Origin of the sequence: Halomonas sp. G11 (genome assembly GCF_001663515.1) — a bacterium.
Taxonomy (GTDB): domain Bacteria; phylum Pseudomonadota; class Gammaproteobacteria; order Pseudomonadales; family Halomonadaceae; genus Vreelandella.
Genome location: NZ_LYXG01000011.1, coordinates 1 through 57,671 on the forward strand (window position 1 = coordinate 1; position 57,671 = coordinate 57,671).

Genomic DNA, 57,671 nt, shown 5'->3' on the forward strand with positions numbered 1-57,671 from the left:
GTTGGCCATGATGGCCTGAGGTCTACTTTTGAACCCCGTTAAAAATGGGGGGATTACCGATAGAACTTACGCTACACCCTAGTGCTACTGAAAATGGGGTGACGTCGGTTGATAATGAGTGATCTTGGAGAAATTACAGGAGAATATTTGACATAGGAGCGTCAATGCGCCGATGGAGAGACTGCTCCAGAGCCTGAAATCTGAGTGGGTACCAGCCTTCAGATACAGAAGTCTGCCTGAGGACCAAAAAGATGTTGGTGGCTATCTGATGGACTGCTACAACCGGAAACGACCTTATGCATTCAACGACGGCATTTCGCCCGTTACCGCTTAGGAAAACCTTAAATTACTGTCCGGGTTTAGTTGACCACTACATTCCTTTCTATGACCTAGTCAGCGGATGCTCTCTTTTCGGCACGTTGAACAGTGCTGATACCACAACCGATAATGTCCGCTGTTTTCCGAACGCTGAAGCCTTGGCCTCTGAGTTCGATGATTCGCCTATGTTTATCGCTGTCTACTGGGCGACCCTTATAGCGTCCGTGTTCCTTCGCCTTGATGATGCCTTCAGCTTGCCGCCTTCTCCTGTCCTCATAGTCTTTCCGAGCGACAGCCGCGAGCATATCTAGCAGCATGGCGTTTACAGCATCAATCATCCGTCCAGTGAAGTCGTCGTTGGCATCGACGGTCAGCGCTGTGTGGCTGGTAGGAAGGTCCAGTGAGACGACGCGAAGACCGGCGCTCTGTATGGCTCCCTTGAGTCTGTCCCAATCGCCTTTGGTCAGTCGGGTTAGTCGGTCAACTTGCTCAACTAGCAGAATGTCCCCAGGCTGTGAGTCATCGATAAGTCGCGCGAGTTCTGTCCGATCCGCTTTGGTCCCGCTGGCGTTCTCAACATACCAAGATGCAACCGTAGCGCCTTTATCGTTAACGAAATCATTAAGCGCCTGACGTGCGCGGCTGGCATTCTGATCGTCTGTTGATGCCCGAAGGTAAGCACGAATGAAAGCCATTGCTGTCGCTCCCTATTTAGCCCTTGTGTTCATTTGGGTGTGTTCACAATAGGCGTACTCATTAGGGTTGTCAAACAGTATATATGAACACAAACACATGGGCGCTCAGACCGTACTCGCTGAGGTGTACCCAAATGAAACCAAGAAATGGCCGCTGAATGCGACGAAATAGGGAGGTTATTTATATTGGCGGTGTGTTTGCGGTGGGATGATTTTTTATCGCCTTCGCTCTTAACAGAAACCCGTCCGTCAGCTCTCTTTACCACCAGTACATAGAGACATGATAATGCTTTTATACTTACCAATGATTTCTGCGTACTCAGCTCCTTGGCGAATAAGGCTATCTAATCGCGCACCTATGGTCGCTGAGTTGGGATGGGAGGCCTCTAATTCGTCGATTTGGCGCTCAAAATCATCCAAGCGTTGGGGGTCTTCTACACGGTCTTGTAGCTCTGAACGTAGCGCCTCAAGTTGCTTAGATACAGCAGCATCATTGATTGTGTTTTGCGAATAGTCGGTTGATTGACTATAGACCCGCGCGTGATCACCTTGGACGTTTACAGTGATATTCGACGCAGAGCTATTTTCTGATGATGAAGCAGTGCGTCCACTGTCCCGTCCAACCTTGGACACTTCAACAAAGTACTTGGCTGGAAAATCTAGCCCCGAATCGGGACGGTATCCTGGATCATCTACTATGTACCGTTCATCTGCGCTTTGATCCATCACCCGAACCAAGACATCCCCTAGCTCGATAGGGTGCGTAGCGGGCGCGATGATTTTCCCTTTTTGAACAGCCGCTTCTAGTGGGCCTAGTCGCTGACCATCAGCTTTCTCGATGTATACGGTTTCGCGGTAGAAGTTGTGCATTGGTGTTTCCTTGCTTATTGGGTGCCTAACCAAAGTAGCACGTGGAACAATAGGAGCCTATGCTCAGCCAACCGTGGGGGATGTGGTAAACACATGTGGTAAATAAGAAAAAAGGCATGTCTTCTAAGCCATTGATAAGCCTCGAAAACATGCCCTTTAAGATGAGGTGGCGGAGGGACAGGGATTCGAACCCTGGAAAGGCTATTAACCTTTGCCGGTTTTCAAGACCGGTGCATTCAACCGCTCTGCCATCCCTCCGGCTTACGGCTGCATATACTACCAGCTTTTCCTTGGAAGTCAACGTCTTTAGTACAACCTTAGCCCGACACGAGTAATTTTTCCGCCTTGCATATCGCTGACTACCCAATGAATGCCATGCCAATCCACATCGTCACCCACCACGGGGTGACCGCCTACGCGGAGCGATACAAACTCGGCCAGGGTCATGTCTTTCTCACCCGGGCTCAGTGTCAGACCGTAAGCCTGGGCAATGTCCTGCATTTGGGCGCTGCCATCCAGCGTAAAGGTACCGAAGAAGGCACGCTCCCGCTTGAGCTTTGAATCACCGTTGAACAGTCGATTGAGCGCGTTCAGGTCTTCCGAACGGCCGATCACGCAAATGACATCGCCCAGCTTGAGCCGGGTGCTGCCTTTCGGGTGCAGCATGGCGTGTTCGCGGAATAGCGCCGAGATCAGCGCGCCGGAGGGGAAACGCAGTAACCGGATGGGAACGTCTTCGAGGTCTTTGTTTTCAACCGAGTAGACAAACATCTCGTAGTCGTTTTCCGGCAATATACCCAGCGGACCCCGTCGGTCTGGCGTAGTCCCTATGGGCACCTCCACTTTGAGCCAGCGAGCCATAACGGTCAGCGAGCCGCCCTGGATCAAAAGCGACATAAGCACCACCGCAAAGGCCACATTGAAGTAGAGCGAGGCGTTCTCCACGCCGTCGATCAAGGGGAAAATGGCCAGCACGATCGGCACCGCGCCGCGCAGGCCTACCCAGGCGATAAACCAGGTTTCCCGCCAGCGAAACTTGAAAAACGGCTTGATGGTAATCAACACGGCCAGCGGGCGGGCAATGAAAATCAGAGCCAGTGCCACCAGGGCGGCGGGAAGCGCGACATCCCAGAGCTCGCTGGGCGTTACCAGAAGCCCCAGCACCAGGAACAGACCGATTTGGCTCAGCCATGCCAGACCATCGTGAACGGGCAGGATAAAGTTGAGGTGACGGCCCGGCTGGTTGCCAATCATCAGGCCCGCCAGGTAGATCGCCAAAAAGCCACTGCCGCCCAGTACGCTGGTAAGGCCAAAGACACTGAAGCCCAGGGCAAGAGCTAGCATGGCGTAGAGTCCCGGTGCCAGATCCAGCCAGCGCAACAGCTTGGCACTCAGCCAGCCGCCGCCAAGCCCCACCACCAGGCCGATACCGAATTGGGTAATGAAAAACAGCAGCGTCTCGACGGGGCCGCCGATGTCACCCACCAGCAGCTCGACCAACATCAAGGTCAGGAAAATCGCCATCGGGTCGTTGGTGCCCGATTCGATTTCAAGCGTGGCCCCTACCCGCTCATTAAGGTTGACGCCTCGCCCGCTTAGCATTGAAAACACCGCGGCGGCGTCGGTGGAGCCGACAATGGCCCCCACCAGCAAACCCTCAGCGAGCGATAGATCGAACACCAGCATGGCGATGCCACCGACAATGGCGCTGGTGATAAAGACCCCGAAGGTGGCAAGTGAAAGCGCCGGTTTGAAGCCGACGCGGAAGGTTTTAAGGCGGGTTCGCAGGCCACCATCCAGCAGAATCATCGCCAGGGCTAGATGGCCGATGGTAAAAGCCATGTAGTAGTCATCGAACTGGAGCCCTAAGAGTCCTTCTTCACCGGCGATCATCCCCAGCGCAAGAAAGATCAGGAGCAGCGGAACCCCCATCATCGAAGAAAGACGGCTCGCCAGAATGCTGAGCGCCATCAAGGAACCGCCGACCAGGAAAAACGTGTAGATTGCGTCCATGACTCTCCGTCTCTGCTCAAGGCTCACTGATTATCGCATGCCAGCGTTGAATTTACTGCGCCTCATGGGCTGACAAGGCGTAATTGAAGGCTGGTCAGATGATTAGCGTGCCAGATACACTTTGCTTTCTGTTACTGGGAGTGATTGATGATGCTGACCCGTTTGTGTCGCACTTGGTATGTTTTGCTATCTATAAAAGTCGTTTTATTATTCGTAAGTTCAATGACATACGCAAATGAGTCGGATGCTCAAAACCCGACCAGTGACAACCAGCTCGAACTCAACAGCAGCGTTGAGGTGCCGCCCACCTGGTGGACGCCCAATGCCGAATCAGATGAGCCACAACAGGAGGCGCCGACGAAAGCCGTCACCCCAGCGCCTCCCCTTGAGCCGCCTCCCCTTGAACAGGTCAGCATCATGCTGGACTGGTTTTTGAGTCCCAAGCACGCAGGGTTGATTGTGGCTCAGCAACGCGGGTTGTTTACCGCCCAGGGAATGGAGGTTGAGCTTCAAACACCGGCAGACCCGAGCATTGGACTGAAACTATTAGCCGCCGATGAGATCGACTTTGCCCTGAGCCGCCAGCCTTCGCTGCACCTCTATGTGCACGACGGCGCCCCCATCGTGCGCATTGCCACGCTGATCGAGACACCGCTAACGGCGGTGGTCGTGGCAGGTGAGCTTGAGGATCCCATCAAGGATAAGCTTGCGAGAATGCGCTATGGCTATACCAGTCGCGAAGGTCTTGATCTGTTCATCCCTTACTTGATCCCCAAGGCACTCACCCAGGCAGGCAATGTCGCGCCCCCGGTTAATCTGCATTTTGACGTTCGGCGGGCTTTCGCCGAGGAACAGGTCGATGCCATCGTCGATGCACCCTTTCATTCATTGCCTGAACAACTGGCGAATGAAGGTATCGACACGCAAGTCATACGCCACAGTGACCTGGATATCCCCCGCTACGACGGCTTGGTGCTGTTGGCCAACCGAGACGGGGCCACTCGCCGTGCCAAGACCTGGTCCCACATTGTGAAGGCCATAGAAGACGCGCATTACTGGATATTGGAGAACCCGGATGCCGCCTGGGAATTACTGATCAGTGCCGAACCGGTGCTTGATAACCCCATCAATACGGCAAACTGGCAAGACCTGCTCAGGCGGATCGCATTGTCGCCTGGCGCGGTGGACAATCGCCGCTATCAGGCATTTGAACAATTTCTTGTACAGCAAGGCCTAAGCGAGGACCCCTTGCCAGTGTCGCGCCTCGCCATCGACCCTCATGCCCTCTAGTCAGGGGCGTCAATCACCGATAAAAACGGCAAACGCAATTGGATGACACCCAGCGTCGTCAACGACCGACAATGATTGATCCGGACATGCTCAGCCAGCTACCGCCTGGGCCTGGGGTGTACCTTTTCTATGGCCATAACCGGCTACCGCTTTACGTCGGTAAGAGTATCCGGCTGCGCGACCGCGTGCGGGATCATTTTCGGCGGGCCCGCCACGACCATAAAGCAATGAGGATGGTCGAGCAGATACAGCATATAGAGTGGGAAGAGACAGCCGGGGACCTTGGTGCCCAGCTACGTGAAGCCCAATTGGTCAAGTCGCTGTTACCGATCATGAACCGTCAATTACGTAAACAGCGTGACCTGACCACCTGGCATTGGCCCGCGGGGGCAACACGACCACAGCTGCTCAGCGGAGCGGCGCTTAATCAACCGACAGAGGGAGGATTCTTCGGCCTTTACCGTAATGCTTCCAGTGCCAAGGAGGCCTTGCGTGAGCTTGCCGAGGCGCATCAGCTTTGCCCCCAGGTACTGGGCCTGGAAGCGGGTAAAGGCCGTTGTTTTGGCAGCCAGATAGGTAAGTGCCGTGGCGCCTGTTGCGGAAGCGAAACGATCAGCAATCACACACAGCGCGCGCAGACAGCGTTGCAGCCACTGCAGGTCAACACCTGGCCGTGGCCGGGGCGTATTGCCATCAAGGAATCAACCCCGGAGCACGATGCAGCGGCCTGGCACGTGATAAATCAGTGGTGCTACCTGGGAAGTGCCGCCACCTTAGCCGCCGCCAAGAAGCTGGATGCCGCGTCGGCCAGCTTCGATATCGACAGCTATCGCATCCTGCAGCGATTCTTGCGTCAACCTGATGAGCATGGCCTATCCATCAAACCTCTATGAACTGGCTTAGGAAGTTTGCGCTGTCAAGAATGCGTCAACCGATTGCTGGAAGGCCTCGGGCTGGTCGGCATGCAACCAGTGCCCGGCTTGTTTTAGCGTCACGACCCGCGAAGTAGGGAGCACCTCCCGCAGCGCGGGCAACATGGCGTCGCTCACGTAGGGGGACTCATCGCCGCGAAGCACCAGCGTCGGACCGTTGTAAGATGTCTCTCCCGACGGCAAGCCGATGATCGCCTCGTAATCCTGGCGAATGTAATCCAGCCCAACGCGCAGTTTGAGGCCGCCCTGCTCGCTCCGCACCAGGTTAGTGGCAAGAAACAGCCGCGTCGGCCGGGAGTCAACGTGTTCTGCCAGCAGTTCATCCGCTTCGCGGCGATTGGCGGGCTGGCCTTCCCTCACCCGTTCCAGCGCGGCAAAGACATCATCATGGCCGTGTTGGTAGGCTACTGGTGCAATGTCCGCCACCACCAGCGAGGCAACGCGATCAGGGTGTTGGCGCGCCAGGCTGATTGCCACCTTGCCGCCCATGGAATGCCCGACCAGGTGAACCTTCGATAACTCAAGCTTATCGAGCAAAGCGACGACATCGGCGCTCATTTGGGCGTAGCTCATTCCCTCGGCATGGGGGGAACGGCCGTGGTTGCGTAAATCAACCGCAATCACCCGCCGCGAGGCCTGCCATACCTTGAGATGTGAACGCCAGTTATCGGCACTGCCGAGAAGTCCGTGAATGACGACCATGGGGGTCGCATCAGCGTGCGCTTCCGAGGGCTGGTCCAGGTAGTGCAAATCTATTGGCAAGGCGTCACTCATCGGAGCTCCTCGTTACTTAATGGGGAATTGGGCAGTGCGCGGCGCAACGTCGGGCTGATCGGTCCAGACCACCAGCCGACGCGTCAACCAGGACAACAACAGGCCATACAGGGGCAGGAAAAACAGCAGACTGATGGCGAGTTTGATGGCGTAATCAACGGCGGCAATTTCCACCCAGTGGGTGGCCATAAAGGGATCCGGGCTCTGGTAAAAAGCGACCGAGAAAAACGCAAAGGTATCGGCCAGGTTGCCCAGCACGGTAGAAAACACCGGCGCGACCCACCATACCCACTGACGCAAACGGTCAAACACCTGCACGTCCAGTAGCTGACCAATAACGTAGGCCAAAAAGCTTGCCAGCGCGATACGCGCGACAAACAGATTGCCTTCACTCAATGCCCCCAGGCCTGCGAAATTCCCCTGCGGAAACACCACGGAGACTACATACGAGACGACCAGAGCAGGCAGCATGACGCGCAAAACAATGGCACGGGCGGGTCCCTTGCCAAACAGCCTGACGGTCAAGTCAGTGGCCAGAAAGATAAACGGAAAGCTGAAGGCACCCCAGGTGGTATGGAAGCCAAACAAAGTGAACGGAAGCTGAACCAGGTAGTTACTGGCGGCGATGATACCAATGTGAAATGCCACCATGACGGCGAGGCAACGGCGGTGCTGAGCGTCGTTTAATATAAACATGCGGCTGGCCTTTTTGTGATAACGAGGGGTTAGGGAACCCTCAATGCATTGCGCACCCAGTGCGGCGAGAGGCGCATTATACGCCTTCTCGACCGCAATAAAAGTGGGCGGCGGTCAGCAAAGGCTAGGCGTGAGGTGGCGTTTCGTTCGCACGACCGATCCGGTGATCGCACATGGCGCGATGCACATCATCGACGCTGGTGGGGTCATCGATAGTGGAAGGGATGCCCACCTCCTGGCCATCGGCCAGGTTGCGCAACAACTTCCGCAAGATTTTACCCGAGCGTGTCTTGGGCAGCCGGTCGACGACGATGACTTGCTTGAAGCAGGCCACCGGGCCAATTTGCTCGCGTACACACGCAATCAACGCTGCTTCGAGTGCTTCTTCACCTTCAGTGTAACCATCCTTGGGAATCACCAGGCCAACAGGCAACTGCCCTTTAAGATCATCATGGACACCAATGACGGCGCATTCGGCGACCGACGGATGTCCACCCACCACTTCTTCCATTTCACCGGTAGAAAGCCGGTGGCCTGCCACATTAATCACATCGTCGGTGCGGCCCATGATGAACAGATAGCCCTGCTCATCAAAAAAGCCGCCGTCTCCGGTCAGGTAGTAGCCTGGGAAAGCTGCCATGTAGGCAGAGTGGAAACGCTTAGGGTCTCCCCAAACCCCGGTTAAACAACCTGGGGGCATCGGCTGCTTGATAACCACACTGCCCTGTTCCATGGGGGCGGCTTGCTCGCCATCGCGGTTCAGCACCTGCACATTAAAACCCGGTACCGGCACGGTCGCCGACCCGGCTTTGGTGGGCATGGGTTCGATACCCGGCAGGTTGGCCGCAATGGGCCAGCCGGTTTCGGTTTGCCACCAGTGGTCGATAACCGGCACGTCAAGCAGGTCGTCCAACCAATGATAGGTGGGCGGATCAAGCCTTTCGCCCGCCACATAAAGGTGCTTCAGACTGCTGATGTCGTACTTTGCAAGCCACTGGGCATCCGGATCTTCCTTTTTGATCGCGCGAAAGGCCGTGGGCGCACTGAAGAAACTGGTAACGTTATATTTCTCGATGAGGCGCCAAAAACTCCCCGCATCGGGCGTTTTGACCGGTTTGCCTTCGTAAAGAACCGTGCTGCAACCGTGTAATAATGGGCCATAAACAATATAAGAATGGCCGACGACCCAGCCAACGTCTGACGCGGTAAAGAACACGTCCCCCGGCGCCAGGGCATAAATCGCCTCCATCGAGTAGGCAAGGGCCACCGCATAACCAGCGGTGTCGCGCACAATGCCTTTGGGCTTCCCCGTTGTGCCTGACGTATAGAGCACATAAAGCGGATCGGTACCCTTTACCGGCACACACTCGGCCGGGGTCGCCTGGCTGACAAGGGTTTCCCAGTCGTATTCCCGTTCGTTGAACGCGACGTCACACTCCGCGCGGACTTTGATAATGCAGGCATCAGGCCGATGCGGGCTTAAAGCCAGGGCCTCATCGATGATCGGCTTGTAGGCCACGACCTTGCCTCCCTCGATACCGCAAGAGGCCGCGACGACGACTTTCGGCGCGGCGTCTTCGATACGTGCGGCCAGTTCATGGGGAGCGAAGCCGCCAAATACGACCGAATGAATCGCCCCTAGCCGGGCGCAGGCGTACATGGCCACCACCGCTTCCGGAATCATCGGCATGTAGATGACCACCCGGTCGCCTTTTTCAACACCTAGCTGCTGGAGTCCACCGGCAAACGCCGCCACCCGCTCCAGTAACTGACGATAGGTAATGGTTTGCTGGCTTTGCGTCACCGGCGAGTCCCAGAAAATAGCGGCCTGCTCTCCTCGCCCCTGATCCACATGGTAGTCCAGGGCCGCGTGGCAAAGGTTCATCTCACCGTCGGCAAACCACCGCGCATGCTGCTGATCATCGTAGGTCAGTATCGTCTTGGGCGGCATCATCCAGGGAATCCGCTTGGCCTGTTCGGCCCAAAACTGTTCTGGCTGCTCAATGGATTGCTGGTAAATCTGCGGGTAGCGGCGCATGAAAACACCTTTCATTCTTGTGATTGGAAAATGCTTTGAGGATTGTTGACACTGTATGCACTAAGTCAACGCTTTGCTGTAAGACCATGGGCTACCCGCCGACAGGCAGTTCTCGGCCTGGTTTTATTGTCGACAGTGTGTGTTTATTACCATTGATAAACCGTTAAACAGCAACTTGGACAAACCTCACTAAATTACTGATCATTAAATAATTAGTCCCTACAACGCGGCGATGCCTTCAACAACCTATAACAACGCTACCTTCCAGAGGTAGACCAGGAGATACCCATGTCGGCTTCCAAGAGTGCTGCGCGCTTGCTTAATCATAACGGCCACGCCATCGAAGCGGGAACCAACCTGTTGAAAGCATTGGCCAATGAAAAACGGCTGCAGATTCTGTGTCTGCTCGCGGGTAAGGAACTCTCGGTAACGCAGATCAACCAGCAACTGGCACTTAGCCAGTCTGCACTTTCACAACACTTGGCGATTTTGCGTCGCGACCAGTTGGTGAATACTCGGCGGGAATCACAAACGATTTATTATTCGCTCAGCAGTGATAGCGCCAAGGCCATTATCACGACCCTGGCAGATCATTTTGCTGCTTGAAATGCAGCAACGAGGCGAGCTTAGCGACGGTGCCAGCCAGTGGCTTCCAGCATGCTTAGCCCTTTAAGTACGGCGTTTTCCACACCGCTGGCAATCGCCAGGCCAAACTTGCGGCCAACTGTCTTGGGGGGCTCCAGCTTCACCCGATAAACGCGGGTTTTTGAGATACGTTCCATCAGATATGCTTCACTGGTGCCGACACTATCGACCAGTTTCAGACCCAAAGCTTCGCTGCCATACCAGATCTCACCTGTCGCCAACGCATCGATATCCATGTCGGGGCGGCGCTCGCCGACATATTGCTTGAACAGTCGATGCGTGTTCTCAAGGTCTTCGAGAAATTTTTCACGCCCTTCATCGGTATTCTCTCCCAGCATGGTCAGCGTGCGTTTGTATTTACCCGCCGTCAGCATTTCAACATCGACATCGTGGCGCTTTAGCAAGCGGTGTATATTTGGAATCTGGGCGACCACACCAATGGAACCCAGCACGGCAAAAGGTGCCGCTTTGATGTGATGGGCGGTACATGCCATCAGGTAGCCGCCACTCGCCGCCACCTTGTCCACGCATACAGTGGTCGTAAGCCCTGCTTCTCTCAGGCGATCGAGTTGGGCAGCGGCCAGGCCGTAGGCGTGAACCAGCCCGCCGGGTGACTCAAGGCAAATCACCACTTCATCGTCAGGCTTGGCGACCTCGATAAGCGCGGAGATTTCCTGGGCAAAGTGCTCGGTGGCCGACGCTTTCATATCGCCTTTGAACGTCAATACCCACACATTGGGTGTTTCAGTTTCACCCTTTTCGTTGCGCCGATGCTTGTCCTCACGGCGGAAGGTCTTGAGTAGTTTTTTACGGATGCCGGCAGGCGTTGCGGCAAGGCGCAGGCGGCGCGCCCGGCTACGGCGCTGTTCGTGCAAAGGCTCTACGTGCAGTGTCAAATCGCGCTCGCCCCCCGACTTGGCTCGCGCGACAAGCAAAACGCCAATGCCGATGACAGCAACGACAATGCAGGCTTGTACGATAAACGTACCTATCTCTACGACCCATTCGTTCACGTGCATCTCCTTGATTGATGTGCATCAAGCAGCCATCGTTGACCGCTGTATCAAAAACGGCGCTTGATATGAAACATATGTTTGAAATACTCTTTCGCCCCAAGGCGGCTAATTGTACGATGACGCTACAGGTTGCACGCTACTCCATTCCATCTCGTTTTTAACGGAACGCCATTATGTCAACCAACACCCTCGAAAAGTTGCAAGCCCGATTTGACCCGCAGGCCGCTCAGGGGATGCATGAGATTTTCCAGTTTCATTTTTCGGACGCGGGCAGTCACTACCTGGATATCCAGAATGGCAAGCTCGATGTACAAGAGGGCGAGCATGACGACCCGTCGGTTAGCCTGAGCATGAGCACGGATACGCTTAAAGGCATCATGAATGGTGATATCAATGGGATGTCGGCGTTCATGACCGGCAAACTCAAAGCGACGGGTAACGTGATGCTGGCCACCAAGTTGACAAGCCTCTTTCCCGGCGAATAAAGCGACAGCTCCCTGCCCGTTTTACCGCCAGCGTTTCAAATGGGTTTCAATCAGTTCGCGCGAGATCGAATAGGTCGGCGGTAATGTCGGCAGTTGACGGGGCGAGAACCACGCTGCATCACTGATTTCCACCCCGTCAATGCGAATCCGTCGCGTGGTCGCTTCGGCAAAAAAGCCCAGCATGAGTGAATGCGGAAATGGCCACGCCTGACTCTGGTAATAGCGTAGCTGGCTGACGTGGACACCTACCTCTTCAAAAATTTCTCGATGTACGGCCTCTTCAGCGGATTCCCCCGGCTCTATGAAACCCGCCAGGGTTGAGTAGCGGCCAGGCGGAAAACGCGGACTGCGGGCCAGCAGCATCGCCTCGCCACTGGTCACCAGAGTAATAATGCAGGGCGAAATGCGCGGGTAGTTACGGTGGCCGCAGGCGTGGCAATGCATTGCAAATTCAGTGGTGAGCTTCGTGGCTTCTGCGCCACAGCGACCGCAAAAGCGGTGATTTTCCAGCCATGCCCCCACTTGCAGGGCGGTGGATAGCAGCGAATACCAGTGTGTCGGCAACTCCCCCATCCATTGCCGCCCGTCTATCCATCCCTCGCCTGGCGATGAGGCTAATTGCAGCGCAACAGGTTCCTCATCCCAGTAGCAAAGCGGCTGCATATCCTGAGTCCACGGCTGCCAGGGATGGAGCGGGGTCAATGCCTCGTCATCTGACGCTGACGCAGCGGGCGCAAGACGACTGCGAGAAAGGCAAAGAACACGCCCTTCCCGGGCTTCATGGGGTATTTCTCGTCTAAGCATTGCCCGGCGTATCCTCGAACCAGCGTAGCTGATGCGTTTCACATTTAGCCAAATGCGCTTGCCGTTCATCCTGGCTGGGCGCAATGACCCGAAGCTGCCCGGGCGATAACGACATGCGCTGCACCGACAGTCCTGTCTCGGACGGCGTGTCGTTACGCTGTTCTTGATTGACCTCGGCATCCAGCGTGAGCGCCGTCTGCCCGCCGGTCATGGCCAGATAAACGTCAGCCAGTATCTCGGCGTCCAGCAGAGCGCCGTGCAGTACGCGATGACCGTTATCGATATCATACCGTTTGCATAGTGCATCAAGACTGTTGCGCTGGCCCGGGTGCATCTTTCGGGCCATCACCAGGGTGTCGAGAATGCGGCAATGATCACCGACAGGGCCCAACGGTTGATCACGGTTCTTCAGCATTTTCAATTCGTGATCAATGAACCCCACATCGAAGGGCGCGTTATGAATGACCAGCTCGGCCCCTTCGATAAAAGCCCAGAACTCGTCGGCAACCTGGGCAAACACGGGTTCGTTGGCGACTTTGGCATCATCAATCCCGTGAACCGCGACTACCTCAGCGTCGATGTGACGCTCTGGATTGATATATTGGTGGTAAGTACGGCCGGTAAAACGCCGGTTGATCATTTCCACGGCACCGATTTCCACCAATCGGTGCCCTTCTCTGGGATCAATACCTGTGGTTTCCGTATCCAGGATGACTTGGCGCATCATGGCCTCCTATGCGTTTTGTACTGCTTCATCAATTGCCTGGTTGGCAAGGGCATCGGCTCGTTCGTTACCGGGATGGCCGCTATGCCCTTTTATCCAATGCCACTCAATTTGATGACGCTGGGCTTCGGCATCAAGCTGCTTCCACAGCTCGGCATTTTTGACAGGCTGTTTAGCGGCGGTTTTCCACTGGCGTTTACGCCAGTTATGAATCCACTGCGTGATACCCTGACGAACATATTGGGAATCCGTCCAGATGGCCACCTGACAAGGGGTATTCAATGTACGCAGCGCCATGATGGCCGCCATTAATTCCATTCGGTTATTGGTCGTTTGTGCTTCATACCCGTACAGGGTTTTCTCATGCTGGCCGCTTGAGAGCACAACGCCCCATCCGCCGGGACCGGGATTCCCGCGGCAGGCGCCATCGGTATATACGGTTACCTGGGGTAACCGGCCAGTGTCAGTCACGTTATCTGCGTCCTTGAATCAATAATGGTTGCGCTTGGGGTCTGTAGACTGGATGACAGCGGTTAGCGGCTATTGGTACGCGTCGCCCCCAGGGAACTCGCGGCAACCGGCGCCTTCAGACCGAATTTAATGCGTTGCTTGGGTGCATGGCGTTGGCGGCGCTTGGCCAGCACCATGTAGCTTTCCCCCAGAGGACAATTATAACGCCGACCCAGTGACTCCCAGTGCTCGACACAGCGCCCTCCCGGCCAGCTTCTAAAGCAGCAGTAGTCTACTCGTTCCACCTCAAAGTCGACAAATGCCAGCCAGTCACCCATCCGGCTGGCCGTTCGCCATTGCCCGTTCCAGGGGTATTGCCCATGGCGTTTGCGCCACTGCTTGACCACACCGCTCACCCCCAGAGGATTAAACCCGAACAGCACCAGCAGACCACTGTCCGAGGTAACGCGTGCGGCTTCTTGCAGCGCATGATGGGCATCCTGCAGATGCTCAAGCCAATGGTGGAGCACGACGACATCCAGACAGCTGTCCGGCAATGCCAGCCTGTCGGGTGGGCAAACTAACGTCTGGTCGCTGGGGGCGCTGGCGCGGGTGGGTGCCCACTGCAGACGATGGGCAATGCCGGACATCGACATCATTGCTGGCCCCATTCCCATTTCAAGGCTATGACCACCGCAACGGGAATCAACAAGAGGGCCAAGGCAGGCGCGCTGGGAGTCCCACAATGATTTGCCTGCCTCTGTTTCCCAGTAGGCGCGGCTGGTCAATAGTGTGTGGGCGAGTGTCTCTGCCGCCGTTGAATTTGACATGTACCGCTCAACCCTCCACAGTAACTGCTTTTTGACGTCTTGCATCATAAAAAGCGCTGTTAATCATTAGCGCTAATCCATCTTTAAAGGATCTCGCCTATGCTGAGCGTGACACCGATTCCCGCCTTAAGCGACAACTATATTTGGCTGCTCCGACAGGACACCAGTCAAGAGGTATGCGTGGTGGATCCTGGTGAAGCGTTGCCGGTTATCGAGTTTCTTGAACGCGAGTCGCTGTCACTGGGTACTATTCTGATCACTCATCATCACCCTGACCATACCGATGGGCTTGGGGAGTTGATCAGACGCTACGCTCCCCGGGTCATAGGACCGGTCAACCCCTCCATCGAAGGGATCGACGAGCGCGTCAGTGATGGCGATGAAATTCGCGTCATGGGCCGTCTGTTCGAGGTCATCGAGACGCCTGGGCATACGTTAGACCATATCAGTTATTTTACACCAGGGATTCCCCCATTACTGTTTTGCGGCGATACCCTGTTTTGCGCCGGTTGCGGTCGTCTTTTCGAAGGGACCCCTGAGCAGATGCACAAGGCATTAAAACGCTTTGCTGCCCTGCCGGAAGAAACCTTTGTGTTTGCTGCTCACGAATACACGCTGGCCAACCTCCGTTTTGCCAGCGAAGCAGACCCGGAAAATGAAGACGTCAAACACGCCTTAACGGAGTGTGAAAAAGCACGGGCACTAGACCGCCCTACCTTACCCAGCACGATAGGACGCGAGCTGAAAATCAACCCCTACTTGCGTGTCGATACGGAAAGTGTTCGTAACGCCGCAAGCAAGCAGGGCGCAATTGATAATGATCTCGCAACGTTCGCCACTCTGCGTGAGTGGAAGAATCGTTTCTAAACGCTATCGCAACGACGTAAACCACTATGACCTATCGCACGATTCGCCAACGTCTTTTGCTGGGCGCCGGCAGTACCGTGATCATGAGCCTGCTGCTGGCGGCTGCCGCCAACTCTCAGGCCTCAGCCAGCCAATACGGCCCTTCTCCACAGTCGGCCTCGAACACGCATGATGCCTCTGCGCCCGCTCATCCCGGGGGTACCCATGTACATTTCTGGGAAGAACTGATGCTGGAGCCGCAGGATGCCTGGAGCAAACTGCGCGAGAGCTTCCAGTGGCGCGAGCAGTCACTGTCAGCCGAGGCACAGGCACGTGTCGATGAGTGGATAGATCACTACCGTTCAAGCCCTGAAAATATTGCTGAAATTACCGAACGCGCCAGTCCTTGGCTTGCCTGGATCACTCAGCAGATAAGCGAGCGCAACCTGCCGGGAGAACTGGCCCTGATTCCGTTCGTGGAAAGCTCTTTTGACCCGAGTGCGCGAAGTCATCGGGGAGCAGCCGGTCTGTGGCAATTCATGCCTGGCACCGGTGACGCTCTAGGGCTTGTACGCAACGGACATTACGACGGCAGGCTCGACGTTGTCACCTCGACCAACGCCGCGCTGGACTACCTCGAAATGCAGGCCGACCAGTGGTACGAGGGAGATCTGCAGCTTTCGCTTGCCGCCTACAATGCGGGCGCCGGGACCGTCAACAAAGCCAAACAACGCGCCGAAAACCAAGGCTTGCAAGGCAGCTATTGGGATCTGAACCTGCCCCAGGAAACCATGCAATACCTGCCGAAGTTGCTTGCTATCGCGACGATTATCGATACCCCGGAACGCTACAATGTCAGCTTGCCGGACATTCATACAGAGCCGGCTTTCGCCAAGGTGAAGCTTGAGCATTCGGTTACCCTGTCTGAAGCGTCAGCGTTGCTTCAGGTAGACAAATCGGCGTTGACTGAGCTCAACCCCGGTCTCCTTAATGGTGCGCTCAACCCGTCAAGTGCTCAAACGCTACTGGTACCCGAAGACGTCGATCATGACGTTCTCGCAGAGCTATCAAACGGTACAGATGAACGCCAGAGCGTAGCCAGCGCCAATACACCCGATACTTACCGCGTTGAAAGTGGCGATAGCCTGTCTGTGATCGCGAGTCGCTATAATCTGAGCGCTCAAGAGCTGATGCGGTTAAATGAGATTGAACGCCCAGAAGCTTTACAAGCAGGTCAACTCCTGACACTTTCAGGACGTTGAGACTCATCGCCTTGTTGATAGGGAAATTGCCCCATGCGCTGTGGCGTTATTCTGCGTCCTGTTTTATGCCTTGCCCGTAACGCGCTGCTTGCGGCATCACTCCTGGCCAGCACTCATGCCAGCAGTGATGCCCGCGTGACAGAGTCCACCGCCACGGATGGCTCGGCACCTGTCGAAACCCAGCATGCGATGTCGCTGTATGACTCGCCTGCCCTCCCTGAGGATTTTCCGCACTTTTCCCACGTGAATCCCGACGCGCCCAAAGGCGGAAGTATCAAGCATACGGCCGTGGGTAGCAGCTTTGACTCGACCAACCCTTTCATTATTCGAGGCACGCCAGCAGCGGGACTACTCCAGATCTACGATACCTTGATGGCAAGCAATCCTAACGAGCCTTTCAGTCTTTATGGCTTGCTGGCAGAGGGTGTGCGTCTCGACCCCGATCGCGAATGGATCGAATTCGACCTCCGTCCTGAAGCTCGCTTCCAGGACGGTGAGCCGGTCACGGCCGACGATGTCGTCTTTTCGCTGAACCTGCTGCGTGACGAAGGCAACCCTTTCTATAGCAGCTACTATGCAGGGGTTGAGCAAGCCGTTGCCCTGGATGACCACCTGGTTCGTTTCACGCTTAGCGACAGCGAGTCGCGAGAGTTACCGCTTATCGTCGCCCAATTCCCGGTGCTGCCGAAGCATTACTGGGAACAGCATGATTTCACCGCACCGACATTGGCGGCGCATCCCGGGTCTGGCCCGTATAAAATTGGCGAAGTGGATCCTGGCCGACGAATCGTCTATCAGCGCGACGACACGTATTGGGCAAAGGACCTGCCGGTCAACGTGGGCCGATACAACATTGACCGGGTGATCTATGATTATTACCGGGATCGGGATATTGCCTGGGAAGCCTTCAAGGCCGGATTGACGGACTTTCGCACGGACGCACGCGCCGCCACCTGGGCGATTGGCTACGACTTTCCCGCTTATGAGGAAGGGCTTGTCAAGCGCATCACGGTACCTGACGTAAACCCCTCCATGATGCAGGCGTTCGTCTTCAACCTGCGCAAGGAAAAGTTCCAGGATCCGCGCGTGCGTGAAGCGCTGAGCCTGACCTTTGATTTTCCCTGGCTGAACACCAATATTTTTTACGATACCTACCAGCGGACGAGAAGCTTCTTTGAAAACTCCGAAATGGAAGCCCAGGGCCTGCCAAGCGATGAAGAGCTTGCATTACTCGAACCCCATCGCGAGGCGTTGATGCAGTCCCACCAGTCAGAGCGGCTGTTCACGGAGCCACTGCCTATCGACCATCCTCTCGACCTCCGCGAACGGCTGCGCCTGGCGCTGAACCTGCTCCGCGAGGCGGGTTATCGCGTGGAAGACGGCGTCCTGATCCATCAGGATACCCAGCAACCGCTGAGACTTGAAGTATTGCTGTACGATTCAGGGCTGGAGCGCGTGGTACAGCCAATGTTGCGCAACATGGCCCGCCTGGGTGTACAAACCTCGATGCGTATCGTGGATATCAATCAGTACCTCAATCGCCAGCGCAATTTTGATTTTGATATGGTAATCAGCCATTTTCCGCAGTCGAACAACCCTGGCAATGAACAGCGAGACTTCTGGACCAGCCAAGCAGCTGATTCACCCCAGAGTCGCAATCGCATGGGCCTCGCGCATCCGGCGATAGATGATCTGGTGGAAAAGCTGATCAGAGCAGAAGACCGGGAGGAGCTCAACACCATTACCCGGGCACTGGATCGTGTCCTGCGTTGGGGGTTTTATGTCATTCCCCACTACCATTCAGGTGAGACGCGGATCGCCATATGGGATAAATTCGGGTATCCCGACCCCTTCCCCGAATACGCCATGGATTTAGACGCCTGGTGGGTGGTCCCCGAACGTGAAGCCGCTTTACAGCGCCGGTCACGACGCTGACCTCGGCTTATTCTTGATGAACCATGGAGAGTTCTGTGGCACGTTACACCCTACGCCGACTGTTGCTGATGATTCCGACGCTTTTCGGGATCATGCTGCTCAATTTCATTATCGTGCAGGCCGCGCCTGGTGGCCCGATCGATCAAATGCTGGCACGCTTTGAAGGCGCCGATGCAATGGCCAGTACGCGCCTGGATATGGGCGGCGCTGATGTTCAGGTCAACGACGAGTCCCGCGGTGCCAGGGGCATCGACCCCCGCTTTATAGAGCAACTGGAACAGCAGTTTGGCTTTGATAAACCGGCCCATGAACGTTTCATCGGCATGATGGCGGATTATCTCACCTTCGATTTCGGCACCAGCTTTTTTCGCGACCGGCCGGTAATCGATCTGATGATAGAGCGCTTGCCGGTATCCATCTCCTTGGGACTTTGGACGACCTTGCTGGTCTACCTCATCTCGATTCCGCTGGGTATACGCAAGGCCCTGCGCCATGGCTCACGCTTTGACGTCTGGACATCCGGGCTGGTCATCGTCGGCTACGCCATCCCGGGGTTTTTATTCGCCATCTTGTTGATTGTGCTGTTTGCCGGTGGTACCTACCTGGACTGGTTTCCCCTCAGGGGGCTCACTTCCCCTTACTTCGACCAGCTTTCCACCTGGGGTAAGGTCAAGGATTATTTCTGGCATATCACACTTCCCGTAATAGCCGCGGCGATTGGCAGTTTTGCCACGCTCACCATGCTGACCAAGAACAGCTTTCTGGATGAGATCCACAAGCAATATGTGCTGACAGCGCGCGCCAAGGGTGCCGATGAACAGCGCATCCTCTATGGCCACGTGTTTCGTAATGCCATGCTGATCATTATTGCCGGTCTGCCCTCAGCCCTGATTGGTATCTTCTTTACCGGCTCGTTACTGATCGAGGTGATCTTCTCCCTTGATGGGCTGGGCCTGCTGGGGTTTGAAGCGGTCATGCAGCGCGACTATCCGGTCATTTTCGGCACGCTGTTTCTCTACACGGTCATCGGGTTACTGCTCAAACTGGTGTCGGATCTCACCTATGTGTGGGTTGACCCGCGCATCGACTTTGCCACCCGGGAGTCGTGATCATGACTGCTTCGACGTTTCGATTTTCGCCCATTACCCGGCGCCGCTTTGCCGCTTTCAGGTCGAATCGCCGCGCCTGGGTGTCGCTATGGGTGTTTGGTGTCGTGTTTGTGCTGAGCCTGTTTGCCGAACTGATCGCGAATGATAAACCGATCATCATGCAATACGACGGTCAGTGGTATGTGCCACTGCTGGTCGACTACCCCGAAACGGAATTTGACGGCTTCTTGCCCACAAGAACCGATTACCTGGACCCCTTTGTTCAGGAGCAGATCGAGAACAACGGCTGGGCGTTATGGCCCCTGATTCCGTTTTCTTACCAGACCCTGGATATGCAGATGACCCGCCCGTCCCCGGCCCCGCCCGATGGGCGCCACTGGTTGGGCACTGATGACCAGGGGCGGGATGTGCTAGCGCGGGTGATATACGGTTTTCGTCTTTCGGTGGCATTTGCCCTGGTCTTAACGGCAGGGTCGCTGGTGCTAGGCGTACTCGCAGGAGGTATTCAGGGCTATTTTGGCGGCAAGACGGACCTTGTGGGTCAGCGCATTACCGAAATATGGTCAGGACTCCCCGTGCTGTTTCTGTTGATCATTCTCGCCAGTTTCGTGCAACCCGGCTTCTGGTGGCTGCTGGGTATCATGCTGCTGTTTTCCTGGCTTGGACTGGTGGACATTGTGCGCGCCGAATTCCTGCGCGCACGCAACCTGGAGTACGTTCGCGCGGCCAAGGCCATGGGGCTGCCGTCGCGGTTGATCATGTGGCGCCACGTGCTTCCCAATGCCATGGTGGCCACCCTGACCTTCATCCCTTTCCTTTTCACCGGGGCCATTGGCACCTTGACCGCGTTGGATTTTCTGGGGTTTGGACTGCCACCGGGCGCACCTTCACTGGGCGAGCTTGCAGCCCAGGGCAAAAACAACCTGCACGCGCCCTGGCTGGGCATCACCGCCTTCATGACCCTGGCCATTATGCTTTCGCTGCTGGTGTTTATCGGCGAAGGCCTGCGTGACGCCTTTGACCCCCGCCATGTTCAGCAGCCCCCAACGCCCGCTAAGGAAACGCCCCATGCCTGAGCCGCTACTTTGCGTCGACAACCTGACCATCGCCTTTGATGGCAGTAACGTCGTCGAGTCACTGAGTCTGGAGCTACACGCAGGCGAGACGCTGGTCATTGTCGGCGAATCCGGTTCGGGTAAATCGGTATCGGCCCTGGGGTTGATGAACCTGTTGCCAGGCAATGCCAAGGTAAGTGGCGAACGGCGACTTAACGGTACGCGGCTCAACACACTTGGCAACGCCGAGTGGAACGGGCTGCGCGGCAATACGGTGGGCGTTGTCTTCCAGGAGCCCATGACATCACTCAACCCGCTACACCGGGTCGGCAAGCAGATTGGCGAATCCCTGCGCCTGCATCAGGGGCTGCGTGGCAAAGCCGCCCGAGCAAGGGCCAAAAATCTGCTCGAACAAGTGAAGCTGCCGCGCGCCGAGGAACTGCTCGATGCATGGCCCCACCAGCTATCCGGGGGGCAGCGTCAACGGGTAATGATCGCCATGGCCATTGCCAATAACCCATCGCTGTTGATCGCCGACGAGCCCACCACCGCGCTGGATGTCACCGTTCAACAGGAAATCCTGGCGCTGCTGAAAGAACTGCGCGACCAGCACGGCATGGGACTGCTGTTGATCAGCCACGACCTTAACCTGGTACGCCGTCATGCGGACCGTGTGTGCGTCATGTTCCAGGGTAAAATCCAGGAGTCTGGCCCCGTCGAGCAGGTGTTCGAGCAACCGCAAAGTGATTATACCCAGCGTCTGCTGGCCGCCGAGCCGGAAGGCCGACCATCGCCTGTTGCCGAACGTCCACCGTTACTGACCGTCAGACAGTTGAGCGTCAGTTTCAAACGCCCCAAACCTGGATTATTCAAGCGTCAGCCGCCTGCCTTTGAAGCGGTCAAGGCCACCGACCTGACCGTCGCGCCGGGTGAAACCCTGGGTATTGTGGGTGAGTCAGGTTCGGGCAAAACCACCCTCGCCTCGGCCATCATGCGGATGGTGACCAGCCAAGGCGATATCACCCTGGGTGATGCCCCCTTGAGCAAGCTGACGGGTAACGACTTGCGCCGTCAGCGGCACCGGTTACAGATGGTATTTCAGGATCCCTATGGGGCCTTATCGCCGCGTATGCCGGTATTCGATATCGTCAGTGAAGGGTTGCGCTTTCACTACCCTCACCTGTCTGCCACGGAAGTCACTGAGCGCGTCCATCAAACGTTGAGAGAAGTCGGCCTGCCGGAAAGCTGTGCGGCGCGCTATCCGCATGAATTTTCCGGCGGTCAGCGCCAGCGGATCGCCGTCGCCCGGGCCATTATCCTGGAGCCTGAGCTGCTGGTGTTGGACGAGCCGACGTCAGCACTGGATCGCACCGTTCAAAAGCAGCTGGTGACACTGCTACGGGACCTTCAGGCACGGCGCCAGCTAAGCTACCTGTTTATCAGCCATGATCTAGCCGTGGTACGCGCCATGGCCCACCGTATTATGGTCCTGAAAGATGGTGAGGTCGTCGAGCAAGGCCCCTGCCTGGACGTACTCGCCTCTCCTCAGCATTCTTATACGCAGTCGCTTATAGCGGCGGCTTATCTAAAAGATTTCGCGGGTTGACCTCCCTGCTTGCTTAATACTTCTCCCAAGCCTAAGCCAGAATTTGGCTATAAAAATAAGATAACGGTATAAACTCACTATTAATCTAAGACACGCCTGAGCCCAACTGTTGTCGGCAAGCTCAGGGCGTCATGGGCGATTAAAAGCTGGCGATTTCTTCCGGGGTCAGCTCACGCCATTCGCCAGGGGCCAGAGCATCCGTCAGCTCAATATCGCCAATTGAACGTCGATGCAGCGCTTCAACGTGATTGCCTAACGCTACAAACATGCGCTTGACCTGATGATAACGCCCTTCCGTAATGGTCAGCTCCGCTTGATGCGGCGCTAAAAACCGCAGCGTGGCTGGCTGAGTCGGCGTTTCTTCGCCGTCGAGCATAATGCCCTCCGCCACCTGGTTGATGGCCCACTCGGCCACATCGCCTTCCATGGGTTCGGCAAGCTCGGCGACATACACCTTGGCGCAGCGATGGCGCGGTGACGTCACACGGTGCGACCATTGGCCATCGTCGGTAAGCAGCAATAGGCCCGTGGTATCAACATCAAGACGCCCGACCGGTTGTAAACGCTCTGCCTTGGGGAGGTCAATCAGGTCGATAACCCTCGGGTAAAGCCCTCGCCTGGCGGTACACTCCACGTCGACAGGCTTGTTCAGCATGATATAGCGCAGTCCGACCAGCGCCAGTCGCGTGCCGTTAAGCACCACCACGTCTTCTTGCGTATCGATGTGCGTTGCTGCCTGCTTGATCGGCTCGCCGTTCAAGGTCACCTCACCGTTTTTTAGCGCGCGCTTTGCCAGGCTACGCGTTAACGGGGTCGTTTCACTTAAAAAGCGATCAAGACGCATTATTGGCCGACTCCTGGGAGCAATGAAAAGCGATCGGCATCTTGCCAGGCAGGAAATTTTTCTCGAAAAGCATCTAGATCCGTTTTATTGAGGCATCCCGTTTCCACAAACGGCGTATGCGCTGAATGGTCGATAAGTGGCTCGCCTTTGAAATCCACCAGCATTGAATCGCCACTGTACGCCAGGCCTTTGGCGTCTTCGCCCACGCGATTGACGCCAATCACATAGGTCAGGTTTTCAATCGCCCGGGCCTGAAGCAAGGTGCGCCAGGGTTGACGGCGAGGTGCGGGCCAGTTGGCGACGCACAGCAGCGCATCATACTCGAAATGTTCGTCTTGTGTCGGCTGCTGGCGAAGCCAAACCGGAAATCTCAAGTCGTAGCAGACCGTCAGCAGTAGTTTGAAGCCTTTCAGTTCGACGATTACACGCCGCTCTCCCATGCCGTAACGCTCATGTTCACCGGCCATGCGGAACAGGTGTCGCTTGTCGTAATAGGTCAGTTGACCATCCGGCATGGCCCAGATTAGCCGGTTGTAGTACTCGCCCTCATGCTGGATAGCCACACTGCCGGTCATGACGCACTGGCGTGACCGTGCCTGATCCTTCATCCAGGCAACGCTCTGGCTTTCATCCATGGGTTGAGCCATCTCACGGGAGTTCATCGTAAACCCGGTGGCAAACATTTCGGGCAATACGATCAGATCCGTTTCCCGGTGATCAAGGTCACCTAACAGTTGCTCAAGGTGGGCATGGTTGGCTTCCGGGTTTTCCCAGCGCAGATCGCACTGCACCAGGCTGGTTCTGAGTTGGCTCATCGAATCACTCCTTTACGCCGCTCACGTTGTCGCGTTTGTGTTAGATTAGCATTTTTAAATAATGAGGCTGCTATGCTTCCCACTCCACCACGCGATCCCGAAGCCGTCAAAGGGGTCACCTTTGGCTTGACGGCCTATACCATGTGGGGATGCTTCCCGCTTTTTTTTGCGCTGTTTGATGGCGTTCCGGCCATCGAAATACTGGTTCATCGCATCCTGTGGTCGTGCCTCTTCCTGGTGGGCCTTATTACCCTGCTGCGTCGCTGGCCGCCCGTCGTTGCCGCCCTGGTGGAGCCCAGGCGCCTCGGCCGCGTTCTCGCCTGCGCCCTGCTGATTGGGTTTAATTGGGGAATGTATATTTATGCGGTGGAAACCCACCAGGTGTTACAAGCCAGTTTAGGTTATTTTTTAACGCCTCTCGTCAATGTAGCGCTGGGTATGCTGGTACTGCGGGAAGTGATGGCGCGGTTGCAACTGGTGGCGCTGGGCTTGGCCAGCCTGGCGATCGCCATTCAGTTTTTCATGCTGGGGGAGTTGCCGTGGATCAGTCTACTGCTGGCACTGAGCTTTGGAAGTTATGGCCTGTTTCGCAAACAGGTCCCACTCGATGGCCTTTCGGGGCTTTTTGTCGAGACGCTGTTGCTGTTCCCCATTGCGCTGATCGCATTGACGGCCTTTAGCTGGCAAGGAACATCGCACTTTTTAGGCGACACCCAGACAACGGCCCTGTTGATCGCCAGCGGCGTCATCACAGCCCTCCCGCTCATGGCCTTTGCCGGCGCTGCGAGGCGTTTGCGCCTCGCGACACTGGGGTTTCTGATGTACATCAACCCCAGTATCCAGTTTTTAATCGCCCTGGCAGTTTTTGAAGAACCCCTCAGCTCAATCCAGTTGGTAACCTTCATCATGATCTGGACAGGGCTGGCCCTTTACTCCTGGTCTGCCTGGCAATCACGTCCCGGCCAGCTGTCGGCCAGGTAGCGCGGGCACATCGTCGTGATTGTCCAGAGCCTGAGAAGCAGGTTCGCGCTCTGGCTGATAGCCGATACGGAAGCCGCCCCAGTGTCGTCCATTGATATAGATGGGTACTGACAGATCATGCATGATCTCGCCCGTATCGCGCTTATAGGTTTGCAGTAGCAGTGGCTTTTCGTGTGCACCGCACCGGCGTCCGGTGGGGTCGTCGAAAATACGCTTGCTGCGACAGAATTTTAAGTCGTGATCATAGTCGCCAGTGGGCGCGCGGCTCACCGCCTGATTGTGGGTGGGCACATAGCCTTTCTTATCGCAGGTGATCGCGTAGCTCAGGTCAAGCTGGGTCAACAGCGGCTCCTGGATATCGGGCAGATATTTATCGGTAAAATCATCGAACGACGTACGATACAGCGGTGGCCGAGTATCGGGGATCTGCTGATAGCTGGGCTGGAACAGCGCCGCCTCGCTTAATTCGCCGCGTTTGAGAGCGTTCTCAAACAGTTTACCCAGCCGGTCGGCAGCTTGCCGCGCCGCGTGGAAAACCTGCTGATGACGGCCGTTGAGCCGCTGTTGCGCCAGCTCGCCATCGACACCTTCTGCCGCTTCCATCAAGGCACGGGCCTGATTCGCCAGGTCGTGCATATCGCGGTTGCCTTCATCGACGTCTGCTTCCAGCTCATGCAATGTGTCGGCCACGGTCTGGCTATGTTGACGGGTATTATCGATGGCTTGTGCGACGCTGCTGATCTCGCTTTGCACCTGGTCAAATTCATGGGTAATGGTGCCCAGACTGCTGCCGACGTGCTGCATGTCAGCCGAGCGGTGGCTGATTCGGCTCATCAGACTGCCCATTGATGACACCACGTTTTGCCCGCTTTGATGCATATCCTTGACGAGTTCATCCACGCTTTGGGTGGCCGTCGAGGTCTTGTGCGCCAGGTTGCGAACCTCGCCGGCCACGACAGCAAACCCCCGGCCGTGCTCGCCTGCCCGGGCAGCCTCAATGGAGGCATTGAGGGATAGCAGATGCGTTTGTTCGGCAATGTCTTCAATCATTGACGTGACGTTGCGCACACGCTCGATCTTGTCATTAAGCGAGGTCAGCATCTCCAGCGCCTGCTGGGACTGTTCGGACACATCGCTCATTTCCTGGATGATGTCGGTCAGTGCTGCCTGATTGTGATGACTGGCTTCGCGGGCGCTTTCAGCAAGCGTGGCTACCTGGGCAGCACTGGTACTGACCTGCATGATAGCCGTGTTGATCGCGCCCATGCTGGCTGACGACTCACGCGCCATTCTCTCCTGTTTACTGAGACGCTGATCCATCAAATCTGCGTAGTGTGAAACTTCTGCCGAGGCGATGGCCGTGCTGCTGGCGCGCTTCATCAAGCGAAACGCCATGGCGCGTAGCGACGCATAATCGGCCATTAACCGATTGACAGGTCGCCTGCCCTCCAACGACTGCTGATCCGCCTGGTATAGCGAACCCAAGGCCATCAAAACACTCAGCGCCCCCGCGATGGCCGCCATCCCCACCGCTACATATCCCCCCAGTGTGCTGAAAGACACCAGCCACACCGCCAGTGCCAACAGCACCATGGGAACCGCCCATCGAATGATACGCATAGTCAGTTCTCTTGTTATTAATGTGGTTATGAGGCCCCAAGTCCTTCATTAGGGTTATTGTAAGCTTACTAATTAACGAGGATTAAATAAGTAACACTTTGGGGGCAGGACTCAACGCCGGGAGTGAAATTACCGCAGGGTGCCGTAATTTGACTTATAACTTGTTAATATAATGACCTACATTCGCGTTAAGCTGTGATGCAGCTTATCCATCGATGATTTGAGGCGGATCGCCCCGGGAGCCCATGCTAAAGCGCTACTTGCCCATTCTGTCCTGGCTGCCTTACTACCATAAGCGGTTACTGGGAGCGGATTTACTGGCCGGCGTGATTGTCACCGTCATGGTCATACCGCAGTCGCTTGCCTATGCCCTGCTGGCAGGGCTGCCGGCCGTGGTTGGCCTGTACGCCAGTATTTTACCGCAGTTGGTATATACCCTGTTTGGCACCAGCCGTACCCTGGCCGTGGGGCCTGTGGCGATTATTGCGCTGATGACCGGGGCTGCCCTTTCGTCGGTTGCCACCCCCGGCTCTGATGCCTACCTGGAAGCCGCCTTGGTGCTGTCGATGCTCTCAGGGGTCATGCTGGTCGCCATGGGGCTGCTGAAAATGGGCTTTTTCAGCAATTTCTTGAGCCACCCGGTCATTTCAGGGTTTTTAACGGCCTCGGGGATTCTGATTGCGGTCAGCCAGCTTGGCAGCCTGCTGGGGATCGAAAGCAGCGGGTTTACCCTGGTGGAGCGTTTGATGACCCTCATCCCCAACCTGGATGCCCTCAACCTGCCCACCTGCCTTTTGGGCATAGGCACGCTGGTGTTTTTGGTCTGGCTTCGCCGACATGGGAAATCGACACTCAAGCACCTGGGGCTGCCCAATAGCGTCGCCGACCTGGTCGCCAAGGCGGGGCCGGTTATCGCCGTGGTTGCCACCACGCTTGCCACCTGGTACTGGGGGCTTGCTGATCAGGGCGTCAATGTCGTCGGCGACGTACCGGGTGGGCTTCCCGCTTTCAGCCTGCCGTGGGCTGATGCCTCGTTATGGAAAGCCCTATTCATCCCGGCCTTGCTCATCAGCCTGGTCGGCTTTGTCGAGTCGGTGTCGATGGGGCAGATGCTGGCGGCCAAACGGCGCCAGCGCATTTCCCCCAATCAGGAATTGATTGGCCTGGGCGCAACCAACCTGGCCGCGGCCGTCACCCATGGCATGCCGGTGACAGGCGGTCTGTCGCGTACGGTGATTAATTTTGACGCGGGCGCTCAGACGCCCGCTGCCGGGGCTTTTGCCGCGCTGGGTATTGCCCTGGTGACGATGGCGTTTACGGGCTGGCTTTACCACCTGCCGATCGCCACCCTGGCAGCAACGATTACCGTGTCTATCCTGACCCTGGTGGATATCCCCATGCTGCGCCAGACGTGGCGCTATTCGCGCAGTGATTTCTCGGCCATGGCGCTTACCATCCTCCTGACGCTTGTCGAGGGAATCGAGGCAGGTATTCTGGGGGGCGTGACCCTGTCCATTGCGCTTTATCTATACCGCACCAGTCGCCCGCACAGCGCGCTTGTCGGGCGCGTTCCCGGTACCGAACACTTCCGCAACATTAGCCGTCACGATGTCGAAACCGTCAGCCGTGTGGCGCTACTGCGTATTGATGAAAGCCTGTACTTCGCCAATGCGCGCTATCTGGAAGATACGCTGTATAACCTGGTGGCCAGCCGCCCCGAACTGGAACACGTGGTACTGATCTGCTCAGCCGTTAACCTGATTGATGCCTCGGCACTGGAAAGCCTCGACGCCATCAATGCCCGCCTAAAAGATTCAAGCGTCAAGCTGCACCTTGCGGAGGTAAAAGGCCCCGTGATGGATCAGCTCAAGAAAAGTGACTTTCTTGAGGCTCTCACCGGTCGCGTCTTTCTCAGTACTTACGCTGCATGGCGGGAGTTCTCCCGGTAACACCTGCAAAAATGGTCTGCCTTTATTGGCAATGTTTCCTGATATATTCCCGCGGGTCACGCGGGTAGTATCGTTCGGGCTGGCTTTCAAGGTGCGTGAAGTAGCGGGTATCTTTGTAGGGCATCTTCATGAACCCAGAGACTCCCAGGCCTTCAATTTCGCTGACTGATGCGAGCATTTCCACCAGCAACGCGCGAAATTCGTCTTCCCTGGAAGGATCAAGAAGGCGATAGTAGCTATGAATCTTGAGGTGCCTGGGCAGCGCCTCAAAAATGATCATGCCGGTGTGATGAATCTCGTTAAGCTGTTTGAGTACCTGCATGATCGACGCTGGCAATGCTAATAGCTCTTCGGGATCGGGACCATCCTCGAAGTAACTATGCTGACGCGTGCGGTCTTCAAGCTCCGGGACGGCGCTCATTTCATAGCTGATCGCCATGCCGGGTTCGCAATTAAAAGGCTCCGATGCTGAACCACGCTCCAGGTGCAATGTTTGGCGGGCGTTAAACAGACAGCTCTTGAACACCCCTTGGCGATGGATCGCCCGCGCCAGGTGCACCATGTTATTGACCGCTTCGATAAACGCAGGCTTCAATGCCGGGTCGTGCAGGTTCAACGACGAATCGATATACACACCGTCGCGCTCCCAGCGCACCGCCAGGCCGCCTACAACCGGGTACTTGCCCAGGCGGCTCACCGAGGCCAGAAAGGCTTTTTCGGTTTCCCCCATCCCCTGCATGAACTGTTTGTAATAGCGGTCCAGCTGTACATCGTTAACGTCGTTGAGGGTTTCAGGGGCATTGGCTTCACGCAGAAATGCCTTGCGAGAACTGTACACCACGGTGTCAATTTCCTGTTCAGCCGGACGCCCCCATACCGGTACCAGCGGTGATTGAACGCTGCCCGGCAGGTCGAGCATCACCACGCGGGCCATCCGCGGCATGGCGCGCAGGAAATAGTCGCCCGCCTTGCGACGCAGGTGAGGATCGGGGTCGAGCATAGCGTCCAGCGTTCGGGCAAACTCCATGGGAAGCCCCAGCGAACTGGCAGGAATCGCCCGATGACCAAAGCGGCACGACTGCGCAGATGCCAGGGCATACAAAGTGCCCGCCACGCCCTGCTCGTCAAAGCGTGGCGACGAAAGGCCCCCGTTCAACTGTTCCTCGCCAATGAAGTAGACATCGCCCAGTCGGGCATTGGTCTGTTGCAGGTTATCCGACATCAACTCCATTACATTGTTGCCGACGAATTGCAGTTGGGCATCGAGTTGGGCAAAGACGGATGAGCCCCAGTCGATCAGCGCGATGGACTCGTCAGTCGAATCAAAGACCAGATTGGAAGGCTTGATATCTCCGTGGACGACAGGCCGCGCCTTGGGGCCGGCCTCTCTGCGCAACGCCATCAGAATATCGGCTAACTGTGCGGCGATGCGTATGATAAGGCGGGGCGACAGTCGGCCTTCCCTGAGCGATACCTGCTCGAGATTCAAGCCGGGCGCGCGCTCCATGACCAGAATCGATTGCCCCCGCGCGCGCTGGTAGGTAATCAACCTGGGAATGAGCGGGTGCGACACCTGCTCCAGCATGAACGCCTCTTCTTCAAGGCGTTCCTGGAGGTGAATGGGCAGGGTAATGCGTGAGAACTTGAAAACGTAGTGCGCCGTCGCTCCCTGGATCGGCGCACTACCGGCAAAAACGAAACCGTAGGCACCCTTACCGATCAGTTCGATGTCCCGGTAGCCCAGCTGGGAGAGCTGCTCCTGGCACAGCGCCACCCAGTCCTTGAGCTTGCGGGCATCGTGGTGACTCAGCAGGTATACCGACTGCTCCTCGGGTATATAAAACTGCTGAAGGGGTGCCTGAGCCATGGTCGCCTGCGTTATCCCAGATGCAACAACATGCTATCCGGGGCTTCCAGAAAGCCCTTCCAGGTATTACAGAAGCGCGCGATCGTCCCCCCGTCAATAAAGCGGTGATCCCCCGCCCAGGTAACCGTCATGATCGCACGCCGCTGGACCTCGCCGTGGTCATCAAAACGTGGCAGCCACTGGGTTTTACCAATCGCCACGATGGCGGCTTCCGGGGCATTAATGATCGGCGCCGCGTAGGTACCGCCCAGCGCCCCTATGTTGGAAATGCTGATGGTCCCCCCTTTGAGATCCGCCTGATCAACCCGCCCTTCTCTGGCCGCATGGGTTAAACGCCCGACTTCTCTGGCAATCTCCAGCAGCGTCAAGCGCTCGACACCTTTGACATTGGGCACCAGCAACCCGGCCTTGCTGTCCACGGCCATGCCGATATTGCACTGGGCGTAGTAGTGCAGCTCGTCGCCTGCTTTATTGAGCTGGGCATTGATAATCGGCGATTCGGCAATCGCCAATGCCATCGCTTTCATGAAGAACGGCATCAGCGTCAAGCGCTCGCCCTGAGCTTCTGCCAGCGGTTTCAAGCGTTCCCGCATGGCGAGAAGCTGCGTCACGTCGATTTCCTCACCGTAATGAAAATGCGGAATCGTGCTGGCCGATTCCACCATGCGCTTGGCCATCATCGCCCGCATGCCACGCAGTGGCTCGACCCGGCTCACGTCACCACTCCCCCGTGATGACGTCTCCCGGGATGACATCGAAGCGGCCTCGCCAGATTGGTCAAGATGCGCCAGGACGTCTTCCTTGAGGACGCGACCGTCTTTGCCGGTTCCCGCGATATCTGTGAGCTGCAACTGATGCTCTCTGACCAGCCGCCTGACGGCGGGGCTGGCAGGCACTTTCCCCTGGGTAACAGCCGCTGGTGTTGGGGGTGACGGCTGAGTCTCCGCCCGCTTTTCAGCAGCCGCGGGCTGACTGGACGACGACGCTTCTGAGCTATCATTCGATGCCTTTGCCTCATCGGCGTCTTCACCGTCAGCCCGGTAGGCATAAAGGGGGGCATGAACCTTGGCAATTTGCCCCTGATCGACATACAGCTTAGTGACAACGCCTGCTTCATGGGCGGTGATTTCCACCAGCGCCTTGTCGGTCATGACCTCGACAACCGGCTGATCTTCTTCAATCCGGTCGCCTTCCGCGACACGCCATTCGACCACTTCACACTCGACGATACCCTCGCCGATGTCCGGCAGCATAAAATCGCTCATTGTTGTTCTCCTCTGGCGTCAAAAATTAACGCTTTCACGAATCGCTTCAAAGATTTTCAGGTGGTCGGGTAGATACTCTTTTTCCAGCACCAGCGGGAAAGGCGTATCCAGCCCGGTCACCCGTGCAATGGGCGATTCCAGGTAGAGAAAACAACGCGCCTGAATCGTCGCGGCAATTTCACCGGCGAAACCGCCGGTCAACGGCGCTTCATGGCTGACCACCAACCGACCGGTCTTGAGAACAGACTCGGCGACCGTATCTGCATCCCAGGGCAACAGCGAGCGCAGGTCGATGACTTCGCAGTTGATACCCTGCTCCTCTGCCAACTCCACGGCCTTGCCAATCACTTCCATCTGCGCGCCCCAGCCGACCAGGGTAATATCGCTGCCCTCCTTGGTGATCTCGGCTTCGCCAATGGGTAGCTGGTAATCGTCTTCCGGCACCTCTCCCACTGACGCGCGGTAAAGCCGCTTGGGTTCGAGAAACAGCACCGGGTCCGGGTCACGAATGGACGCCAGTAATAGCCCTTTGGCCTGATAGGGGTTGCGGGGTACCACGACCTTTAACCCAGGGGTATGGGTGAAGTAAGCCTCGGGCGATTGTGAGTGGTAAAGCCCGCCGGAAATCCCACCACCATAGGGTGTGCGAATGGTCAGGCCACCGACGTTAAACAGATCTCCCGAGCGATAGCGGAATTTGGCGGTTTCGTTAACGATTTGATCAAAGGCGGGAAAAATATAATCGGCAAACTGAATTTCAGCCACCGGAACCGATCCCTGAGCGGCCAGGCCGTTGGCAAAGCCAATGATACCCTGCTCGACCAAGGGGGTATTAAAACAGCGGGCCTTGCCGTATTTTTCCTGCAGGTGGCTGGTGGCACGAAAAACACCGCCAAAAATTCCCACATCCTCGCCAAAGCAGATGACTTTTTCGTCTTCCGCCATGGCGATGTCGAGGGCGTTATTGATCGCCTGGAGCATATTCATTGTCGGCATTTTATTCGCCCCCCTGGGAGTCGGCATCCGTACTCACACTCAGGTCCAACGACTTGGCTCCCCGCGGGTAAGCTTCCGGGTAACGGCGGATATGCTGCTTGAGCTGGTCGAACTGTTGCTGCAACGCCGGGGTGACATCCGCATAGACATCGCTGATCAGGGAGTCCAGGGGCGGAGGCGAGCGCTTTTCGGCACGTTTCATCGTATCCAGCACTTCACGGCGCAGACTTTCCTGCTCGCTGGCCTCCTCGTCTTCGCTCCACCATCCCTTGGCCAAGAGCCACTTCTGCATGCGCAGCAGTGGATCTTTGGCACGCCAGGCTTCTTCTTCATTTTTGGAGCGATAACCCGACGGGTCATCGGAAGAGGAATGTGCGGCCAGCCGATAGGTCATCGCCTCTATCAATACCGGTTGGTTGCGTTCAACGGCGATTTCGCGAGCCTGTCGCGTGGCTTCATAGACCGCCAATATGTCGTTGCCATCCACACGGATCACATGCATGTGATAGCCAAAAGCCCGGGGGGCGATACCGTCGGCTGCAAACTGCTCTACCGCCGGCGTCGAAATCGCGTAGCCATTGTTACGGCAGAAAAAGATCACCGGGACCTGGTGGACCGACGCCATGTTCAGCGCCGCATGAAAATCGCCTTCAGACGCGGCGCCTTCACCAAAGAACGTTAAGGTACAGTGACCATCACCCGCCATTTTTTGCCCATAGGCATAGCCTGCGGCCTGGGGAATCTGGGTGGCAAGCGGCGATGAAATGGTCATGTAGTGGAGCTTTCGCGACCCATAGTGAATCGGCATCTGGCGGCCTTTGCCGTAGTCCAGCTCGTTGCCGAACAGCTGATTCATGAATTCATCAATGGAAAACCCGCGGTACATCAAGGCACCCTGCTCGCGATACTGCGCCATGATCATGTCGGCATCGTCGAGCGCCGCGGTGGCGCCTACCACGGCGGCTTCTTCGCCCGTGCATTGCATGTAGAAGGATAGCCGCCCCTGACGCTGGGCCGCCAACATACGCTCGTCGAGAATACGCGTTGCCAGCATCGCGTGGTAAATGCGCAGGGCATGGTCTTTTTCAAGCCTGGGGGCATCAGCCTCGCTGTAGAGCTCGCCCTCGGGGCTCAGTAAGCTGAAGGTGGGAATCGAAAATTCATCGCCTGTCAGAAAAACAGGCTGGTGTGCATGCTGTGTCATCATTATTGTCCTTGTCGTACCCCTTTTGAGGGCAGTGTTGTCGGTGATGACCTTTTCTGCCAGTGGATTTATCTGACATTGGTCAACGCAACACCTGCGACAGTAACGCAGCTGAGACACTTTAGGGATTCGACTTAAGCGGTATAGAGGCGCGAACGCAGCCGTTCCTGAAGTCGCTCGAACAGGCTATCGACGGTTAATGCCAGCAGCGCAATCGTCAGCGCCCCCTGAACGATATACGCCATATTCCCGTTCACGATACCGGCAATGATGGGATCCCCCAGATTGCTCGCGCCGACGGTGGCGCCGATCGCGGCTGTCGAAATATTGATGGTGATGGACGTCCGAATGCCGGCCAGTATGACCGGGGCCGCCAAAGGCAACTCCACCTGGCGAAGGGTTTGCCAACTCGTCATCCCCATCGCGACGGAGGCACTTTTCACTTCTTTATCAACGTCCTGTAGGCCGCCTAGCGTATTTCGTACGATGGGTAGCGTGCCATACAGCACCAACGCAACAATAATCGGCAGTGTGCCAAAACCCAATGCCGGCACCGCCAGCGCCAGCACGGCAACCGGTGGAAAGGTCTGCCCCAGTGAGGCAACTTGCGAGACCAGAGGTAAAAAATTACGCCCCCATTCCCGTGTCACGACAATCGCCGCCAACACGCCCCCCGCCACGGTAATCACGGCGGCCGCACTGACCACGAGAAGGTGCTGCACAAGCAGTGAGGCAAGGCTAGCGCGTTGATAGACAACCTGATTGGCATCCGGCTCAATCGCACGCAGCAGGCCGTCGGCGTAAGGAAATCCCCAAACACAAGCCATCAAAAGGACCAGCCAGATAGCCGGCCACTTCGCCTGGTGAGCGCCGCGCGCCGTCAGTGAACGGCTCAAGGCATCATGACTCACGCACTTTTCCTTGTTCCGGCTGGGCTTCCTTGACGATTTTGCGCAGCGTCAGCTCGCCTACCGGCACATCGTGTTGGTCCACGACGGTGAGACGGTCCGTATGGTCCCGCAGCATCATGGAAAGCCCCTGAAGCAGGGAATACGTCGCGGGAATCCGCGATTGCGCTGGTAACGTTGGCCCCATTGGGGCCATATGGTCCTTGATCCGGGTTAAGGCCGCTTGCTTCAGACCACGCTCGAGCCCACCGAGCAGCGATTCCACGAACGGGTCCTGCGGGTGATGAAGTAGAGCCAGCGGCGTGCCCTGCTGAACAATATGGCCTTCACGCATCACGACCAGGTGATCCGCCAGCTTTAGCGCTTCATCCATGTCATGGGTGACAAACACCACTGTCTTATGCATCTTCGCCTGAAGCCTGGCAAGTTCATCCTGAAGCTTTTCGCGGGTGATCGGATCCAGCGCGCCAAAGGGTTCATCCATCAGCAAGATATCAGGGTCAGCGGCCAGCGCTCGCGCCACACCGACACGCTGTGCCTGCCCCCCTGACAGCTGATGAGGGTATTTGTGGGCGAATTCATCTTTCGGCAAACCCAGCAGGCCCATCAGTTCGTCAACTTTTGCCTGCACCTCTGCGGCGGACCATTTCAGCAAGCGTGGAACGAGGCCGATATTGCGGGCCACCGTCCAATGCGGAAATAACCCTGTGTTCTGAATCACATAGCCGATGCGACGCCGCAACTTGACCGGGTCATAGGCGGCAATCGGCTGACCATCCAGCAGGATGTCACCCTCGCTATGCTCAATGAGGCGATTAATCATCCGTAATGTGGTTGATTTACCGCAGCCCGAAGTACCCACCAGCGCACAAAACTTGCCTTTTGGGATGTGCAGCGAAATGTCATCCACTGCAACAGCGTCGCCAAAACGTTTGGAAACGTGGGCGAGTTCAATCATTGGGCATCTCCAGGCCTCACGGTATTTTTCGGCCGGAGGATATCAGACAAGGCCCCCAGTCCGGCGTCTGCTATAAGCGCCAGTATCAGAATGGGCAGCGCGCCCAGTAATACCATGTCCATCGCCGCCTGCCCCAACCCTTGAAAAATAAAAGCCCCCAAACCGCCCGCTCCAATCAAGGCAGCAACCGCCGTGAGGCCAATGGCTTGGACCGACGTGACTCTTATACCCTCGAGCAGCACTGGTAAGGCCAATGGCAAACGCACCTGCCAGAAGCGCTGGCTATTACGCATGCCCATCCCGCGTGCCGCTTCCAGGGTCTCAGGACTGACTTGCTCAAGGGCAATATAGGTGTTTCGCACCATTGGAAGCAGACTGTAGGCGACCAGCGCCAGCAAAGCGGGTGCCCAACCAATGCCACTCACTCCCAGTCGAGACAACAGCGGCCACTGAGCCGCCAGCCAAGCCAGGGGGCCCAACATTAAACCGAACAAAGCGATACTCGGAATGGTCTGCAGAAAATTGAGCACCCCAAAGGCGACTTTCTGAAAGTTTGCATAGCGGCGCATCAGCATGGCGAGGGACAGCCCCAGTCCGATACTGATGGCAACGGAGACAGTCACCAACGTTATATGTTGTCGCAGGGCGCGCCAGAATTCGTCGTTCCGGGCACGAAATTCCTGCCCCAACGCCAGCGCCTCAAGCGCCCACATGGCGCACAGCCACCAGACGAGCGCGACGCCCAGAAGCATCAGGACGGTCCAACGACGCGGCAGCGCTAAACGCAAGCGCAGCTCGATCCAGCACAAGAGCAATAGAGACAGCATCAACCAATAGGCCATGCCCATGTTCAGGCGAGCCTGAGGCATATCATTACTGACCAGCCGGTCGCTGGCCACCATCAAGCCAAACGGCATCAAAAGAAGTAATAGGCAGACGCCTACCAAGGCAACCTGATAATTCTGTCGTCCAGGCTGGAGAGACAGCAGCATGAGGGTAATAATGACGCCGCTGACCAGCAGTGCTCCCAACCACCCCATGGCTTCAACCAGACCAGCCCCCTGGCCACTGACGATCCGGTTGGGAGACACGCTGACGACATCGAACAGCCAGACAGCCACCAGCATGACACTCAGGAGAACGACCAGAACACTATTGGGCCGCCACTGTCGCCAAGCCATTTGCGGACTTGGCAAAGCATCCAGCAACGCCATTATCAGTCGTTATCCAGGCTATCGAGGTAATCGCCCGCGACATTACCGGGTGACATGCCGTTCACCGCCACGTCAGCATTGAGTTTCTGCAGCGTTTCAAGATCCAGCGTGCTGAATACGTCTTCAAGCAGCGGCGCGATATCAGGGTACGCTTCCAACACGCTTTCACGTACTACCGGAGCTGGCTGGTAAATTGGCTGAACGCCCCTTGAATCTTCAAGCACCACGAGGCCCAGCGCATTCAAACCACCGTCGGTACCGTATGTCATCGCGGCATTGACGCCACTGGTCTGCTCGGCGGCTGCCCGCATGGTGGCCGCCGTGTTGCCGCCAGAAAGCACCAGTAGTTGATCTTCGCTGAGTTCAAACCCATAGGCCTGCTGAAAAGCGGGAAGTGCCTGCTCGGACTCGACAAATTCGGCGCTTGCCGCAAACTTGAACTCGCCCCCTTCTTCCAGATAAGCCGCCAGGTCATCGAGCGTCTCCAGACCATTCGCCTCTGCGACATCCTTTCGTACGCTCATGGCCCAGGTATTGTTGGCACTGGCCGGCGTTAGCCACACCAATCCCTGCTCGGCATCGCGCTCACGGACAGTTTCATACGCCTGTTCCGGGTCGTTCCATACATCACTGCCGCCCATATCAAAGAAGAAGGCACCGTTGCCAGTGTATTCGGGATAAAGGTCAATCTCTCCCGCTTGCAAGGCGCTGCGTACAACACTGGTGCCCCCTAACTGAAGGCGATCCTCCGTGGGGATATCGTGGCGCTCCAGCGTCTGTATGATCAGTTCACCCAGCACCGACCCTTCCGTGTCGATTTTTGACGAAACCACCACCGGGTCATTGGCATTGACCGATGATAGCGGTAGCAGGGTGAAACATCCGATGGCGATGGCCGATTTAGTCGCAAAACGCATTGTCATCATCCTTTTGCAGAGTTTTGTAGGAGTATATGCCCGTCGTGCGTTGAAGTCAGATTCACTTCGAATCCAAAGCGCTATCTAACTCGTACTCACCATCGTTTGGCCCTGCTCATGAAGCAGACTCAAGAACCCAGGTGGTGCCTTCCCGGGAATCTTTAAGAATAATCCCCAGATCCGCCAGCTCGTCGCGGATAGCATCGGCTTGCGCAAAATCCTTGTTGGCCTTGGCAGCCTGACGCTGGGCGATCTTTGCGTTGATGACCGACTCGCTCAGCGGAAGATTTTGTTGCTGCGAGCCTTTCAGAAACGCCTCTGGCGATTGCTGGAGAAGCCCCAGCACACCGCCAAGCTGTTTCAATTCAGCTGCAAGGATCCGAGCCTTTTCAGGCGCATCGGATTTGGCGCGATTGACATCACGCGCCAGGTCAAACAAAACAGCCAACGCTTCGGGGGTATTGAAGTCATCGTCCATCGCTTTAGTAAAGCGGTCGCGATAAAGGGGCCCCACTGGATCATCGAGCTCGGTGTTAACATCAAGACTCACGCCGTCCAGCGCCGTGTAAAAGCGTGTCAATGATTTTCTGGCTTCGGAAAGCGAATCCAGTGAATAGTTAATCGCACTACGGTAGTGGCTGGCGACCAGCAGATAGCGGACCACTTCCGGGTCATGCTCAGCCAACACTTCACGAATCGTGAAGAAGTTACCCAGCGACTTCGACATCTTTTCCTGGTCGACACGCACGGCCCCCGCGTGCATCCAGGTGTTCACGTAGGTTTTCCCGGTGGCCGCTTCAGACTGCGCGATTTCATTTTCGTGGTGAGGGAACGTCAGGTCCGGCCCCCCGCCATGAATATCGAAAGTGTCGCCAAGGCAGCAGGTCGACATTGCCGAGCATTCAATATGCCAGCCGGGGCGTCCGTCTCCCCACGGGGAGTGCCAGCTCGCCTCGCCGGGTTTGGACGCTTTCCAGAGCACGAAATCCAGCGGATCTTCTTTATGAACGTCTACATCAACGCGGGCGCCTGCGCGCATGTCATCCAACTGGCGATTATTCAGCTTGCCATAGTCAGCGAAACGGCGAACGCGGTAATACACATCGCCGTTGTCGGCCGGATAGGCGAAGCCTTTATCAATCAGCGTCTTGATCATGGCGATGATATCGTCGACATGCCCGGTCGCTCTGGGCTCATGGCTGGGCGGCAACACATTGAGGCGCGCCTCGTCTTCATGCATCGCTGCAATCATGCGCTCGGTCAGCGAAGAGATACTTTCTTGGTTTTCATCGGCACGCTTGAGGATCTTATCGTCAATATCGGTGATATTGCGCACATAATTGACGTCATAGCCGCGTTCACGCAGGTAACGGGTAATCACATCGAACGCCACCATGACCCGGGCATGGCCCAGGTGGCAGTAGTCATACACCGTCATGCCGCAGACATACATGCTTACCTTGCCCGCCTCCAGCGGGGTGAAAGGCTCTTTGCGACGCGTCAGCGTATTGTAGATTTGCATTGGCCGATTCCTTAACCTTTCTGTTTGATTTTCGCCCAGCTGTCCTTTAGCCCGACGGTGCGGTTGAAGACCGGACGACCCGGCGTCGACACGTGACGATCCGCACAGAAATAACCTACCCGCTCGAACTGGTAGCGCGCTTCAGGCCCTGCATCCGCCAGGCTGGGTTCGCCGATTGCCTGACAGACGGTCAGGGACTCGGGGTTCAGATGGTCCAGAAAGTCGACATCTTTGTCCCGGTCAGGCTGCTCCACCATGAACAAATTATCATAGAGACGCACTTCCAACGGGATACCATGGTCGACACTGACCCAGTGGATGACCCCTTTCACTTTTCGACCCTCGGGGTTTTTACCCAGGGTGTCAAAATCCACCGAGCAGTTCAGTTCCGTGATATCGCCTGCCTCGTTCTTGATCACCTCATCGCAGCGGATGACGTAGCTGTTACGCAGACGCACTTCTTTACCCGGCGCAAGACGGAAGAACTTTTTGGGGGCATCCTCCATGAAGTCGTCCTGATCGATATACACCTCGCGGGTCAGGGGCACCTTGCGCACCGGCATATCGTCACGCGCAGGGTGGCCGGCCACTTCGTACACTTCTTCATGGTTCTCAGGCACGTTAGTAAGCACCACTTTGAGCGGCTTGAGCACGCACATCGCCCGTGGCGCATTGTCTTCCAGGTCCGAGCGAATCGCGTGGGTCAACATGGCAATGTCGACCAGGCCGCCGTCGGCGCGGGTCACCCCGATCATGTCGCAGAACTTGCGGATTGACGCGGGCGTGTAGCCCCGCCGGCGCATCCCCGAGATGGTGGGCATGCGCGGGTCGTCCCAGCCGTCCACGATCTGTTCGTCGACCAGCATTTTCAGCTTGCGCTTGGACGTCAGCGTGTAGTTGAGGTTTAACCGCGCAAACTCGATCTGGCGGGGCTTGGTCGGCACCGGCAAATTTTCCAGGAACCACTCGTAAAGCGGCCGATGGTCTTCGAACTCTAACGTGCAGATAGAATGCGTCACGCCCTCGATGGCGTCAGACTGACCATGGGTAAAATCGTAAGACGGGTAGATTTTCCACTTATCGCCGGTCTGATGGTGGCTGGCATGACGAATGCGATACAGGATCGGGTCACGCAGGTTGATATTGGGCGATGCCATGTCAATTTTGGCACGCAGCACCTTTTCACCCTCAGCAAACTCTCCCAGGCGCATGCGCTCGAGAAGGTCAAGGTTCTCCTCCGAGCTACGCTCACGGTAAGGACTCGGCTGACCCGGCTCGGTCAGCGTACCGCGGTATTCGCGAATCTCGTCAGGCGTCAGGTCATCAACATAGGCTTTATCTTCACGAATCAGGTGTTGCGCCCAGGCATACAGCTGGTCGAAGTAGTCAGAAGCAAAACGCACCGGCCCTGCCCACTGGAAGCCCAGCCAACTGACGTCCTCTTTAATCGCGTCAATATAGGCCTGCTCTTCTTTGGCAGGGTTGGTGTCGTCAAAGCGTAAATGACACTCACCACCCATCTGCTCCGCCAACCCAAAATTCAGGCAGATCGACTTTGCATGGCCGATGTGCAGGAAGCCATTGGGCTCAGGGGGAAAGCGCGTCACAATCTTAGTGACCTGGCCGCCCTCGATTTCGTCGCGTACTTGGTTGCGAATGAAGTTCGGCGCTGGGGTGGTCTCGTTGGTCATGGTGGCGTTGATAACCTCGTGGTGGATGGCGTGCTTGGCTGCATCTGCCTACTCTAACGGTATAGCGCTTCGCGGTGCCAAGCAAAACCGTTATTATAACGTGACGCCGATGCACAGCGCCAAGGCGAACGCCTTTATTGAACAGGAATTTATCTATGATCGTATTACAGACGAACCACGGTGACATCACGATTGCGCTTAATCATGAAAAAGCCCCCGTTACCGCCGCCAACTTCGAGCAATACGTTCGCGATGGTTTTTACGACGGCACCCTTTTTCACCGCGTCATTGATGGCTTTATGGTTCAGGGCGGTGGCTTTGATCAGGATTTCAATCAAAAACCCACCCGTGACCCGATCGAAAACGAAGCGGATAACGGGCTGAAAAACACCCAGGGCACCCTGGCAATGGCACGCACTCAGGACCCTCATTCCGCCACTGCTCAGTTCTTCATTAATGTCGGTGATAACAGTTTTCTGAATCATAGCGGCAAGAATTTGCAGGGTTGGGGTTATGCCGTTTTCGGTGAGGTGGTCGACGGCATGGACGTGGTCAACGCGATTAAAAACGTCAGCACCACCCGTCGCGGTATGCATGCCGACGTACCCGCCGAGGACGTTATCATCGAACGCGCCTATCTCAAGGAAGCCGAATAATCTCCGGGAGCTGTATGCGTACCCTGCTAGTTGCTGATATGCACTTGAGTCATGACACCCCTGAGATTAATCAGGGGTTCCATGATTATTTAGCCCATACCGCCCAAGGAGCGGATGCCCTGTATATTCTGGGTGACCTGTTTGATGCCTGGATCGGCGATGACCTTCTCGATACGCCTCACCCGCTGGGCGCTGTCGCTCGAGAGGTCACTCAGCAATTGCACCGCCTCAGCAGCGATGGAACGGCGGTATATTTTATTCACGGCAACCGTGATTTCTTGCTGGGCCAACGCTTTATCGATGCCTGCCAGGCAACACTGCTTTCCGAGGTAGAGCAAATCGAGCTCCAGGGAATGCCTGCCATCATCTTGCACGGCGATAGCCTATGCACCCAAGATGAGGCGTATATGGCATTTCGCCAACAATCCCGGGACCCTGAATGGCAAGCTCAGATACTTGCCATGCCGCTGGAACAGCGCCTTGAACTGGCCAGCAGCCTGCGCATGCAGTCGGGAGATGCCAATGCCAAGAAGGCAGATGCCATCATGGATGTGACACACGATGAGGTAGTCGCGCTGATGGAAAAGCATGGCGTCACGACCATGATTCATGGTCATACCCATCGCCCCAAAGTGCACGATTTAACCGTGGAAGATGTCCCTGCCAAACGCTTCGTGCTTGGCGACTGGGATGCCAGGCACGGCTGGGATATCGTGGTCGAGAAGTCAGACCATACGGCCCCTCGGCTGCGCCAGTTCCCCCTTACCAATCCACCGTCTCCCTGAAGACGGGCACTATAGAAGCACTATAAAAAAAGCCGATCCCTTGGATCGGCTTTTTCGATGGGACAGGCATCACGTCTAATGCTTATCGCTCAATTTCGGCATCACTGCGAAGGTCTTCAACGAGCCCCTGAATGATGGCCTGTGCACGCAACTGCTGCGCCATCTGAGCGACAAAACGCTCGCGCTCTTCATCCGCATCTCCCGCCGTTACTTCGTCAAGCGCAAGCAGCGCAACGCCGGTGGGCAATACCGTCGTTTGATAGGTGCTTTCTCCGTCATCGGGATGCGGCATCCGGAAAGCAGCTTGCACGATCAGTTGAGAAGCCGTGACTTCATCCTGGCGGCGAACATTGTTGGCCTCCAGCCATTGCTTATCAATCGACTCACCTTCTTTCAGACGTGCCACCATGTCTTTGGCTTGCGCCTGAAGTCGCTCCTGTTGCCGTTGGGCGCGTACCGCTGCCTCCACTTCATCACGCACTTCATCTAGCGGTAACTGGGCCTGTTCACGATGATCCGCAACGCGTACGACCAACCGACGGTCTTCATCGAGCTCGATCACTTCGCTGTTATAACCTTCCTCCAGAACGTCGTCACTGAAGGCCTGCTCCATGACGCCTGGCTCAAACAGGACACCACTGCCCTGATCATTCCGGGCCAGCCAGTCGCTTTCTTGAAGGGGGAGCGACAGATCTTCAGCGACACTTTGCAGGTCATCGGCCGCAAAGCTCTCGTCGATAAGCTGCTGGACCTTGTCGTTAAACGTATCATCCACTTCGTTCATCGCGACCTCTTCACGCAGCGAATCCCGCTGGTCTTCAAACGCCGGACGTTCAATGTCGGTGACTCGAATGATATGCAGGGCGTTGTCCATTTCGACAACCGATGACGTTTCTCCCTCATCAAGGGAAAATGCCGCCTCATCAAAGGCATCGCCGAAGAAGCCACGGCTGATTGTGCCCAGGTCGCCGCCTTCTTCCGCACTGGCCGTATCATCAGAATAGCGAAGCGCTGTATCGGCGAAAGACTCGCCGTTCTCAAGGGCTTGTAGCGCCTCCTCGGCCCGTTGCCGGGCTTCTTCGCGATCCCGCTCATCACCGAATGTAATCATGATGTGCGAAACCCGGCGGTCTGCATCTGCGTTACGCTCTAGCCAGGCTTCGCGTAGCGCTTCTTCATCCACATCGGCATTCCTTGCCATTTCGCGCCGGTCGATCAAGACATATTCGAGGCGCACCTGCTCGGGGCGCTCAAAACGGTCGGCATTGGCCTCATAGTAGCTTTGCAGCTCGTCTTCGCTGATCTCGATATCCCCTTCGAGATCATCTTCGTCCAACATCACATAGCGAAAACTGCGCTGCTGACGCTGGAGTTCTGCCAGGCGCTGACGCTCGTTGTCCAGGGTGAAATCGCTAAACGCAAGCCCCTGCTGAAGCTGTTGACGCTTGACGTCCACTTCCAGCTCCTCGCGGAACGAAAGAGGCGTATAGCCAGCTCCTGATAAACGATTGCGAAATATGTCGGGCGAGAATCGCCCATCTTCATCCTGAAATTCAGGGATACCCACAATGAGCTGGTCGACCTGGTCTTCGGATACGTACAAGCCGCCTTCTTCAGCATATTGGGTAAGCAGTGTTTGGGTTACCAGCTCATCCCTTATGTCATTACGCAGTTGACGCTCTTGCTCAGGCGGCACCTGGCCTGAACGCATAGCACGCTGAACTTCCAATTCAATCTGTTGGCGCATGATGGGCTCGCCATTCACGCTGATTTCTTGATTGGGGTCGTCACCGAACAGACCAAATAAAGATTCCACACCGAAAAGCGCCATGGCGGCCACCATGACCCCGATAATGATCTTGGCTCCCCAGCTTCTGGATCCATTCCGAATACTTTGCAGCATGTTGCCCTCAGGTCGTCACAGCTAAACGGGTCGCCCCTAAAAAGTGAGCTAGAAAATAACATGGGCGCATCGCGGTTGCGATGCGCCCATAGATGACTACAAACGCTTACAACTTAGTTAACGGCGTCTTTCAATGCTTTACCAGCTTTAAAGCTAGGCACTTTTGCCGCACTGATCTGGATCGGCTGACCTGTTTGCGGGTTACGACCAGTACGCGCAGCGCGTTCTTTAATTGCGAAGGTACCAAAGCCCACCAGTGAAACACTGTCACCATTTTTCAGGCTATCGGTGACAGACTCCACCATGGCATCCAATGCGCGGGTTGCCGCTGCTTTTGGAATATCTGCAGACGCGGCAATGGCTTCAATCAGCTCAGACTTATTCACACTTCACCCCTTGACTGTTTCAAAAAATGGTTCTAAAGACATGGTCACCGACGGTATCGACGATCAAGGCATAGCAGCGTTTTATAGCAATGCCCTGAAACGCCTGTCAAGCAACCTTGCCTGGATGTGCCCGCCATAAAGGCTTTGGGCAATGCTACAAACAAAATGCTAGTGCTAGCGGTTGGCCGACGTTGCTAATGTGTATTGGCGACGGCAGTGTTACCCAACGCTTTATCCGCTTTAGGTAGCGGCGCACCTTCCAAAGGTTCGTCCGCCAACGCCACGGCAAGTACATCGTCAATCCAGCGTACCGGACGAATATCCAGTGCATCCTTGATATTGTCCGGTACCTCCTTGAGATCGCGACGATTTTCTTCCGGAATCAGGACTATCTTTATACCACCACGACGCGCTGCCAGCAATTTCTCCTTTAGCCCACCAATCGGCATGACTTCACCACGCAGGTTGACTTCACCGGTCATCGCCACATGGCTCTTCACCGGGCGCTGGGTATAGGCAGAGACAATCGCCGTTACCATGGCCACCCCGGCACTCGGCCCATCCTTGGGCGTGGCACCCTCTGGGACGTGAATATGCAGGTCCTCTTTCTCGAACCGCTCGGCGTCGATACCGTATGCCTGCGCTCTGGCACGCACAACGGTTTGTGCCGCACTGACGGACTCCTTCATGACATCGCCGAGCGAACCGGTTTTGTTGATTCGCCCCTTGCCAGGCGTCACCACCGATTCAATATTCAGCAATTCACCACCTACGGAGGTCCATGCCAACCCGGTCACGCGGCCCACCTGATCATCTTCTTCGGCAAGCCCATAGCTGTAACGCCGAACGCCCGCATAATGCTCGATGTGCCTGGCCGCAAGCAGATCCGGTGGCAGTTCGCCATCTTTGACGGCAGAGGGTTCTATACGCTCGCGCAACACTTTCCGGCAGACCTTGGCGATCTGGCGTTCCAACTCGCGGACACCCGCTTCACGGGTGTAGTAGCGAATAAGCTCAAGCAAGGCGTCATCTTCGACCGCCAGCTCGTCTTTTTTCAGACCGTTGGCTTTCAACTGCTTGGGTAGCAGGTAACGCTTGGCAATCGCCAGCTTTTCATCTTCGGTATAGCCAGGCAGACGAATGATTTCCATACGATCCAGCAATGGGCCTGGGATATTCATCGAATTGGCCGTGCAGATGAACAGCGTTTCGGACAGATCATAATCCAGCTCAAGGTAATGGTCGCTGAAGCTGTTGTTCTGCTCAGGATCCAGGACCTCTAACAGCGCAGAGGCCGGGTCCCCCCGGTGGTCCATGCCTAATTTGTCGACCTCGTCCAACAAAAACAGGGGGTTTTTAACACCTGCCCGACTCATGCGCTGCATCAGCTTACCCGGCAAGGAACCAATATAGGTGCGCCGGTGGCCCCTGATCTCGGATTCATCACGTACACCGCCCAAGGCAAGGCGTACGTATTTGCGGTTAGTCGCCCGCGCAATCGATTGGCCTAGCGACGTTTTACCCACCCCGGGCGGACCGACCAGGCACAGCACGGGGCCTTTCATCTTGCGGACACGCTTTTGTACCGCGAGATATTCCAGGATGCGTGACTTTACCTCTTCCAGACCATAGTGGTCTTCATCGAGCACCTGCTGGGCTTTCTGCAGGTCGTGCTTGACGCGAGTGCGTTTTTTCCACGGCACTGCAATCAGCCAGTCCAGGTAGGACCGCACTACGCTGGCTTCAGCAGAGTTTGCCGCCATCATCTTGAGCTTGTTCAGTTCTTGGGTGGCTTTATCCGCCGCCTCTTTAGGCATACCAGATGAGGCAATCGCCTGCTCGTATTTTTCCACTTCGTTGGGTACATCATCGAGCTCGCCCATCTCTTTTTGGATGGCTTTCATCTGCTCGTTCAGATAATACTCACGCTGCGTCTTTTCCATCTGCTCTTTGACACGCGTGCGAATCCGCTTTTCCACCTGCAAGAGGTCAATTTCAGACTCGATGAGCGCCATCAAATGCTCAATGCGATCGCGCACACGATCCATTTCCAGGAGCTCTTGCTTATCGCCGATTTTCAGCGATAAATGCGCGCAGATGGTATCCACCAGACGACTCGGGTCCTCAATGCCGGACAACGAATTGAGGACTTCGTTAGGCACTTTTTTGGATAGCTTGACGTACTGCTCGAACTGATTGAGCAGTACGCGTACCAATGCCTCTTGCTCGCGGGTCGTCAGCGGCTGGCTTTCACGGGGCATCAGGTAGGCCTGAGTGTAACCATCAGCATGCTCTTCGATGCGACTCACATCCGCACGGTAGTTGCCTTCGATCAGCACCTTTACCGTTCCATCAGGCAACTTCAGCAGCTGCATGATGTCGGCCACCGTCCCCATGGCATAAAGGTCGGCGTTGTCAGGCTCATCTTGAGATGCCTCGCGTTGAGCCACGAGTAGAACGCGCTTGTCGGCCTCCATTGCCGCCTCGAGGGCTTGGATCGACTTTTCACGTCCCACGAAAAGGGGAATCACCATTTGCGGATAAACCACCACATCGCGCAATGGTAACAGGGGTAGACATTGTGTCTGTTCGGCGCTCTGCTGCATCGCAGACGTTCCTCGATAAATCAGATGAGTTCTGGGAAGAGAACTGACTACGTTTAAAGCACGGCCTAGGCACCATGTAGCACTGCGCTACTAATGACAAGGGGTCGCCTAGGCGACCCCTTGACTGGCGCTAACCGCGAAAGCGATAGAAAGCTATGGGTCTTCGGTGATGGACTTAGCCATCGGTGCCGTCGACCCGTGCCTCTTCTTGCTGGGAGTAAATCAACAGCGGTTCACTTTCACCGGCAATTACCGAAGCTTCGATCACCACTTTGCTGACACCTTCCAAAGAAGGGATTTCGTACATGGTATCAAGCAATACGGATTCAAGGATCGACCTTAACCCACGCGCACCGGTTTTACGTTCCATCGCTTTTTCAGCAACGGCACGAAGCGCATCATCACGAAACTCGAGCGTCACGTTTTCCATTTCAAACAGCTTGGCATACTGCTTGATCAAGGAGTTCTTGGGCTCGGTGAGTATTTCAATCAACGCTTCTTCAGTAAGCTCGGTTAACGTGGCGATTACCGGCAAACGACCGACGAACTCTGGAATAAGGCCAAACTTGACCAGGTCATCCGGTTCTACATCAGCCAGCATTTCACCGACGCCGCGAGACGACTCCTTGCTCTTCACCGTCGCATTGAAACCGATACCTCCCTTTTCAACGCGGTCGCGGATGACCTTATCCAGCCCGGCAAATGCGCCACCGACAATAAACAGCATGTTGGCGGTATTGACCTGCACAAATTCCTGCTGGGGATGCTTGCGCCCTCCCTGCGGCGGAACAGATGCTGTTGTGCCCTCAATCAGCTTGAGCAGCGCCTGCTGTACGCCTTCACCGGAAACGTCACGCGTAATTGACGGATTGTCGGACTTGCGCGAAATCTTGTCGATTTCGTCAATGTAGACGATGCCCCGCTCCGCTTTCTCGACATCATAGTCACACTTCTGCAGCAGCTTCTGGATGATGTTTTCAACATCTTCACCCACATAGCCCGCTTCCGTCAGCGTGGTGGCATCGGCAATCGTAAACGGTACGTTCAGCAGTCTTGCCATGGTCTCGGCCAGTAGCGTCTTACCACTACCCGTCGGACCAATCAGCAGGATGTTGGATTTTCCGAGTTCGACGTCGCTTTCACGCACTTCAGATTTCAGTCGCTTGTAATGGTTGTACACAGCGACCGACAGGACCATTTTTGCACGGTCCTGTCCGATAACGTAGTCGTCAAGCGTATAACGTATCTCGCGAGGCGTAGGTAAACGCTCCTCATCGCTCTCGGCATCGGCTTCGAGAACTTCTTCGCGAATGATGTCGTTACACAAGTCGACACACTCATCGCAGATATAGACGGATGGACCGGCAATCAGCTTCCTTACCTCGTTTTGGTTCTTGCCACAAAACGAGCAATAAAGCAGCTTGCCACCTTCGTCTTTGCCTTTGCCGTCGGCCATTCGCGTACCTCTTTCACTGCGGCGGTAAAAACCGCCTTGTAAGCTCGTTGGAAATGCAGTATCCCGTCACGCTATCAGGATGTAGGCCGCTTATCCAGCACTGCATCAATCAAGCCATACTCTTGGGCCTGGCTGGAACTCATGAAGTTGTCACGATCGGTGTCACGCGCAACATCCTCGATATCCTGGCCTGAGTGATGCGCCAGAATGTGGTTCAGTTTCTCACGGATGCCCAAAATCTCACGGGTATGGATTTCTATATCCGATGCCTGGCCCTGATAGCCACCCAGCGGCTGATGGATCATCACGCGGGAATTCGGCAGGCAGTAACGCTTGCCTGCTGCACCGGCGGTCAACAATAAAGCGCCCATGCTGGCCGCCTGGCCGATACACACTGTCGACACATCAGGCTTGATGAACTGCATGGTGTCATAGATCGACATCCCCGCCGTCACCGACCCGCCAGGCGAATTGATATACAGATGGATGTCTTTATCAGGGTTTTCTGACTCAAGAAACAGCAGCTGAGCGACGACCAGATTGGCTGTGTAATCTTCGACGGGCCCTACCAAAAAGATAACGCGCTCTTTAAGCAGACGCGAGTAAATATCGTAGGATCTTTCCCCTTTGGCGCTTTGCTCCACCACCATGGGCACTAAACCGCCGGCGTTTTGAATATCAAATTCACTCATTTAGGTGATTCCTTGCGTCCGATAAGGGAATGGCGCACCCAGACGGTGCGCCAGCGTCAGGGAGCTTACGCGCTGGTGGTTTCACCTTCTTCAGCGCCCTCACCTGCCTCAGCCTGTTGCTGAGCCGCTGCCAGCACTTGCTGGTAGGACATTTCAACATCAGCGACTGTTGCTTGCTCAAGCAGCTTATCAACCGCTTTTTCTTCGAGAATGGCAGATTTGACCTGGGTTTTCATCTGTTCGTTGCCCATATAATAGTCAACGACCTCAGAAGGGTCCTGATACTGCTCTGCCAGCTCCTCAACCTTCGCCTTGATCTCATCGTCTGATGCGTCAAGCTCGTTTGCCTTGATGACCTCGGCGAGTAACAAGCCGACCTGAACACGGCCCTTCGCTTGCTCTTCGAAGAGTTCATTGGGCAGTTGACTGACGTCGAAATCTTCACCGAGGCCGAACTGCTGAGCAGCCTGACGTTTCATGCCGTCTGTCTCTTGCTGAACCAGCGCACTCGGAACCGGGATGTCGTTGGCTTTCTTCAGCGCATCCAGCACCTGCTGCTTGACGCGGTTATCGACCGCCTGTGCTGCTTCACGGGTCATGTTCTTCTTGATTTCAGTGCGGAACTTGGCTTCGTCACCACCTTCAACACCGAAACGCTCGATGAACTCGGCGTCGACTTCCGGCAGCGCCTGACGACTGACCTTGTGCACCTTGACCTTGAAGGTGGCTTCCTTACCCGCGAGGTGCTCGGCCTGGTAATCCTCGGGGAACGTCACGGTGATCGTTTTCTCGTCACCGGCTTTCGCCCCGATGAGCTGCTCTTCAAAACCGGGGATGAAGCTATTGGAACCAATCACCAGCTCATGGCCCTCAGCACTACCACCTTCGAAGGGCTCGTCGCCGAGATAGCCCTGGAAGTCGATGGTCACTTGATCACCGTCTTCAGCAGCAGAGTCGACCTCTTCATAGGTCGCATTCTGCTTGCGCAGTGTGTCGATCATTTCGTCAACATCAGCATCGGTGACCTCTACCACCGGACGCTCCACTTCGGTTCCCTCAATCGAAGCAAGCTCGACTTCCGGATAGACTTCCATGGTGGCGACGAATTCAAAGTCCTTACCCGCTTCGTTGACGATTGGTTCAATTTGCGGGTAGCCCGCCGGATTAAACCCTTCATCGGTAATGGCGCGCACGTAGCGTTCACGCATTACTTCGCCAATCACTTCGTCACGCACGCTCTGGCCGTAACGCTGACGAACCACGGCCATCGGCACTCGCCCTTGGCGAAAACCATTCAAGCGAACGTTCTTCGCCGTTTCTTTTAAGCGAGTATTGACAGCCTCATCGATTTCGCCGGCAGGCACTTGAATCGTGATGCGGCGTTCAATCTGGGAGGGCGTCTCGACGGAAACTTGCATGAATTGTCCTCTAACGGCTGGGCGTTGTGTTGATTACTGTAAATAAGTCCAAGGGGCGATTTTAAGAACCCTGGCGCATCGTGGCAAGCGCCATGCTCGCAAGATGGGGGCTGCATCCTGAAAAACAAGGGGATGGTGCTCCCTTCAGAGCCCTTTTGGCATCGATTTAGTGCCAAGACGGACGATTTTCATGATCTGTCGCCTTATTCGGCCGACCACCACAGACTGACAACGTGGGCGACAAGACCAAAGGTGCTTGCATGGGATATGAATACCTGCCAGCTCATCCAGTCGGTGAATAGCGCATGCCACGCCCCCATCACCAACACCCCGAGTATCATCATGATGGAAAGACGCTTGAGCCTGCCCGGAAGCTGCTGCCGCCCCTCTCGATGCAGGAGACGCCATTGCAAGACGGTAGCCACCAACACAGCCACCAGCGCCAGCAGTATCAGCGTCAAACGGGTTTCGTGGCCACCCGCCATGTAGCGAGGCAAGGCGGCAAGCATCACCACACACAGCCCTAGAGCACTGCTCACTTTATTGGCTGACGCCGCCTTGCCCGGCTGCATCAGCTGTTCACCGGCAGTTGCTCAGACGCCAGCCATGCTTCGACCCAGGGCAATGCGGCGTCATCGGCCATAAAGGTTTCCATAGCGTCGATTTCCAGTCGCTCACCCAGGCGTGTTGCCCCGAGGTCCGACAGCAGCTCATCCAGACGACGACCGGCACCGCAAAAGGTGTCACCGTAGGAACTATCGCCAAGCGCTATCAGGCCATAGGACAACGAGGAAAGCGACGGACTCTGAGTCTGAAGGTCGCGGACGAAAGGCACAAAGTTGCCTGGAAAGTCACCGCTACCGGTGGTTGATACGCAGAACAGAACGAGATCCGGCGTCGAATCGGTAATGTCCGCCAGTACTGGCTGCTCCAGAATATCAACCTCGTAGCCCGCTTCCTCGAATAGCGGCTTGACCTGCTCAGCCACATCCAATGCACCGCCGTACATGGTACCTACTGCTATACTTAGCCGAGGCATTACGACTCCTCAAACAAGGGGGTGTACCGCCGACCAGAAGCCGACCAATACCCGATGAATTTACTCAAATATTAACATGCCTCTGTGACGCGGCGCACCCTCCAAGAGGGTCTTTACCCTCGTGGATAATATAAAGCCCCCGTTGACAAAGGCGCATCAACGAGGGCTTATCAGTGGCTTACAGGGAAAAACAGAGCATTTGCGTTACGTTATGATGCCGACCCCCGATAATGCTCGACTTGCTGCTTGAGCTTTTGCCCGGGGCGGAAAGTCACAACCCGGCGGGCTGAAATGGGGATTTCTTCACCGGTCTTGGGGTTGCGCCCTGGCCGCTCACGTTTGTCGCGAAGATCAAAATTACCAAAACCTGACAGCTTGACCTGCTCGTTTTCTCTCAAGCAGGCTCGAATCTCCTCGAAGAAAGCCTCAACCATGGCTTTCGCTTCCCGCTTGGAAAACGATAGCTCGGTATGTAAATGCTCCGCCAGCTCTGCTTTGGTTAACGCACCCATGGTAATCCTCCGTGTAGCACAAAGCCGCCAAGCATACGAAACGAACCGCACCTTGGCATTTTTAGCCGCGTAGCTCAGCGCCCAACTCAGCTTGCACCTGCGCCACTATCGACTCTACCAACTGATTGATTTCTTCATCATTAAGCGTGCGCGATGGGTGCTGCCAGGTCAAGCCTAGCGCGATACTTTTGTAGCCTTCGGCGACGCCCTTACCAGCATAGACATCAAATAGCGTTATGTCTTTCAGGTATTCACCTGCTTTTACCTTCGCACTATCCAGCAACGTCTGCACGGGGCGATCAGCGGGCAGTGTAAAGGCTAAATCACGGCGCACTTCCGGAAAGCGTGACAGCGGTTCGAAAGCGGGCACATCCCCCTGGCTCAAGTGATCCAAACGCACTTCAAATACGACCGCATCGACTTTAAGCCCCAGCGTTGCCCTTACCTGAGGATGCAGGGTGCCAATCCATCCCGCCGGTTTGCCTTCAAACATCACCCGGGCACTCTGACCGGGGTGCAGGGCTGGATGCTCGGCGGGCTCGAACCGCCACGCATCGCGATTGCCGCCCAATGTCAGCAAGCTTTCCAGGTCACCTTTGAGGTCGTAAAAGTCCACGCTGGCCTTGGCGCCGGCCCAGCCTTCCGGATCCCGGCTGCCGCACACCAGCGCCCCCATCATCGGCACTTGCGATAAAGCATCCAGTTCACCGTTGAAGACCAGCCCCGTCTCAAACAGGCGCACCCGGCTTTGCTGACGGTTAAGATTGTGCTCCATCGCCCGCACCAGTCCCGGCATCAGGCTGGCACGCATCACCGACATATCGGCGGAGATGGGGTTGGCAAGGACTGGCGAGACGGCGTCCGGCAGCATGGCCGACTGTAGCTCCGGGGCCACAAAACTATAGGTAATGGCTTCCTGAAACCCCCGCGCCACCATTTGCCGACGCAGCTGCCCAAGAGAAAGCTTGGCTTCGTCCGTGGGACGCAACGAGAGCCGCGCGGCGGGGCGACGTACCGGCAAATTATTGTAGCCGTGGATTCGCGCCACTTCTTCAATCAGATCTTCTTCAATGGAAACATCAAAGCGCCAACTGGGTACCTGCACCAGCCAGTTGCCTTCGCTTTCTCTGACGCCGAACCCCAGGCGCTCGAGAATATCGCTGACGTCATCGTCGGCCAAACGCTTGGAAAGGGCTTTTTCAAGCCGCTCACCGCGAAGCTTAATGCGCTTGGTGGTCGGCATTGCGGCCTCACTCTTCGCCTCGACAACGGGCCCTGCCTGGCCACCACATACCTCCAGGAGAAGGCGTGTCGCACGCTCGATGGCGAGGGGCGTCAGTTCTGGGTCGACGCCGCGTTCAAAGCGATGCGAGGCATCGGTGTGCAAACCGTAGGAACGGGCCTGGCCGGCAATGGCCACCGGGCTAAAAAAGGCAGCTTCCAGGAATATCGTGCGTGTTGTTTCGCTGACGCCGGACAACTCGCCCCCCATGATACCTGCCATCGCCAGCGGGCCTGTCTGATCGGCAATCACCAGGGTTTCAGGACGCAGGGCTATTTCCTGCCCATCCAGCAGCGTCAAGACCTCCCCTGGGCGCGCCATCCTCACGACGATGCCGCCACTGAGGTTATCCCGGTCAAAGGCGTGCATGGGCTGACCAAGTTCCAGCATCACATAGTTGGTGATATCAACGACCGGATCAATCGAGCGGATACCGCTGCGCCGCAGGCGCTCGACCATCCAGAGAGGTGTTTCAGCGCCTGGATTGACACCAGTGATGACACGGCCCAGATAACGCGGACATTGGTCCGGCGCTTCCAGGTCGACCGCGAAGGCATCATCGATCGCGGCAGGCACCACCAGCACCTCCGGTTCCGATACAGCCAGGCGGTTAAGCACACCCACCTCACGCGCCAGGCCTTTAATACTCAGGCAGTCGCCCCGGTTAGGCGTGAGATCGACCTCAATGGTCATGTCATTGAGGTGCATATACTCGCGAAAATCCATGCCAACAGGCGCTTCGACGGGCAGCTCGAGAATACCTGCCGAGGTATCTTCCTCAAGGCCAAGCTCGGAGGCGGAGCAAATCATGCCCTGCGACTCGACGCCACGCAGCTTGGCTTTCTTGATCTTGAAATCATCGGGCAATACGCCGCCGACCCGGGCAAATGGCACCTTTTGACCCACGTCGACATTGGGCGCCCCGCAGACCACCTGAACCGACGAGCCACTGCCGTCATCCACCGTGCATACGCTGAGCTTGTCAGCATTGGGATGGCTTTCCCTGGTCAGCACTTCCGCTACGACCACGCCGCTGAATGACGCGGCCACCGGCTCGACAGCATCGACCTCCAGGCCTGCCATGGTGATCTGGTCGGCGACTGCTTGTGTATCCAGCTGCGGCGAAACCCACTCGCGCAGCCACTGTTCTGAAAATTTCATGGTCGTTCCTGTGGTTGGCGAAGGACTTAAGCGAACTGGCGCAAGAAGCGCAGATCATTCTCAAAGAAAAGACGCAAGTCATTGACGCCATATCGAAGCATGGCCAGGCGCTCGGCTCCCATACCGAATGCAAAGCCCGTATAACGCTCAGCATCGATGCCGGAATGACGAAAGACTTCTGGATGGACCATGCCGCAGCCCATCACCTCCAGCCAGCCACTGTGCGAGCAAACACGACACCCCTCGCCACCACACATGACGCATTGAATATCGACTTCCGCCGACGGTTCTGTAAAGGGGAAGTAGGAAGGACGAAAGCGTACCGAGAGATCATCCCGCTCGAAAAATGCATGCAGGAAATCTTCAATCGTGCCTTTCAAATCCGCAAAGCTGATATCTTCATCCACCAGCAGACCCTCGACCTGATGAAACATCGGCGTGTGGGTCAGGTCCGAATCACTGCGATAAACGCGCCCCGGGCAGACAATCCGAATAGGCGGTTCAGTGCTTTTCATGGTACGCACTTGCACAGGCGAGGTATGGGTCCTCAACAAGCGCGTTGCATCAAAGTAAAAAGTGTCGGCCATGCCGCGGGCCGGGTGGTGCGAGGGAATATTGAGCGCCTCGAAATTGTGATAGTCATCTTCAATTTCAGGCCCGACGGCGACGTCATAACCTATGCGCGTAAACAGTCCCTCGATCCGTTCCAGCGTGCGGGTCACCGGGTGCAGACCGCCAGCCGACTGGGTGCGACCGGGCAAGGTAACATCGATACGCTCCGCCACCAGGCGTGCTTCAAGGGCCTCGCTTTCAAGCTGCTGGCGTTTGGCGTCGATTTCTGCCGCCAATGTCTGCTTGGCTTGATTGATACGCTCACCTGCAGCTGGACGCTCTTCGGCGGACAGTTTGCCAAGCCCTTTAAGCAACGTCGTCATTTCGCCTTTTTTGCCTAAATAACGTACGCGCACTTCATCCAATGCAGCGACGCTCTGTGCCGCCTGAATGGCGTCGCGTGCTTCAGATACCAGCGCGGGAAGGTGGTCCATCCTGTTCATCTCCGAATTAAGCGATTTCCATCCTGAGGATGGCGCATGTCATGTTGTGGTTGAAGAGCGTGACATAAAAACAGGGGAAGAGCGGCTGCTCTTCCCCTGCATGGGTCACACTAAAATGACCTTGGCGTTCACACTGGCACTACCGGTGCCAATTGAAGCTTATTGGGCAGCCTTGGCTTTTTCCACGATGGCAGCAAACGCCGCTTTTTCATGAACGGCCAAATCCGCCAGCACTTTGCGGTCAATTTCGATACCGGCCTTCTTGAGACCGCCAACAAATCGGCTGTATGACATACCGTTCATGCGCGCACCCGCGTTGATACGCTGAATCCACAGCGCACGGAACTGACGCTTGCGATTACGACGGTCACGGTAGGCATACTGACCGGCTTTGATAACCGCCTGCTTGGCTACACGGAATACGCGCGAACGAGCACCGTAATAACCTTTGGCCTGCTTCAATACTTTTTTATGGCGACGACGGGCAACTACGCCACGCTTAACACGAGTCATAACACACTCCTGACTTTATGACTGAGGCAAATGCTCTCAGGATAGAAAATTCGACGTTACAGATTCGGCAGCATGCGCTGGATCAGCGCCTTGTCAGACGCATGAATCTGCTTCATACCGCGCAGCTGACGCTTACGCTTGGTCGACTTCTTGGTCAGAATGTGGCTACGGAAAGACTGCTTGTGCTTGAAGCCATTGGCTGTCTTCTTGAAGCGCTTTGCAGCACCACTGTTGCTTTTGATTTTCGGCATGAGGAAAACTCCGCTCGATGTTTTTTAGAAAATCCAGGGCCAACTGCCAATCATGGCAGCCCGTTAACTTCGCCGTTGGATCACTTCTTTTTCGGGGCAAGGATCATGATCATCTGGCGGCCTTCCATCTTCGGAAATGCTTCCACCGTTCCGATCTCTTCCAGGTCTGCCGCAATCCGTTCCATCAGCTTTCTGCCGATATCCTGGTGCGCCATTTCACGACCACGGAAGCGCAATGTGACCTTCCCCTTGTCACCACCTTCAAGAAAGCGCGTCAGGTTTTTCAGCTTGACCTGATAGTCGCCCTCGTCGGTGCCAGGCCGGAATTTAACTTCCTTGACCTGGATTTGCTTCTGCTTCTTCTTCTGAGCCGCTTTTTGCTTTTTCTGCTCAAAAACGAATTTGCCGTAATCCATAATCTTGCAGACGATGGGATCGGCATTCGAAATTTGCACGAGATCCAAACCGGCAGATTCAGCACGTTCCAACGCTTCGGTGGTGGGCACTACACCCAGCTGCTCACCGTCGCTATCGATAAGACGCACTTCTTGCTCGGTAATTCGCTCGTTCATTGGTGGGCGCTTGTCTGTTGGACGCCCGCGCTGGTTGCTTCTCTTGATCGTTCCGTCTCCTTAGCCAATTGACGATGTCGCCAGGGCTGCTCGCTCAGCACTGAAACGTTCGATAAATTCATCGACCGTCATGGTGCCGAGATCTTCGCCGCTGCGAGTTCGCACGGCCACTGAGTCAGCGTCGACTTCCTTATCTCCTACCACCAGGAGATAGGGAACTTTCTGTAACGTATGCTCGCG

At 56.1% G+C, this 57,671-nt stretch carries 53 protein-coding genes, 1 tRNA gene and 1 pseudogene (1 of these 55 running past the window's edge); 15 read left to right on the forward strand and 40 right to left on the reverse strand.

Features of this window, described 5'->3' with window-relative positions:
• Positions 1-163: 163 nt before the first annotated feature.
• Positions 164-334, forward strand: a pseudogene (locus tag ADS46_RS18975) (IS3 family transposase); the annotation flags it as partial.
• A 55-nt stretch (positions 335-389) separates the two neighbouring features.
• On the opposite strand, the gene ADS46_RS05735 reads toward ADS46_RS18975, so the two are convergent.
• From ADS46_RS05735 to ADS46_RS05750, 4 genes are all read right to left on the reverse strand, one after another.
• A complete protein-coding gene (locus tag ADS46_RS05735) occupies positions 390-1,013 on the reverse strand; it encodes a recombinase family protein (protein ID WP_066317472.1) in 624 nt (207 codons plus the stop codon).
• 249 nt (positions 1,014-1,262) lie between these two features.
• Positions 1,263-1,883, reverse strand: coding sequence for a hypothetical protein (locus ADS46_RS05740; RefSeq protein WP_066317474.1), 621 nt, complete (start codon positions 1,881-1,883; stop codon positions 1,263-1,265).
• Between the two features lie 167 nt (positions 1,884-2,050).
• Positions 2,051-2,141: transfer RNA gene (locus ADS46_RS05745), tRNA-Ser, on the reverse strand.
• Between the two features lie 48 nt (positions 2,142-2,189).
• A complete protein-coding gene (locus tag ADS46_RS05750; RefSeq protein WP_066317476.1) occupies positions 2,190-3,896 on the reverse strand; it encodes a potassium/proton antiporter in 1,707 nt (568 codons plus the stop codon).
• Positions 3,897-4,118: 222 nt separating this feature from the next.
• Here ADS46_RS05750 and ADS46_RS05755 point away from each other — a divergent pair, with 222 nt between their 5' ends.
• Positions 4,119-5,186, forward strand: a complete 1,068-nt coding sequence (locus ADS46_RS05755; RefSeq protein ID WP_234346773.1) for an ABC transporter substrate-binding protein — start codon at positions 4,119-4,121, stop codon at positions 5,184-5,186.
• A gap of 71 nt (positions 5,187-5,257) precedes the next feature.
• Positions 5,258-6,079: a GIY-YIG nuclease family protein gene (locus ADS46_RS05760; protein ID WP_066317479.1), complete on the forward strand. Its 822-nt coding sequence runs from the start codon at positions 5,258-5,260 to the stop codon at positions 6,077-6,079.
• Between the two features lie 6 nt (positions 6,080-6,085).
• Here ADS46_RS05760 and ADS46_RS05765 read toward each other — a convergent pair whose 3' ends face one another.
• The 3 genes from ADS46_RS05765 to ADS46_RS05775 form a co-directional block, all read right to left on the reverse strand.
• Positions 6,086-6,892 carry an alpha/beta fold hydrolase gene (locus tag ADS46_RS05765; RefSeq protein ID WP_066317483.1) on the reverse strand — a complete coding sequence of 269 codons (807 nt, stop codon included), beginning with the start codon at positions 6,890-6,892 and terminating at the stop codon, positions 6,086-6,088.
• A 12-nt stretch (positions 6,893-6,904) separates the two neighbouring features.
• Positions 6,905-7,588 carry a 7-cyano-7-deazaguanine/7-aminomethyl-7-deazaguanine transporter gene (locus ADS46_RS05770; RefSeq protein WP_066317486.1) on the reverse strand — a complete coding sequence of 228 codons (684 nt, stop codon included), beginning with the start codon at positions 7,586-7,588 and terminating at the stop codon, positions 6,905-6,907.
• Between the two features lie 124 nt (positions 7,589-7,712).
• Positions 7,713-9,626 (reverse strand): propionyl-CoA synthetase, encoded by a 1,914-nt coding sequence (locus tag ADS46_RS05775; RefSeq protein WP_066317488.1) that lies wholly within the window; start codon positions 9,624-9,626, stop codon positions 7,713-7,715.
• Between the two features lie 288 nt (positions 9,627-9,914).
• Here ADS46_RS05775 and ADS46_RS05780 point away from each other — a divergent pair, with 288 nt between their 5' ends.
• Positions 9,915-10,232 carry an ArsR/SmtB family transcription factor gene (locus ADS46_RS05780; RefSeq protein ID WP_066317489.1) on the forward strand — a complete coding sequence of 106 codons (318 nt, stop codon included), beginning with the start codon at positions 9,915-9,917 and terminating at the stop codon, positions 10,230-10,232.
• 20 nt (positions 10,233-10,252) lie between these two features.
• Here ADS46_RS05780 and sohB read toward each other — a convergent pair whose 3' ends face one another.
• Positions 10,253-11,284, reverse strand: coding sequence for a protease SohB (gene sohB / locus ADS46_RS05785; RefSeq protein ID WP_066317491.1), 1,032 nt, complete (start codon positions 11,282-11,284; stop codon positions 10,253-10,255).
• A 176-nt stretch (positions 11,285-11,460) separates the two neighbouring features.
• Between sohB and ADS46_RS05790 the strand changes: the two genes are divergently transcribed.
• Entirely contained in the window at positions 11,461-11,772 is a 312-nt protein-coding gene (locus ADS46_RS05790; protein WP_066317493.1) for an SCP2 sterol-binding domain-containing protein, read from the forward strand.
• Between the two features lie 21 nt (positions 11,773-11,793).
• Here the strand turns inward: ADS46_RS05790 and nudC are convergent, their stop codons facing one another.
• From nudC to ADS46_RS05810, 4 genes are all read right to left on the reverse strand, one after another.
• On the reverse strand, positions 11,794-12,576 hold the full coding sequence (gene nudC, locus ADS46_RS05795; protein ID WP_066317496.1) for an NAD(+) diphosphatase: 783 nt from the start codon (positions 12,574-12,576) through the stop codon (positions 11,794-11,796).
• The gene (dnaQ, locus tag ADS46_RS05800; protein ID WP_066317499.1) at positions 12,569-13,300 is read right to left on the reverse strand and encodes a DNA polymerase III subunit epsilon; all 732 of its coding nucleotides are present in this window, start codon (positions 13,298-13,300) and stop codon (positions 12,569-12,571) included. The genes nudC and dnaQ overlap by 8 nt, the downstream gene beginning before the upstream one ends.
• 9 nt (positions 13,301-13,309) lie before the next feature.
• The gene (gene rnhA / locus ADS46_RS05805) at positions 13,310-13,771 is read right to left on the reverse strand and encodes a ribonuclease HI (protein WP_066317502.1); all 462 of its coding nucleotides are present in this window, start codon (positions 13,769-13,771) and stop codon (positions 13,310-13,312) included.
• A gap of 62 nt (positions 13,772-13,833) precedes the next feature.
• On the reverse strand, positions 13,834-14,580 hold the full coding sequence (locus ADS46_RS05810; RefSeq protein WP_066317504.1) for a methyltransferase domain-containing protein: 747 nt from the start codon (positions 14,578-14,580) through the stop codon (positions 13,834-13,836).
• A gap of 99 nt (positions 14,581-14,679) precedes the next feature.
• Between ADS46_RS05810 and gloB the strand changes: the two genes are divergently transcribed.
• The 6 genes from gloB to ADS46_RS05840 are packed head-to-tail and all read left to right on the forward strand — an operon-like array spanning position 14,680 to position 22,393.
• Entirely contained in the window at positions 14,680-15,447 is a 768-nt protein-coding gene (gene gloB / locus ADS46_RS05815) for a hydroxyacylglutathione hydrolase (RefSeq protein WP_066317506.1), read from the forward strand.
• Positions 15,448-15,473: 26 nt separating this feature from the next.
• Positions 15,474-16,688, forward strand: a complete 1,215-nt coding sequence (locus tag ADS46_RS05820; RefSeq protein WP_066317508.1) for a transglycosylase SLT domain-containing protein — start codon at positions 15,474-15,476, stop codon at positions 16,686-16,688.
• A gap of 33 nt (positions 16,689-16,721) precedes the next feature.
• The gene (locus ADS46_RS05825) at positions 16,722-18,623 is read left to right on the forward strand and encodes an extracellular solute-binding protein (protein WP_066317510.1); all 1,902 of its coding nucleotides are present in this window, start codon (positions 16,722-16,724) and stop codon (positions 18,621-18,623) included.
• Between the two features lie 35 nt (positions 18,624-18,658).
• The gene (locus ADS46_RS05830; RefSeq protein ID WP_066317513.1) at positions 18,659-19,732 is read left to right on the forward strand and encodes a microcin C ABC transporter permease YejB; all 1,074 of its coding nucleotides are present in this window, start codon (positions 18,659-18,661) and stop codon (positions 19,730-19,732) included.
• Between the two features lie 2 nt (positions 19,733-19,734).
• On the forward strand, positions 19,735-20,808 hold the full coding sequence (locus tag ADS46_RS05835) for an ABC transporter permease (RefSeq protein ID WP_066317515.1): 1,074 nt from the start codon (positions 19,735-19,737) through the stop codon (positions 20,806-20,808).
• Positions 20,801-22,393 carry an ABC transporter ATP-binding protein gene (locus ADS46_RS05840; protein WP_066317517.1) on the forward strand — a complete coding sequence of 531 codons (1,593 nt, stop codon included), beginning with the start codon at positions 20,801-20,803 and terminating at the stop codon, positions 22,391-22,393. The genes ADS46_RS05835 and ADS46_RS05840 overlap by 8 nt, the downstream gene beginning before the upstream one ends.
• Positions 22,394-22,532: 139 nt before the next feature.
• Here ADS46_RS05840 and ADS46_RS05845 read toward each other — a convergent pair whose 3' ends face one another.
• Positions 22,533-23,237 (reverse strand): pseudouridine synthase, encoded by a 705-nt coding sequence (locus tag ADS46_RS05845; RefSeq protein WP_066317519.1) that lies wholly within the window; start codon positions 23,235-23,237, stop codon positions 22,533-22,535.
• Entirely contained in the window at positions 23,237-24,052 is an 816-nt protein-coding gene (locus ADS46_RS05850) for an amidohydrolase (RefSeq protein WP_066317521.1), read from the reverse strand. Before ADS46_RS05850 ends, ADS46_RS05845 begins: the two co-directional genes overlap by 1 nt.
• 72 nt (positions 24,053-24,124) lie before the next feature.
• Here ADS46_RS05850 and rarD point away from each other — a divergent pair, with 72 nt between their 5' ends.
• Positions 24,125-25,033 carry an EamA family transporter RarD gene (gene rarD, locus ADS46_RS05855; protein ID WP_066317523.1) on the forward strand — a complete coding sequence of 303 codons (909 nt, stop codon included), beginning with the start codon at positions 24,125-24,127 and terminating at the stop codon, positions 25,031-25,033.
• Here the strand turns inward: rarD and ADS46_RS05860 are convergent.
• Positions 25,004-26,653 carry a methyl-accepting chemotaxis protein gene (locus ADS46_RS05860; RefSeq protein WP_066317525.1) on the reverse strand — a complete coding sequence of 550 codons (1,650 nt, stop codon included), beginning with the start codon at positions 26,651-26,653 and terminating at the stop codon, positions 25,004-25,006. The two genes, rarD and ADS46_RS05860, sit on opposite strands and share 30 nt — an antisense overlap.
• Positions 26,654-26,898: 245 nt before the next feature.
• Between ADS46_RS05860 and ADS46_RS05865 the strand changes: the two genes are divergently transcribed.
• Positions 26,899-28,602: a SulP family inorganic anion transporter gene (locus tag ADS46_RS05865; protein ID WP_066317529.1), complete on the forward strand. Its 1,704-nt coding sequence runs from the start codon at positions 26,899-26,901 to the stop codon at positions 28,600-28,602.
• A gap of 22 nt (positions 28,603-28,624) precedes the next feature.
• Here the strand turns inward: ADS46_RS05865 and ADS46_RS05870 are convergent, their stop codons facing one another.
• The 10 genes from ADS46_RS05870 to ADS46_RS05915 form a co-directional block, all read right to left on the reverse strand.
• On the reverse strand, positions 28,625-30,469 hold the full coding sequence (locus ADS46_RS05870) for a protein kinase domain-containing protein (protein ID WP_066317532.1): 1,845 nt from the start codon (positions 30,467-30,469) through the stop codon (positions 28,625-28,627).
• Between the two features lie 11 nt (positions 30,470-30,480).
• Positions 30,481-31,734: a 2-oxo acid dehydrogenase subunit E2 gene (locus ADS46_RS05875; protein ID WP_066317534.1), complete on the reverse strand. Its 1,254-nt coding sequence runs from the start codon at positions 31,732-31,734 to the stop codon at positions 30,481-30,483.
• An 18-nt stretch (positions 31,735-31,752) separates the two neighbouring features.
• Positions 31,753-32,730: an alpha-ketoacid dehydrogenase subunit beta gene (locus tag ADS46_RS05880; protein WP_066317536.1), complete on the reverse strand. Its 978-nt coding sequence runs from the start codon at positions 32,728-32,730 to the stop codon at positions 31,753-31,755.
• A gap of 1 nt (position 32,731) precedes the next feature.
• Positions 32,732-33,934 carry a thiamine pyrophosphate-dependent dehydrogenase E1 component subunit alpha gene (locus ADS46_RS05885; protein ID WP_066317538.1) on the reverse strand — a complete coding sequence of 401 codons (1,203 nt, stop codon included), beginning with the start codon at positions 33,932-33,934 and terminating at the stop codon, positions 32,732-32,734.
• Positions 33,935-34,068: 134 nt separating this feature from the next.
• On the reverse strand, positions 34,069-34,845 hold the full coding sequence (locus ADS46_RS05890; protein WP_420706100.1) for an ABC transporter permease: 777 nt from the start codon (positions 34,843-34,845) through the stop codon (positions 34,069-34,071).
• Positions 34,835-35,800, reverse strand: a complete 966-nt coding sequence (locus tag ADS46_RS05895) for an ABC transporter ATP-binding protein (RefSeq protein WP_066317541.1) — start codon at positions 35,798-35,800, stop codon at positions 34,835-34,837. The genes ADS46_RS05890 and ADS46_RS05895 overlap by 11 nt, the downstream gene beginning before the upstream one ends.
• Positions 35,797-37,014: an ABC transporter permease gene (locus tag ADS46_RS05900; RefSeq protein WP_066317545.1), complete on the reverse strand. Its 1,218-nt coding sequence runs from the start codon at positions 37,012-37,014 to the stop codon at positions 35,797-35,799. Before ADS46_RS05900 ends, ADS46_RS05895 begins: the two co-directional genes overlap by 4 nt.
• Positions 37,015-37,016: 2 nt before the next feature.
• Entirely contained in the window at positions 37,017-37,931 is a 915-nt protein-coding gene (gene osmF, locus ADS46_RS05905) for an ABC transporter substrate-binding protein (RefSeq protein ID WP_066317547.1), read from the reverse strand.
• A gap of 115 nt (positions 37,932-38,046) precedes the next feature.
• Positions 38,047-39,453, reverse strand: a complete 1,407-nt coding sequence (gene cysS, locus ADS46_RS05910) for a cysteine--tRNA ligase (RefSeq protein WP_066317550.1) — start codon at positions 39,451-39,453, stop codon at positions 38,047-38,049.
• A gap of 11 nt (positions 39,454-39,464) precedes the next feature.
• Positions 39,465-41,144, reverse strand: coding sequence for a glutamine--tRNA ligase/YqeY domain fusion protein (locus ADS46_RS05915; RefSeq protein ID WP_066317553.1), 1,680 nt, complete (start codon positions 41,142-41,144; stop codon positions 39,465-39,467).
• A gap of 155 nt (positions 41,145-41,299) precedes the next feature.
• On the opposite strand from ADS46_RS05915, the gene ADS46_RS05925 reads away from it, so the two are divergent.
• Complete coding sequence (locus tag ADS46_RS05925) at positions 41,300-41,800, forward strand: peptidylprolyl isomerase (RefSeq protein ID WP_066317558.1); 501 nt, start codon at positions 41,300-41,302, stop codon at positions 41,798-41,800.
• A 14-nt stretch (positions 41,801-41,814) separates the two neighbouring features.
• Entirely contained in the window at positions 41,815-42,585 is a 771-nt protein-coding gene (locus ADS46_RS05930; RefSeq protein ID WP_066317561.1) for a UDP-2,3-diacylglucosamine diphosphatase, read from the forward strand.
• Between the two features lie 82 nt (positions 42,586-42,667).
• On the opposite strand, the gene ADS46_RS05935 is transcribed toward ADS46_RS05930, so the two are convergent.
• The 15 genes from ADS46_RS05935 to thrS all read right to left on the reverse strand — a co-directional run.
• Positions 42,668-44,488, reverse strand: coding sequence for a SurA N-terminal domain-containing protein (locus ADS46_RS05935; protein WP_066317563.1), 1,821 nt, complete (start codon positions 44,486-44,488; stop codon positions 42,668-42,670).
• Positions 44,489-44,601: 113 nt separating this feature from the next.
• Positions 44,602-44,874: a nucleoid-associated protein HU-beta gene (gene hupB, locus ADS46_RS05940; protein WP_066317565.1), complete on the reverse strand. Its 273-nt coding sequence runs from the start codon at positions 44,872-44,874 to the stop codon at positions 44,602-44,604.
• Positions 44,875-45,068: 194 nt separating this feature from the next.
• Positions 45,069-47,480: an endopeptidase La gene (lon, locus tag ADS46_RS05945; protein WP_066317566.1), complete on the reverse strand. Its 2,412-nt coding sequence runs from the start codon at positions 47,478-47,480 to the stop codon at positions 45,069-45,071.
• 175 nt (positions 47,481-47,655) lie between these two features.
• Entirely contained in the window at positions 47,656-48,936 is a 1,281-nt protein-coding gene (gene clpX, locus ADS46_RS05950) for an ATP-dependent Clp protease ATP-binding subunit ClpX (RefSeq protein WP_066317568.1), read from the reverse strand.
• A 74-nt stretch (positions 48,937-49,010) separates the two neighbouring features.
• Entirely contained in the window at positions 49,011-49,628 is a 618-nt protein-coding gene (gene clpP, locus ADS46_RS05955) for an ATP-dependent Clp endopeptidase proteolytic subunit ClpP (RefSeq protein ID WP_066317570.1), read from the reverse strand.
• 65 nt (positions 49,629-49,693) lie between these two features.
• Positions 49,694-51,046, reverse strand: a complete 1,353-nt coding sequence (tig, locus tag ADS46_RS05960; RefSeq protein WP_066317574.1) for a trigger factor — start codon at positions 51,044-51,046, stop codon at positions 49,694-49,696.
• Positions 51,047-51,249: 203 nt separating this feature from the next.
• Entirely contained in the window at positions 51,250-51,618 is a 369-nt protein-coding gene (locus ADS46_RS05965; protein WP_066317576.1) for a hypothetical protein, read from the reverse strand.
• On the reverse strand, positions 51,618-52,085 hold the full coding sequence (locus ADS46_RS05970; protein WP_066317578.1) for a flavodoxin domain-containing protein: 468 nt from the start codon (positions 52,083-52,085) through the stop codon (positions 51,618-51,620). Before ADS46_RS05970 ends, ADS46_RS05965 begins: the two co-directional genes overlap by 1 nt.
• A gap of 209 nt (positions 52,086-52,294) precedes the next feature.
• On the reverse strand, positions 52,295-52,597 hold the full coding sequence (locus ADS46_RS05975) for an integration host factor subunit alpha (protein WP_066317580.1): 303 nt from the start codon (positions 52,595-52,597) through the stop codon (positions 52,295-52,297).
• A gap of 61 nt (positions 52,598-52,658) precedes the next feature.
• Entirely contained in the window at positions 52,659-55,040 is a 2,382-nt protein-coding gene (gene pheT, locus ADS46_RS05980; RefSeq protein ID WP_066317582.1) for a phenylalanine--tRNA ligase subunit beta, read from the reverse strand.
• Positions 55,041-55,066: 26 nt separating this feature from the next.
• A complete protein-coding gene (gene pheS / locus ADS46_RS05985) occupies positions 55,067-56,086 on the reverse strand; it encodes a phenylalanine--tRNA ligase subunit alpha (RefSeq protein WP_066317585.1) in 1,020 nt (339 codons plus the stop codon).
• A gap of 168 nt (positions 56,087-56,254) precedes the next feature.
• The gene (gene rplT / locus ADS46_RS05990; RefSeq protein WP_066317588.1) at positions 56,255-56,608 is read right to left on the reverse strand and encodes a 50S ribosomal protein L20; all 354 of its coding nucleotides are present in this window, start codon (positions 56,606-56,608) and stop codon (positions 56,255-56,257) included.
• Positions 56,609-56,664: 56 nt separating this feature from the next.
• Positions 56,665-56,859 carry a 50S ribosomal protein L35 gene (rpmI, locus tag ADS46_RS05995; protein WP_009724291.1) on the reverse strand — a complete coding sequence of 65 codons (195 nt, stop codon included), beginning with the start codon at positions 56,857-56,859 and terminating at the stop codon, positions 56,665-56,667.
• A gap of 80 nt (positions 56,860-56,939) precedes the next feature.
• Positions 56,940-57,479, reverse strand: a complete 540-nt coding sequence (gene infC / locus ADS46_RS06000) for a translation initiation factor IF-3 (RefSeq protein ID WP_082926003.1) — start codon at positions 57,477-57,479, stop codon at positions 56,940-56,942.
• A 12-nt stretch (positions 57,480-57,491) separates the two neighbouring features.
• On the reverse strand, positions 57,492-57,671 hold the end of the coding sequence (gene thrS / locus ADS46_RS06005) for a threonine--tRNA ligase (protein WP_066317591.1). Its footprint extends 1,743 nt past the window's final position; only the last 180 of its 1,923 coding nucleotides appear in the window; its start codon lies beyond the right edge, outside the window; its stop codon occupies positions 57,492-57,494.

Excerpts from the sequence above, each read along its gene's own strand:
- ADS46_RS05820 (WP_066317508.1), top strand. The coding sequence starts at position 15,474 with ATGACCTATCGCACGATTCGCCAACGTCTTTTGCTGGGCGCCGGCAGT.
- rarD (WP_066317523.1), top strand. The coding sequence starts at position 24,125 with ATGCTTCCCACTCCACCACGCGATCCCGAAGCCGTCAAAGGGGTCACC.
- ADS46_RS05975 (WP_066317580.1), bottom strand. The coding sequence starts at position 52,597 with ATGGGTGCGTTAACCAAAGCAGAGCTGGCGGAGCATTTACATACCGAG.
- ADS46_RS05965 (WP_066317576.1), bottom strand. The coding sequence starts at position 51,618 with ATGCAGCCGGGCAAGGCGGCGTCAGCCAATAAAGTGAGCAGTGCTCTA.
- ADS46_RS05895 (WP_066317541.1), bottom strand. The coding sequence starts at position 35,800 with ATGATTGAACTCGCCCACGTTTCCAAACGTTTTGGCGACGCTGTTGCA.
- ADS46_RS05770 (WP_066317486.1), bottom strand. The coding sequence starts at position 7,588 with ATGTTTATATTAAACGACGCTCAGCACCGCCGTTGCCTCGCCGTCATG.
- cysS (WP_066317550.1), bottom strand. The coding sequence starts at position 39,453 with ATGCAAATCTACAATACGCTGACGCGTCGCAAAGAGCCTTTCACCCCG.
- ADS46_RS05840 (WP_066317517.1), top strand. The coding sequence starts at position 20,801 with ATGCCTGAGCCGCTACTTTGCGTCGACAACCTGACCATCGCCTTTGAT.
- ADS46_RS05845 (WP_066317519.1), bottom strand. The coding sequence starts at position 23,237 with ATGCGTCTTGATCGCTTTTTAAGTGAAACGACCCCGTTAACGCGTAGC.
- ADS46_RS05755 (WP_234346773.1), top strand. The coding sequence starts at position 4,119 with ATGACATACGCAAATGAGTCGGATGCTCAAAACCCGACCAGTGACAAC.
- ADS46_RS05870 (WP_066317532.1), bottom strand. The coding sequence starts at position 30,469 with ATGGCTCAGGCACCCCTTCAGCAGTTTTATATACCCGAGGAGCAGTCG.
- nudC (WP_066317496.1), bottom strand. The coding sequence starts at position 12,576 with ATGCTTAGACGAGAAATACCCCATGAAGCCCGGGAAGGGCGTGTTCTT.
- ADS46_RS05775 (WP_066317488.1), bottom strand. The coding sequence starts at position 9,626 with ATGCGCCGCTACCCGCAGATTTACCAGCAATCCATTGAGCAGCCAGAA.
- ADS46_RS05875 (WP_066317534.1), bottom strand. The coding sequence starts at position 31,734 with ATGAGCGATTTTATGCTGCCGGACATCGGCGAGGGTATCGTCGAGTGT.
- pheS (WP_066317585.1), bottom strand. The coding sequence starts at position 56,086 with ATGGACCACCTTCCCGCGCTGGTATCTGAAGCACGCGACGCCATTCAG.
- ADS46_RS05760 (WP_066317479.1), top strand. The coding sequence starts at position 5,258 with ATGATTGATCCGGACATGCTCAGCCAGCTACCGCCTGGGCCTGGGGTG.
- ADS46_RS05740 (WP_066317474.1), bottom strand. The coding sequence starts at position 1,883 with ATGCACAACTTCTACCGCGAAACCGTATACATCGAGAAAGCTGATGGT.
- ADS46_RS05865 (WP_066317529.1), top strand. The coding sequence starts at position 26,899 with ATGCTAAAGCGCTACTTGCCCATTCTGTCCTGGCTGCCTTACTACCAT.
- clpP (WP_066317570.1), bottom strand. The coding sequence starts at position 49,628 with ATGAGTGAATTTGATATTCAAAACGCCGGCGGTTTAGTGCCCATGGTG.
- clpX (WP_066317568.1), bottom strand. The coding sequence starts at position 48,936 with ATGGCCGACGGCAAAGGCAAAGACGAAGGTGGCAAGCTGCTTTATTGC.
- ADS46_RS05925 (WP_066317558.1), top strand. The coding sequence starts at position 41,300 with ATGATCGTATTACAGACGAACCACGGTGACATCACGATTGCGCTTAAT.
- ADS46_RS05970 (WP_066317578.1), bottom strand. The coding sequence starts at position 52,085 with ATGCCTCGGCTAAGTATAGCAGTAGGTACCATGTACGGCGGTGCATTG.
- ADS46_RS05935 (WP_066317563.1), bottom strand. The coding sequence starts at position 44,488 with ATGCTGCAAAGTATTCGGAATGGATCCAGAAGCTGGGGAGCCAAGATC.
- ADS46_RS05885 (WP_066317538.1), bottom strand. The coding sequence starts at position 33,934 with ATGACACAGCATGCACACCAGCCTGTTTTTCTGACAGGCGATGAATTT.
- ADS46_RS05735 (WP_066317472.1), bottom strand. The coding sequence starts at position 1,013 with ATGGCTTTCATTCGTGCTTACCTTCGGGCATCAACAGACGATCAGAAT.
- rpmI (WP_009724291.1), bottom strand. The coding sequence starts at position 56,859 with ATGCCGAAAATCAAAAGCAACAGTGGTGCTGCAAAGCGCTTCAAGAAG.
- lon (WP_066317566.1), bottom strand. The coding sequence starts at position 47,480 with ATGCAGCAGAGCGCCGAACAGACACAATGTCTACCCCTGTTACCATTG.
- ADS46_RS05835 (WP_066317515.1), top strand. The coding sequence starts at position 19,735 with ATGACTGCTTCGACGTTTCGATTTTCGCCCATTACCCGGCGCCGCTTT.
- ADS46_RS05900 (WP_066317545.1), bottom strand. The coding sequence starts at position 37,014 with ATGGCGTTGCTGGATGCTTTGCCAAGTCCGCAAATGGCTTGGCGACAG.
- ADS46_RS05750 (WP_066317476.1), bottom strand. The coding sequence starts at position 3,896 with ATGGACGCAATCTACACGTTTTTCCTGGTCGGCGGTTCCTTGATGGCG.
- osmF (WP_066317547.1), bottom strand. The coding sequence starts at position 37,931 with ATGCGTTTTGCGACTAAATCGGCCATCGCCATCGGATGTTTCACCCTG.
- ADS46_RS05930 (WP_066317561.1), top strand. The coding sequence starts at position 41,815 with ATGCGTACCCTGCTAGTTGCTGATATGCACTTGAGTCATGACACCCCT.
- ADS46_RS05860 (WP_066317525.1), bottom strand. The coding sequence starts at position 26,653 with ATGCGTATCATTCGATGGGCGGTTCCCATGGTGCTGTTGGCACTGGCG.
- ADS46_RS05765 (WP_066317483.1), bottom strand. The coding sequence starts at position 6,892 with ATGAGTGACGCCTTGCCAATAGATTTGCACTACCTGGACCAGCCCTCG.
- ADS46_RS05790 (WP_066317493.1), top strand. The coding sequence starts at position 11,461 with ATGTCAACCAACACCCTCGAAAAGTTGCAAGCCCGATTTGACCCGCAG.
- ADS46_RS05915 (WP_066317553.1), bottom strand. The coding sequence starts at position 41,144 with ATGACCAACGAGACCACCCCAGCGCCGAACTTCATTCGCAACCAAGTA.
- ADS46_RS05825 (WP_066317510.1), top strand. The coding sequence starts at position 16,722 with ATGCGCTGTGGCGTTATTCTGCGTCCTGTTTTATGCCTTGCCCGTAAC.
- rplT (WP_066317588.1), bottom strand. The coding sequence starts at position 56,608 with ATGACTCGTGTTAAGCGTGGCGTAGTTGCCCGTCGTCGCCATAAAAAA.
- ADS46_RS05810 (WP_066317504.1), bottom strand. The coding sequence starts at position 14,580 with ATGTCAAATTCAACGGCGGCAGAGACACTCGCCCACACACTATTGACC.
- gloB (WP_066317506.1), top strand. The coding sequence starts at position 14,680 with ATGCTGAGCGTGACACCGATTCCCGCCTTAAGCGACAACTATATTTGG.
- ADS46_RS05780 (WP_066317489.1), top strand. The coding sequence starts at position 9,915 with ATGTCGGCTTCCAAGAGTGCTGCGCGCTTGCTTAATCATAACGGCCAC.
- ADS46_RS05850 (WP_066317521.1), bottom strand. The coding sequence starts at position 24,052 with ATGAGCCAACTCAGAACCAGCCTGGTGCAGTGCGATCTGCGCTGGGAA.
- ADS46_RS05880 (WP_066317536.1), bottom strand. The coding sequence starts at position 32,730 with ATGCCGACAATGAATATGCTCCAGGCGATCAATAACGCCCTCGACATC.
- dnaQ (WP_066317499.1), bottom strand. The coding sequence starts at position 13,300 with ATGCGCCAAGTCATCCTGGATACGGAAACCACAGGTATTGATCCCAGA.
- pheT (WP_066317582.1), bottom strand. The coding sequence starts at position 55,040 with ATGAAATTTTCAGAACAGTGGCTGCGCGAGTGGGTTTCGCCGCAGCTG.
- tig (WP_066317574.1), bottom strand. The coding sequence starts at position 51,046 with ATGCAAGTTTCCGTCGAGACGCCCTCCCAGATTGAACGCCGCATCACG.